This is a genomic window from Paenibacillus sp. UNC499MF (assembly GCF_900107975.1).
Lineage (GTDB): Bacteria > Bacillota > Bacilli > Paenibacillales > NBRC-103111 > Paenibacillus_F.
Map to the genome: position 1 here is coordinate 1 of NZ_FNVF01000003.1, position 57,506 is coordinate 57,506.

Annotated in this window: 57 protein-coding genes and 1 riboswitch (1 of these 58 running past the window's edge); of the genes, 10 read left to right on the forward strand and 47 right to left on the reverse strand. The window is 55.1% G+C overall.

The window, feature by feature from the left end:
- Positions 1-283: IS3 family transposase (locus C4S74_RS08040; protein WP_146065485.1), on the forward strand; the 283-nt coding region annotated here is incomplete at its 5' end.
- Between the two features lie 185 nt (positions 284-468).
- Here the strand turns inward: C4S74_RS08040 and C4S74_RS08045 are convergent.
- Together C4S74_RS08045 and C4S74_RS08050 are read right to left on the reverse strand one after the other, a co-directional pair.
- Positions 469-2,826 (reverse strand): YcdB/YcdC domain-containing protein, encoded by a 2,358-nt coding sequence (locus C4S74_RS08045; RefSeq protein WP_103994838.1) that lies wholly within the window; start codon positions 2,824-2,826, stop codon positions 469-471.
- Between the two features lie 71 nt (positions 2,827-2,897).
- The gene (locus C4S74_RS08050) at positions 2,898-3,617 is read right to left on the reverse strand and encodes a TrkA C-terminal domain-containing protein (protein ID WP_103994839.1); all 720 of its coding nucleotides are present in this window, start codon (positions 3,615-3,617) and stop codon (positions 2,898-2,900) included.
- Positions 3,618-3,828: 211 nt separating this feature from the next.
- On the opposite strand from C4S74_RS08050, the gene C4S74_RS08055 reads away from it, so the two are divergent.
- Both C4S74_RS08055 and C4S74_RS08060 read left to right on the forward strand, forming a co-directional pair.
- On the forward strand, positions 3,829-4,884 hold the full coding sequence (locus C4S74_RS08055) for an aromatic acid exporter family protein (protein ID WP_103994840.1): 1,056 nt from the start codon (positions 3,829-3,831) through the stop codon (positions 4,882-4,884).
- 183 nt (positions 4,885-5,067) lie between these two features.
- Positions 5,068-5,274 (forward strand): hypothetical protein, encoded by a 207-nt coding sequence (locus tag C4S74_RS08060; RefSeq protein WP_103994841.1) that lies wholly within the window; start codon positions 5,068-5,070, stop codon positions 5,272-5,274.
- A gap of 160 nt (positions 5,275-5,434) precedes the next feature.
- Here C4S74_RS08060 and C4S74_RS08065 read toward each other — a convergent pair whose 3' ends face one another.
- From C4S74_RS08065 to C4S74_RS08080, 4 genes are all read right to left on the reverse strand, one after another.
- Positions 5,435-5,827: a hypothetical protein gene (locus tag C4S74_RS08065; RefSeq protein WP_103994842.1), complete on the reverse strand. Its 393-nt coding sequence runs from the start codon at positions 5,825-5,827 to the stop codon at positions 5,435-5,437.
- 109 nt (positions 5,828-5,936) lie between these two features.
- A complete protein-coding gene (locus C4S74_RS08070) occupies positions 5,937-6,182 on the reverse strand; it encodes a hypothetical protein (RefSeq protein ID WP_009672463.1) in 246 nt (81 codons plus the stop codon).
- 360 nt (positions 6,183-6,542) lie between these two features.
- Positions 6,543-6,824 carry a DUF1294 domain-containing protein gene (locus C4S74_RS08075; RefSeq protein ID WP_103994843.1) on the reverse strand — a complete coding sequence of 94 codons (282 nt, stop codon included), beginning with the start codon at positions 6,822-6,824 and terminating at the stop codon, positions 6,543-6,545.
- A 90-nt stretch (positions 6,825-6,914) separates the two neighbouring features.
- A complete protein-coding gene (locus C4S74_RS08080) occupies positions 6,915-7,667 on the reverse strand; it encodes an SDR family NAD(P)-dependent oxidoreductase (protein ID WP_103994844.1) in 753 nt (250 codons plus the stop codon).
- Between the two features lie 108 nt (positions 7,668-7,775).
- On the opposite strand from C4S74_RS08080, the gene C4S74_RS08085 reads away from it, so the two are divergent.
- Positions 7,776-9,650, forward strand: a complete 1,875-nt coding sequence (locus C4S74_RS08085) for an ABC transporter substrate-binding protein (protein WP_103994845.1) — start codon at positions 7,776-7,778, stop codon at positions 9,648-9,650.
- A 61-nt stretch (positions 9,651-9,711) separates the two neighbouring features.
- Here C4S74_RS08085 and C4S74_RS08090 read toward each other — a convergent pair whose 3' ends face one another.
- Positions 9,712-10,416: a vancomycin high temperature exclusion protein gene (locus tag C4S74_RS08090; protein WP_103994846.1), complete on the reverse strand. Its 705-nt coding sequence runs from the start codon at positions 10,414-10,416 to the stop codon at positions 9,712-9,714.
- Between the two features lie 438 nt (positions 10,417-10,854).
- Positions 10,855-12,273, reverse strand: coding sequence for an aspartate ammonia-lyase (locus C4S74_RS08095; RefSeq protein WP_103994847.1), 1,419 nt, complete (start codon positions 12,271-12,273; stop codon positions 10,855-10,857).
- 474 nt (positions 12,274-12,747) lie between these two features.
- On the opposite strand from C4S74_RS08095, the gene C4S74_RS08100 reads away from it, so the two are divergent.
- Positions 12,748-14,214, forward strand: a complete 1,467-nt coding sequence (locus C4S74_RS08100; RefSeq protein WP_103994848.1) for an NAD-dependent succinate-semialdehyde dehydrogenase — start codon at positions 12,748-12,750, stop codon at positions 14,212-14,214.
- A 132-nt stretch (positions 14,215-14,346) separates the two neighbouring features.
- Here C4S74_RS08100 and C4S74_RS08105 read toward each other — a convergent pair whose 3' ends face one another.
- The 9 genes from C4S74_RS08105 to C4S74_RS08145 form a co-directional block, all read right to left on the reverse strand.
- Complete coding sequence (locus C4S74_RS08105) at positions 14,347-14,838, reverse strand: hypothetical protein (protein WP_103994849.1); 492 nt, start codon at positions 14,836-14,838, stop codon at positions 14,347-14,349.
- Between the two features lie 118 nt (positions 14,839-14,956).
- A complete protein-coding gene (locus tag C4S74_RS08110) occupies positions 14,957-15,910 on the reverse strand; it encodes an alpha/beta fold hydrolase (protein ID WP_103994850.1) in 954 nt (317 codons plus the stop codon).
- A gap of 35 nt (positions 15,911-15,945) precedes the next feature.
- A complete protein-coding gene (locus C4S74_RS08115) occupies positions 15,946-17,253 on the reverse strand; it encodes an NCS2 family permease (RefSeq protein WP_103994851.1) in 1,308 nt (435 codons plus the stop codon).
- Positions 17,254-17,476: 223 nt separating this feature from the next.
- Positions 17,477-17,698, reverse strand: coding sequence for a YezD family protein (locus C4S74_RS08120; protein ID WP_042228026.1), 222 nt, complete (start codon positions 17,696-17,698; stop codon positions 17,477-17,479).
- 25 nt (positions 17,699-17,723) lie between these two features.
- Entirely contained in the window at positions 17,724-18,557 is an 834-nt protein-coding gene (locus tag C4S74_RS08125; protein WP_009672569.1) for a S9 family peptidase, read from the reverse strand.
- A gap of 42 nt (positions 18,558-18,599) precedes the next feature.
- Positions 18,600-19,655 carry a sulfate/molybdate ABC transporter ATP-binding protein gene (locus C4S74_RS08130; protein WP_103994852.1) on the reverse strand — a complete coding sequence of 352 codons (1,056 nt, stop codon included), beginning with the start codon at positions 19,653-19,655 and terminating at the stop codon, positions 18,600-18,602.
- A gap of 3 nt (positions 19,656-19,658) precedes the next feature.
- Positions 19,659-20,570: a sulfate ABC transporter permease subunit CysW gene (cysW, locus tag C4S74_RS08135; RefSeq protein WP_103994853.1), complete on the reverse strand. Its 912-nt coding sequence runs from the start codon at positions 20,568-20,570 to the stop codon at positions 19,659-19,661.
- Positions 20,571-20,592: 22 nt separating this feature from the next.
- Positions 20,593-21,426, reverse strand: a complete 834-nt coding sequence (gene cysT / locus C4S74_RS08140; RefSeq protein WP_103994854.1) for a sulfate ABC transporter permease subunit CysT — start codon at positions 21,424-21,426, stop codon at positions 20,593-20,595.
- Positions 21,427-21,495: 69 nt separating this feature from the next.
- Entirely contained in the window at positions 21,496-22,590 is a 1,095-nt protein-coding gene (locus C4S74_RS08145) for a sulfate ABC transporter substrate-binding protein (RefSeq protein ID WP_103994855.1), read from the reverse strand.
- A gap of 330 nt (positions 22,591-22,920) precedes the next feature.
- On the opposite strand from C4S74_RS08145, the gene C4S74_RS08150 reads away from it, so the two are divergent.
- The gene (locus tag C4S74_RS08150; protein WP_103994856.1) at positions 22,921-23,118 is read left to right on the forward strand and encodes a hypothetical protein; all 198 of its coding nucleotides are present in this window, start codon (positions 22,921-22,923) and stop codon (positions 23,116-23,118) included.
- Positions 23,119-23,520: 402 nt separating this feature from the next.
- On the opposite strand, the gene C4S74_RS08155 is transcribed toward C4S74_RS08150, so the two are convergent.
- The 8 genes from C4S74_RS08155 to C4S74_RS26465 form a co-directional block, all read right to left on the reverse strand.
- A complete protein-coding gene (locus tag C4S74_RS08155; protein ID WP_103994857.1) occupies positions 23,521-24,309 on the reverse strand; it encodes a TIGR00266 family protein in 789 nt (262 codons plus the stop codon).
- A gap of 128 nt (positions 24,310-24,437) precedes the next feature.
- Positions 24,438-24,917, reverse strand: a complete 480-nt coding sequence (locus C4S74_RS08160) for an acyl-CoA thioesterase (RefSeq protein WP_103994858.1) — start codon at positions 24,915-24,917, stop codon at positions 24,438-24,440.
- Positions 24,918-25,028: 111 nt separating this feature from the next.
- Positions 25,029-26,210, reverse strand: a complete 1,182-nt coding sequence (gene purT / locus C4S74_RS08165) for a formate-dependent phosphoribosylglycinamide formyltransferase (protein WP_103994859.1) — start codon at positions 26,208-26,210, stop codon at positions 25,029-25,031.
- Between the two features lie 169 nt (positions 26,211-26,379).
- Positions 26,380-28,359: a nitric oxide reductase activation protein NorD gene (locus C4S74_RS08170; protein WP_103994860.1), complete on the reverse strand. Its 1,980-nt coding sequence runs from the start codon at positions 28,357-28,359 to the stop codon at positions 26,380-26,382.
- A 2-nt stretch (positions 28,360-28,361) separates the two neighbouring features.
- Entirely contained in the window at positions 28,362-29,273 is a 912-nt protein-coding gene (locus C4S74_RS08175; RefSeq protein ID WP_103994861.1) for a MoxR family ATPase, read from the reverse strand.
- Between the two features lie 64 nt (positions 29,274-29,337).
- Complete coding sequence (locus tag C4S74_RS08180; protein ID WP_103994862.1) at positions 29,338-29,547, reverse strand: hypothetical protein; 210 nt, start codon at positions 29,545-29,547, stop codon at positions 29,338-29,340.
- Between the two features lie 30 nt (positions 29,548-29,577).
- The gene (locus tag C4S74_RS08185; RefSeq protein ID WP_103994863.1) at positions 29,578-29,781 is read right to left on the reverse strand and encodes a hypothetical protein; all 204 of its coding nucleotides are present in this window, start codon (positions 29,779-29,781) and stop codon (positions 29,578-29,580) included.
- Positions 29,774-29,935: a hypothetical protein gene (locus C4S74_RS26465; protein ID WP_181024362.1), complete on the reverse strand. Its 162-nt coding sequence runs from the start codon at positions 29,933-29,935 to the stop codon at positions 29,774-29,776. Before C4S74_RS26465 ends, C4S74_RS08185 begins: the two co-directional genes overlap by 8 nt.
- A gap of 319 nt (positions 29,936-30,254) precedes the next feature.
- Between C4S74_RS26465 and C4S74_RS08190 the strand changes: the two genes are divergently transcribed.
- A complete protein-coding gene (locus C4S74_RS08190) occupies positions 30,255-30,932 on the forward strand; it encodes a stalk domain-containing protein (protein WP_103995313.1) in 678 nt (225 codons plus the stop codon).
- A gap of 168 nt (positions 30,933-31,100) precedes the next feature.
- Here C4S74_RS08190 and C4S74_RS08195 read toward each other — a convergent pair whose 3' ends face one another.
- The 3 genes from C4S74_RS08195 to C4S74_RS08205 are packed head-to-tail and all read right to left on the reverse strand — an operon-like array spanning position 31,101 to position 33,344.
- On the reverse strand, positions 31,101-31,571 hold the full coding sequence (locus C4S74_RS08195) for a hypothetical protein (RefSeq protein WP_103994864.1): 471 nt from the start codon (positions 31,569-31,571) through the stop codon (positions 31,101-31,103).
- Entirely contained in the window at positions 31,561-32,241 is a 681-nt protein-coding gene (locus tag C4S74_RS08200; RefSeq protein WP_016424035.1) for a trimeric intracellular cation channel family protein, read from the reverse strand. The genes C4S74_RS08195 and C4S74_RS08200 overlap by 11 nt, the downstream gene beginning before the upstream one ends.
- A gap of 20 nt (positions 32,242-32,261) precedes the next feature.
- Positions 32,262-33,344, reverse strand: a complete 1,083-nt coding sequence (locus C4S74_RS08205; RefSeq protein WP_103994865.1) for a Gfo/Idh/MocA family protein — start codon at positions 33,342-33,344, stop codon at positions 32,262-32,264.
- A 266-nt stretch (positions 33,345-33,610) separates the two neighbouring features.
- Between C4S74_RS08205 and C4S74_RS08210 the strand changes: the two genes are divergently transcribed.
- Entirely contained in the window at positions 33,611-35,125 is a 1,515-nt protein-coding gene (locus C4S74_RS08210; protein WP_103994866.1) for an N-acyl-D-glucosamine 2-epimerase, read from the forward strand.
- Between the two features lie 194 nt (positions 35,126-35,319).
- Here the strand turns inward: C4S74_RS08210 and kapB are convergent, their stop codons facing one another.
- From kapB to C4S74_RS08240, 6 genes are all read right to left on the reverse strand, one after another.
- Positions 35,320-35,718 (reverse strand): sporulation phosphorelay system protein KapB, encoded by a 399-nt coding sequence (gene kapB, locus C4S74_RS08215; RefSeq protein ID WP_103994867.1) that lies wholly within the window; start codon positions 35,716-35,718, stop codon positions 35,320-35,322.
- 19 nt (positions 35,719-35,737) lie between these two features.
- A complete protein-coding gene (locus C4S74_RS08220; protein ID WP_103995314.1) occupies positions 35,738-36,100 on the reverse strand; it encodes a thioredoxin family protein in 363 nt (120 codons plus the stop codon).
- Positions 36,101-36,268: 168 nt separating this feature from the next.
- On the reverse strand, positions 36,269-36,802 hold the full coding sequence (locus C4S74_RS08225; protein WP_103995315.1) for a hypothetical protein: 534 nt from the start codon (positions 36,800-36,802) through the stop codon (positions 36,269-36,271).
- A gap of 158 nt (positions 36,803-36,960) precedes the next feature.
- Complete coding sequence (locus C4S74_RS08230; RefSeq protein ID WP_103995316.1) at positions 36,961-38,577, reverse strand: ABC-F family ATP-binding cassette domain-containing protein; 1,617 nt, start codon at positions 38,575-38,577, stop codon at positions 36,961-36,963.
- Between the two features lie 105 nt (positions 38,578-38,682).
- Positions 38,683-40,632 carry an ABC-F family ATP-binding cassette domain-containing protein gene (locus tag C4S74_RS08235; protein WP_103994868.1) on the reverse strand — a complete coding sequence of 650 codons (1,950 nt, stop codon included), beginning with the start codon at positions 40,630-40,632 and terminating at the stop codon, positions 38,683-38,685.
- 110 nt (positions 40,633-40,742) lie between these two features.
- Positions 40,743-41,831, reverse strand: coding sequence for a M42 family metallopeptidase (locus C4S74_RS08240; protein ID WP_103994869.1), 1,089 nt, complete (start codon positions 41,829-41,831; stop codon positions 40,743-40,745).
- Between the two features lie 596 nt (positions 41,832-42,427).
- A riboswitch (cyclic di-AMP (ydaO/yuaA leader) is annotated at positions 42,428-42,563 on the forward strand.
- A 5-nt stretch (positions 42,564-42,568) separates the two neighbouring features.
- Between C4S74_RS08240 and C4S74_RS08245 the strand changes: the two genes are divergently transcribed.
- Entirely contained in the window at positions 42,569-43,384 is an 816-nt protein-coding gene (locus tag C4S74_RS08245) for a CAP domain-containing protein (protein ID WP_103994870.1), read from the forward strand.
- 445 nt (positions 43,385-43,829) lie between these two features.
- On the opposite strand, the gene C4S74_RS08255 is transcribed toward C4S74_RS08245, so the two are convergent.
- The 11 genes from C4S74_RS08255 to C4S74_RS08305 form a co-directional block, all read right to left on the reverse strand.
- Positions 43,830-44,120: a Dabb family protein gene (locus C4S74_RS08255; protein ID WP_042228061.1), complete on the reverse strand. Its 291-nt coding sequence runs from the start codon at positions 44,118-44,120 to the stop codon at positions 43,830-43,832.
- Between the two features lie 73 nt (positions 44,121-44,193).
- On the reverse strand, positions 44,194-46,134 hold the full coding sequence (locus tag C4S74_RS08260) for a DUF6382 domain-containing protein (protein ID WP_103994872.1): 1,941 nt from the start codon (positions 46,132-46,134) through the stop codon (positions 44,194-44,196).
- Between the two features lie 30 nt (positions 46,135-46,164).
- Positions 46,165-46,683: a prepilin peptidase gene (locus C4S74_RS08265; protein ID WP_103994873.1), complete on the reverse strand. Its 519-nt coding sequence runs from the start codon at positions 46,681-46,683 to the stop codon at positions 46,165-46,167.
- Between the two features lie 15 nt (positions 46,684-46,698).
- Positions 46,699-47,337 carry a hypothetical protein gene (locus tag C4S74_RS08270; protein WP_103995317.1) on the reverse strand — a complete coding sequence of 213 codons (639 nt, stop codon included), beginning with the start codon at positions 47,335-47,337 and terminating at the stop codon, positions 46,699-46,701.
- A gap of 31 nt (positions 47,338-47,368) precedes the next feature.
- Positions 47,369-49,633 (reverse strand): hypothetical protein, encoded by a 2,265-nt coding sequence (locus C4S74_RS08275; protein WP_103994874.1) that lies wholly within the window; start codon positions 49,631-49,633, stop codon positions 47,369-47,371.
- Between the two features lie 37 nt (positions 49,634-49,670).
- Positions 49,671-50,666, reverse strand: a complete 996-nt coding sequence (locus C4S74_RS08280; RefSeq protein WP_258042435.1) for a TadE/TadG family type IV pilus assembly protein — start codon at positions 50,664-50,666, stop codon at positions 49,671-49,673.
- Between the two features lie 10 nt (positions 50,667-50,676).
- Positions 50,677-50,886 (reverse strand): Flp1 family type IVb pilin, encoded by a 210-nt coding sequence (locus C4S74_RS08285; protein WP_103994876.1) that lies wholly within the window; start codon positions 50,884-50,886, stop codon positions 50,677-50,679.
- A gap of 39 nt (positions 50,887-50,925) precedes the next feature.
- Positions 50,926-51,711, reverse strand: coding sequence for a type II secretion system F family protein (locus C4S74_RS08290; protein WP_258042436.1), 786 nt, complete (start codon positions 51,709-51,711; stop codon positions 50,926-50,928).
- Positions 51,712-51,799: 88 nt separating this feature from the next.
- Positions 51,800-52,729: a type II secretion system F family protein gene (locus C4S74_RS08295; RefSeq protein ID WP_103994878.1), complete on the reverse strand. Its 930-nt coding sequence runs from the start codon at positions 52,727-52,729 to the stop codon at positions 51,800-51,802.
- Positions 52,726-53,982, reverse strand: a complete 1,257-nt coding sequence (locus C4S74_RS08300; protein WP_103994879.1) for a CpaF family protein — start codon at positions 53,980-53,982, stop codon at positions 52,726-52,728. The genes C4S74_RS08295 and C4S74_RS08300 overlap by 4 nt, the downstream gene beginning before the upstream one ends.
- Complete coding sequence (locus C4S74_RS08305) at positions 53,979-55,106, reverse strand: hypothetical protein (RefSeq protein ID WP_103994880.1); 1,128 nt, start codon at positions 55,104-55,106, stop codon at positions 53,979-53,981. Before C4S74_RS08305 ends, C4S74_RS08300 begins: the two co-directional genes overlap by 4 nt.
- Positions 55,107-55,453: 347 nt before the next feature.
- On the opposite strand from C4S74_RS08305, the gene C4S74_RS08310 reads away from it, so the two are divergent.
- Positions 55,454-55,933, forward strand: a complete 480-nt coding sequence (locus C4S74_RS08310; protein WP_258042437.1) for a tryptophan-rich sensory protein — start codon at positions 55,454-55,456, stop codon at positions 55,931-55,933.
- A gap of 11 nt (positions 55,934-55,944) precedes the next feature.
- Here C4S74_RS08310 and C4S74_RS08315 read toward each other — a convergent pair whose 3' ends face one another.
- Positions 55,945-56,991 (reverse strand): SAM-dependent methyltransferase, encoded by a 1,047-nt coding sequence (locus tag C4S74_RS08315; RefSeq protein ID WP_103994882.1) that lies wholly within the window; start codon positions 56,989-56,991, stop codon positions 55,945-55,947.
- 3 nt (positions 56,992-56,994) lie between these two features.
- A protein-coding gene (locus C4S74_RS08320; protein WP_103994883.1) for an ABC transporter ATP-binding protein crosses the window boundary here: on the reverse strand, positions 56,995-57,506 show its 3' portion. 253 nt of this gene lie beyond the right edge of the window; only the last 512 of its 765 coding nucleotides appear in the window; its start codon lies beyond the right edge, outside the window; its stop codon occupies positions 56,995-56,997.

Consider the following 57,506-nt stretch of genomic DNA (forward strand, 5'->3'; position numbering starts at 1 on the left):
CGATCAAGGATTCCAGTACACGTCTCACGCGTATCACGACATGCTGCCAAAGGTTGGCGCCCGAATCAGCATGTCTAGGCGGGGCAATTGTTTAGACAATGCCTCCATGGAGAGCTTCTTCTCGCATCTCAAAACGGAAGGGCTCTACTTGTATAATATCCGAAGTCTTGATGAAACACAAAAAAGAATTTCGGATTACATCCATTTTTACAACCATCATCGTCCACAGCGAAAGCTAAACAAGCTGACGCCGATGGAGTATCGACGCCAGCTTGCAGCCTAGGCTTTTTTCAATGTCCGTTAAATGGGGGCTTGACCATAACTCAGGCCGGGCTTTTTTTGTCGCTAGGCTGCCCCCATTTCCGGACTCCGCGTACCGGTCATCCTCGCTGCCGTATTTTTTATCCGGCGGTTTACGTCCTTGCAAAGCCGAATCCGCTTCATTGGCGTCCTCGGCTTTGATGACGCCTAATAGGCAACCGGCTGATCCGTTCTGCCTTGAAGCTCCGCCATCCGCATCAGAACGATGGCCGCCTGCGCCCGCGTTACTTTGTCATGCGGACGGAACTCGCCTCCGATATCCTGCATCAGGCCCAGCTTCATGACCAGAAAGACGTCGGCTTTGTTACCGATGCTGTCTTCGTCCGTTACCCCGATTTTGCCGATCGGTTTATTCAGCAGGGAGGAGAGCTTCTCATACCGCAGCTCGTTGACAACCGCCCAGGCAAGCTTCTCGCGCGTCAAAGGCTCATCCACACCCAGCTTTTTCTCCGGGTCTACTTTCAACCGGTTCAGATCGGTCAGCAAACTGACAGCTCCGTAGTAGGGACTCCCCGGCTGGACATCCGCATAAAGCGTTTCGGCCTTCCGGTAGCTCTCCCCGTAAAACGGCACCGGTCTGATTCCGCGTGCAAACATCGTCAGCCAATCCCCATAAGTCAGAACGGCATCGGGGTTCACATTGCCGTCCGCTTCGGGCACGAAAACTTGGAGACGGACGAGTTCGACCAGCTCTTTTTGCGCCCAGTGCCCTTGTATATCCTTAGCCTCGGGCGGCTTGGCGGCCGGCTGGCTGAACGGCCTCATATCCCGGATCTTGCCGGACGACGCATCGAGCACCTGCTGGATCGTCTCCTCGCCGGCAACCTGCCGGTAAACGAGCAGCAGTTTTTTCTCTTTCTCATCGCCTCTGTTGTAGAAGGCCCCGTTCATCGTATAGGACAAGCTTACTTGACCATCGCCCTGCAGGCGCTTCAGCGCTTCCTCTTTCGTCACGGCAGCGGGCTTAACCGCCTTTAAAGCCTCTTCGATGTCTTCCTGCTCGTATGGAAGCTGAAGGGTATAGAGACTCCCGTCTCCGCGGAGATGGAGGATAATGAGCTGATCCTGAACGGGAATTCCTTTATAAACCCGCTGAAACTGGTACGTGAACGGCTCATTTTTCTTATTCCATGCATTGTCCGCTGCCAAATTGTTCTTCACCAGCTTCCAGTTTTCAGAAGCTTGCGGAATGAGTTTGTCAATCAATTGAAGCGCTCTCGCATCCGCGGTTTCTTGTGTAATGCTGCGTGCCTTCACGTCAGGATTCCGATTCCAGGGCGGATAAACTCCGTTATCGCTTAATTCGAGGATTTGACCCGTCCGGGCATCGACAACCGCATTGTATTTGTTGCCGTTTTCGGTCTCTTCCTCCCAGTTCAGACTCCAGACAAGCTGTCCCGGCACGCGCCAGTCTTCCTGTTCGGACTTCTGGACCAGCTTGCTTCCCTCCGGAACGTAACCCGTCGCTTTTACGAGTTCTACGGCCTGCTCCGCACTTAGCGTTCCTCCCGTATGCGCTTTGAAAGAAGAGCCGGATTTCGGGATATCCACATAAGCCGAAGAGCCGTAGGCGGTATAGATTCCCGTGGATACATACTCCCCGCTCTGAGCGTCGACAGGCATGTAAAATAAAGGATTCCGCACATAGCCGAGTATCCATTCTTCAGAGCCCGAGCTGCTGTGGAGCTTCACGTATTGCAAATCGACCGTAAAGTCTTTCTTGTACTTGGCGGCGGCTTCCTCTCCGGTTAGCTTGGGAGTCACGGAAGGAAACGGGCTCCGGTGAAAATTGGCCATGAGCCCCGTAACACGGCCCTCCCCGTTTACCCGGACGTTGATGCCTTCGAAATCGACGAACAGCCCGTTCACTTTACGCCTGAATGACAAATCGTATGAGACCGGCCCGAACAGCGCGCTTTGTGAGCCGTAAGTAAAATAAGGTTCGAGGGTTTCTTTTTCCAGGGACGGCACAGCCTTTTTCACAAAGTCTAAGGCGATTTGAACGGCTTTCTCCTGATTGACCGCCGGGGGGTAAAAGCTCTCTTCTTCTTGAAGCCTGTCGGGAGGAAATGCAGTGGACAGAACATCTCCTATCTCGGCATCCACGGTACTGTGAAAGGACGAAGTGGAATTTCCCGTCGTCACGGACCATGTGATCGTCCAGAAAAGCCCCGAAGCGGGTGGATAGCTGTCCGTAGAATCGTCCAGCTTCGCCGACGACACTTCCGCTTTTTTCAGGTCGGGAAACAATTCTTTCAGCCTGGCGATCGCCTGCTCTTTTGTAATCTTGGCCTCTTTCTCCAGCTTGGCGTTGACCCGGACATCGGTTGACGGAACCGGGGTAATTCCGGTCACGACTTTTGCATCCTCCTGAAACCTGTAAGCGGGAGTCGACAACTTATTGTCGGCATATATATTTCCGGGCAGCAGAAGACCGACTCCGAGAGAGCCGGCCACCGTAAGCAGCCCCGCTTTGTGCAAGCGGACCGCACGTTTGTTATTCATCCTAATTCCCCCATCTCCACTTGTTAGAGTTTTCCATATTGTTTAAACGCATGGAAGAAGGAATAGTTTCGCTACAAGAGAGAGACGGCTTTGTTTTCGTCGATCATATTTTCGTGTCTGTATTCCAGCTCTTTGCTGAATTTTTCCGAGATCTGCTTTCTATTGCCGTATACGTACAAAACATCCCCCGCTTCTATGGTGGTATCGGAATTCTCGCTCCGTCTCCGGATTCTGAGCGATCCCCGCTGCACAAAGAGCAGGTTAATGTCTTCATCTTCCGTACAGAGCTCGTCGATATGACAATGCTCGTATTCGGAATTTTCCATGATGGGAATATCGGTGATCCAGTCTTCTTCGTCCTTGTATAAAAGCTCGCTTACCGGCAGCTCCTCCACGCCTTCGTCTTCCTCCAGAGGCGCATGAAGCTTTTCGCTCAGCCGTTTGTGCATCGGCTTCAATTTCAGAAGAACCAGCAGCAAAACCAGAATACCCGTGATGATAAGCAGTTCCGGCAGCCGGAACCTCTTTTCAAGCAGGTTGGATACCAGGGTAATGATAACGGCCAGAGAGAATACGCCGAACAAAATGAGAAAAATCCCGATTCGCCTGCGAACCGGATGCCGGATAATGAGCTCGGATTCCTGTGTGGTAAAGCCCGTGCCTGTCAGCAGGGAAGTGACCTGAAAGCGGGCGATTTCGTGATCCAGCCCGGTGAGCATCATTAGTACTGCCGAAATTTCAATAACAAGCAGTACGATCCCCAAATAGATGACGATTAATAGTAGCTCCATGATATGCCTCCCAGCCTCTACACCTTTTCAATAACCGTTCCCGCGGGTATGTGAAACTAACAGCTTTTGACTGCAACCGGGGGCCGCATGTCGTTTTCATGCCGCTTATCCGGCCCGCTCCGCCGGTAATTTTCCGGCCGATTGACTAGTTCGCTCCTGCAATGCGATAATGAGTTCGTCATCTCGAACCATCTGAAGGGAGTTACTGCATGTGACGTTCGGAGCCAGAATGTTAAAGACGGGCATGGCCGTCACTCTAGCTTTGTACTTAAGTATGCTTTTGCATACGACCGCCCCGGTTATTGCCGCGGTTGCCGCGATTTTCGCCCTGCAGCCGTCCATTTACCGTTCCTGGCGTTATTTTCTCGATCAGCTGCAAACCAACACCTTGGGAGCCGCGCTCGCGCTCGTCGCCGGTACGTTCTTTCCCAAGCACCCGATCGCCATCGGGATCGTTTGTATTCTGGCCATTATGATCTGTCTTAAAATGAAAATGGAAGCGAACATCGGCCTCACCCTCGTAACGGTTATCGCGGTCATGGATGCTTCCGGCGGCCACTGGTGGTTCGCCGTTAACCGCTTTCTGCTTACTTCGCTCGGAGTCGGGTCCGCTTTCGTCATTAACGTGCTGTTCTTCCCGCCTAACTGGCAGAAGCGGTTTATGGAAGAAGTGCACGGGGTCTTCAGTCAGATCTCGCCGCTACAGAGGACCGTCATTTCCAATGAAATGAAAGAATCCGTTTTTCAGGAGACGAAAGACGGCGTCGTGGGCGCGCTGTTCCGGCTGGAGGAGAAATACAAGCTCTTCGAAGAAGAGCAGAAGAAGCTCAAGCGGCTGAAATACAGCCAGTCCAAGCGTCTTGTCGTCTACAAGCAGATGCTTCACACCCTGCGCAAGGGCGTAGACATTTTACAGCTGGTCGAAGAGCATTATTTCCAGGCTTCCCGCACTTCAAACATGAACGCCTTCGTCGACGAGCACTTGGAAGCCCTTACCCAATATCATGAGTACGTGCTTATGAAATTCGAGAAGAAGTACAAGAACGAGTCCTACGAGAAGCTTGAAGCGATGGATCTCAAAAACGACGCTTTCCTGAGACTCATAACGGACGCTTCCAGCAGCACCGGGGACCTGCACCGGCTCGTTGTGGTTGCTTCCGGGATCTATGACTACGGTCATCAGATCGTGAGGCTGGACAAACTGGTCGAGCAATTTTTCAAAGGCGCCGAAGAAAACGAAAAACAGACGGGCATTAAGTTTTTTTAATGTCTGGTCTGTTTTTTCTATTTAAAAAGCTATGTTAAGTCTTAAGTTGTTTTTCAAGCAGTAGAATACCCGGACGGCACGCTGTTTAAAAGCGAAGCGAAAGTTATAATCCGGCGGGGTCCGGCACATACTAAATCCATCCAGGCCCTCCAAGCGGAGGTCTTTCTAAAGGAGATACAGTCTATGGCCGAAAATCACGATCCCAATTTCGTACTGGGCGCCCCCCAATCCTCCGAGGATGCAGGCGAAGCCTCTTCCTCCCAGGGAACGGAACTGACCCGGGAGCAGTTCCTCAAGTCCTACACAGCCGGCACCATCGATGATGACCACGGCTTGGGCGAGGAAGCGGAGGCCGGCTACCGGCCCGAATCCTCATCCGACAGAGCTTGACCTGACGCCGCAAAAGGCGTAAGGTCGTTACTCCGGGCGCGGCACGGAAGCCGCATTCACCGGAACCGGCTATGCAAAAACCCCCGCAGTCGTGAGGCCGTAAGGCTTTCCTGCGGGGGTTTTGTATGTGCGTCGTCCTGTGTTCAGGCTGCCTGCGGCCTTACTCCACGGCGTGAAGGCCGCTCAAACGCGAGACGGTCAGCAGCAGCTCGTCGCGCAGCGGAACGATGAATTCCACCGCGCCCATGGCGAAGATGCCGCTTCTGTTGTGAAGCTTTACTCCGCTGACGCTGAGCTTGTAATGCGGAAGACCGGCCGACATCGAAGTCAGCTCGCTCCCGCCTCCGCTTCGGGAAGACAGCGTAAGCGTGCGTCCTTTGGCCGCCTCGAAAGGCACGATGCTGAGAATCGCCTGCAAAGGGATATAGTAATTGACGTGGGGTTTCTGGACGATGAGTTCTTTCGTCGTGACCGTAAGTCCCAGACCACTTTTTTTATGGGAATATTTCAATTCGCCGTCTGTCATCTGGATGGAAATAAAATCGGGATTCATTCCGTCTGGCGCCCCCTTCAAAAAGGATGTACGTCCACCTTAGCATACCGGTTATGGACTGACAACCTTAGGGACTTTTATCCCGGAAGGGAGAAGCTTGGAAAATGCGCTACGACGCCAGCATCAGCACCTGAAAATCCATCTCGATGCTTTGGGCCGACATCAGGCCGCCCAGCAGTAATTTGGCCTCCGTCAGGCGGGCGAGATCCCCGCGCAGAATCAGGTGAGACCGGTGTCTCTTCCCGGGCGTTTTCCAGGCCAGCAGAGGAGCCAGCATATGTTGTTTCAGGGTTCGGATCACCGTATGTAATTGTTCCTGTTCCGCCACTTTGACGATCAGAAATGTATGGTCCATCACGATCTCCTCCGGTCGTTAAAAAGAATGTGCGTTTCCGGCCGAAAATATGGCGCAGCTGCGCCGGGAGCCGGGGGTTGAAGTCCACAGCATAAAGCCATCCGCGAGCAGCAGCGGACGGCAGCCTTTCCATCATAGGGTGTTTGGTTCAAGGAGTCAAGTCGGATGGCTTACTTCCCTGCTCTTCGGCCGGGCGGCCCTGGAGGCATCCCGGCTTAACGACTGTCGCCGTACCTTTGTAATCCCGATAAAAATAATTCCTATGTATTTTTTTATTCTACCACATCAATTGGAGTTTTTCTTCATTAATCTTCAAGTAGTTTCCAGTTTCGTTTACCCGGCTTTCTCCGGCATGAATCTTTACTCGGCTACAAAACGGAACAGCTTCCAGAAAACGATTACGTTGACGGCCAGCAGAAGCGGAATTCCGTATTTGAACGCGAAATGTCTGGTCTTGTGCTTATAAGCGTACATGCCTGCCCAGATACCGGGAGCCCCTCCGATAAGAGCCGTCAGGAACAGCCGCTTCTCCGGTACGCGCCACTCCCCGCTGCGCGCCCTGCGTTTGTCCGCGCCCATCCACACGTACGCGACAAGATTAACGATAAGAAGATATATAATAAGAATCCGGATGAAAAACACCTCTTTTTTTAATATAAAGTCCCTTTCCTTATCAGTTTACAATTATTCGGTTAAAAAGCGAAGACCGGAGCGCACCCCGCTCCGGTCTTTCTATTCTTCATACATCATTTTGCGGGTCATTCCCCCGTCCAGCACGAGGTTCTCTCCGGTAACGAAGCCGTTCTCGGGATCGGTCAAATAAAAGCAGGCCCTGGCGACATCGTCCGGCGTCCCGACCCGGCCTGCAGGGTGCTGCTTGTGGTCGGACGGCTTCAGCGCCCCGTAATCCCCCGTCTCGATCCAGCCGGGACTGATGCAGTTCACGCGGATGCCGTCCGGGCCCAGCGAAACCGCGAGCGCATGCGTCAGCGCCGCGATCCCTCCCTTCGAAGCGGCGTACGCTTCCGAGGACGGCTCCGACATCAGCGCCCGCGTGGACGCGATGTTGACGATGCTGCCGCCTCCGGTTTCGCGCATCCGCTTCGCCGCCTCCCGCGCGCAGAGGAACGTGCCGCGCAGATTCGTGTGGAGGACTCGGTCCCACTCCTCCACCGTCAAATCGTACGGCGACTTCCATTCGGAGACGCCGGCGTTGTTGATCAGGCAGCCGATCGCGCCGTACGCGGCGGCTGCCCGTTCGATAAGGCGGACGATATCGCCGGGCCGGCTCATATCCGCCGGAACGAACAGCGCTTCCCCGCCGTCTTCGCGGATTCTGCGCGCGTTGTCTTCTCCGGCAGCCTCGTCATGATCCGCCAGGACGACGGCCTCCCCCCGCTCGGCATAGCGGCGCGCGAGCACGCGGCCGATGCCGGAGGCCGCTCCCGTCACTATGACGGCTTTGCCGGCCGGTTCTGTTTTCACACACGGACCCTCCCTTGTATTCCTTTATTTTTTGAGCTTGTTCGCTTTCGCTCCTTACCCGCTTCTTGTATAATCAGGAGAAAATTCTCAAGGAAAGGCGGGATCGGGATGCAGGTCACCCATCATTATCTCGAATTGTGCAGAGCGTACGGCGCCGTACCCCAAGGGCTTCCCGTCTCCCTCACCCAGGAGGAACTCGCCGAACGCCTCCACTGTACCGTGCGCAACGTCAAAATCGTGATCCGCAAGATGTCCGAATCCGGCTGGATCACCTGGGTTCCCGGCCGCGGCCGCGGGAACAAATCCGAGCTCCACTTCCATTATACCCTGGAAGAAATGCTCATGAAGCAAACGGCCGAATTTGCCGAGAAGGAACAATTTCAGCAAGCTTTCGAATGGATACACCAGTATGCGGATACGCCTCTGATGAAAGAGCAACTGCTCCAGCACGTATCCCGCTATTTCGGATACAAGGCGAAGGAAACGGAACAGGACGCCGACGTGCTGCGGCTGCCCATCAACAAAACTTACCGGACGTTCGATCCGGCCGCCCTGCTCTTTGCCAATGATGTGCATTTGAGCCGCCAGTTATTCGACACTATCGTGCGGTACGACAGAGCCGCAGGCGACTTCGTCCCGAGTCTCGCCCATCACTGGGAGTCGGATGAAACCTGCACGGTCTGGACATTCTACCTGCGCAAAGGCGTGCTCTTTCACCATGGCCGCGAGCTGGAGGCGGCCGATGCCGAGTACTCCTTCCGGAGGCTGCTCGATCCCGGGGTGTACTCGCCCCAGCGCTGGATGCTGAAAGATGTCCGGCAGATTCGTGTTCCAAGCCGGATGACCATCCAATTCGTGCTGAGTAAGCCGCACGTGCTTTTCCCGCACTGTCTGACCTCTCCGTCCGCGGCGGTTCTGCCACGAGAGCTTTGCGAGTCGGATCCCGCGGCTTACTTCGCCTGTCCGGTCGGCACCGGACCTTTCCGGCTGGAGATCCGCCCCGGCTACGGGTACCTCCTGCACGCCAATGAACGCTATTACCTGGGGCGCCCTTTCCTTGATGTCGTCGAGCATATTCTGCTCCGGGATTATCCGGAACTTGTGGTGATGACGGACGCCTGCAATGTGGTTCAGCGCTCTCCTTACGCCCCGGGTTCCAAACCTCAGCAGGACTGGCAGGCGGTGGAATGCATCTCGTCGGGATGCGCGCTGCTGTCGTTTAACCGGCGCAAGGAGGGCCCCTTGCAGGACGCCGGCCTCCGCCGGTATGTGCGTTCCGTAATCCGGGCGTCCGCTATGGTCGAAGAGCTTGGCGCAAGCCGCGCTCTGGCGGCCGCCAGTTTTTTGCTCGATAAGAGTTTGAAGCTGGGCTGCGATCCTTACCAGAATACCCGGGAAGAAGACACCGCCGGTATCCCGTATTCCCCCAACTATGCCGGAACGGAGCTGACGCTCCACTGCAAGGATTCGTGCAAAACGGTTGAAGACTTCGATTGGATAGTAAAACGCTGTCTCAAAGCGGGACTTCATATCAAGGTAGTGCTTCATGATCGGAATGAGCTTCTCACACCCGATGTGATGTGTGAAGCCGATCTTGTTCTGTATGAAGTCGTTCTGGACGAAAGCGAGACGCTTTCTTTGCTGGAGTTGTTTATGCAGGAGGAAGGGTCGATCCGGCGCATGTTTGACGACCCGCTGCGCGCGGAGCTGAACCGGAGAGTGGCCGGACTGCTTGCCGAGCCCGATCCCCGCAAGCGGCTGGACCTTTTCGACAAGCTTGAATCCCTTCTTACGGAAGACGCCGCGGTCCATTTTCTTTATCACCGGAGAATGCAGACCACCTACCACAAGAGCGTAAGGGGGCTCCGGCTGAACGCCTTCGGACATATCGACTACCGCCATATCTGGTTCGAGCCGGAAGACCGGCTTAACGGCTGCGCGGCCTCGGCGGACGCGGCCTCCCCGGTCAGCGGTACTCACTGAAAAAAGCGCCCGCAAGAGGCGCTTTTCGGGTTGAGGCCTGTATGTCCGTTGCACCGTTTACTCAGGCATTGGGGCGCCACACGGTGTCCTCGGTCAGCCAAGAATCTTCAGTTGCCCGGCCATCCCCGGTAATGGGAATCACATCCCCCAGGTAGGTAGGCTGCGGTTTGAAAAACCGGATCAGAGCGAAATCTTTGCTTCTGGCAGCCATTTCCCGGGCCTTAAATTTCGTCATGCCCCGGTATTCCTGACGGTCCGCCGCTACGCCGTACGCTTCAATGCCAAGTCCCTCCGCATCATACAGCGCGCGTGCCAAGTGATAGTCCTGGCTTACGACGACGGCTTTGCGGATCTGAAAAATAGCCTTGGCCCGGTACATGGATTCATACGTGTTAAAGCCGGCATGATCCATAAAAATATGCTCTTCCGCGATCCCCCGCTCAAGAAGGAAATCTTTCATCGCTCTTACTTCGTTGTAGCCGAGTGTCCCGTGATCGCCGGATACGAGGATTTTATCCGCCTTTCCGCTCTCATACAGCTCCGCTGCCGTGATCATCCGGTCTTTTAACATCTCCGAAAGCCGTCCGTCCGGATGCACCTTGGCTCCGAGCACGATAATCGCGTCGGCACCGGGCGCATTTTCCGCACTGACTTTGCGGGCCGCCCCATCTCTTCTCACTTCGTAGTCCGAAGCGGCCAGCCAGATTCCCCCTGCGACAGCCAAGGCTCCAAAGCCCGCTGCCCACCTTTTCCAACGCAGCTTCATTCCAGCTCTCCCCCGTACCTTTAATCGTGCTTTTATTCCCGATCCGGCTCCAATAGAGTGAACAAGGAGATCGAGGATATTATACCTTAATTTTCCTTTTATTCGCTATAAAAAGGTTCCGGCCCTATTCCTCCGAGATAAAATCCGGCGCTCTTACGCAATCCCGCTTTACGCACCGTGTGAAGCTCCCGGCATGCAGTGCCCGGCGTAACATGCGGGTGGCTAACCACTCACGCCGCCGGAACTGCCGTTTCCATCGTCATCGAGATGAAGAGGGAACGCGCCGAGGCTCGGGAGATCTAAGAGTTGCCCTCCCGCTTGTTTCCAATTGTTTCCATACACGAAAAATCCCGGCCCGTGTACGCAGGATGCGCCACAAGCCGGGATTTTGCTTTAGATCTGCATTCGCCGGAATATCCGAGCGCAAGTTATGAGCATTTAGTCGGACAGACTGTCCCGCACAATCTGCTCCCACTCGTCCTCGGTTAAAATCCCCTTCTCGACGACGAGCTGACGGAGCGGCTTCTGCGTTTTGAGCGATTCCTTCGCAATGTCGGCCGCCTTGTCGTAACCGATAACCGGATTCAGCATCGTGACCAGGGACAGGCTGCGGTCCATCCAGTAGCGGCACTGCTCCTCATCGGCTTCGATCCCTTTCACGCACCGTTCGCAAAACGCGTCCGCCGCAGTGCTCAAAATATGCGCCGACTGCAACACATTGTGGGCGATGACCGGCATCATCACGTTGATTTCAAGCTGGCTGCCTATCATCGCCGTCCGAACGGCCGTATCGTTGCCGATCACCTGGCAGCAGACCATATACAGCATCTCCGGGAGCACCGGATTTACCTTGCCCGGCATGATGGAAGAGCCGGGCTGCACCGCGGGCAGCCGGATTTCGGCAAGGCCCGTCTGCGGGCCGGAATTAAGCAGCCGGATGTCGCTGGACAGCTTAATGAGATGCACGGCGGCATCCCGCAGGAGTCCGCTTACACGGAGAGCCGCCGACGGGTTTTGCATAAAGGCGAACCGGCTTGGAGCCTGCCGGTAAGGCGTGCCGGTGCGGCGCCCGATCTCGGCCACCATCCGGGCGGCATATTCGGGGTGGTTGTTCACGCCTGTGCCGACGGCGTTCCCGCCGATGCCCAGCTCCAGAAGGCCGTCCGCGGCGCCTTCAAGCTGTTTCCGCATCCCGCCGATCGTGGCCGCGTAGCCTTCGAACTCCTGCCCGAGACGAAGCGGAACCGCATCCTGAAGATGGGTGCGGCCCGATTTTACGACGGAATGGAACTCCCGGGCTTTATTCGCGAGCTCGTTCGTCAGCTTTTCCAGGGCGGGCAGGACCTTCCGCTCCAGGGATTCGTGCAGGGAAATGCAGATCGCCGTCGGAATCGTGTCGTTGGTCGACTGCCCTTTGTTCACATGATCGTTGGGATGGATCTTATCCTTGCGGTCGCGTTCCAGCCCCAGCTTCTCCAGCGCAACGTTGGCGATCACCTCGTTGGCGTTCATGTTCTGCGACGTCCCCGCCCCGGCTTGAAAAGCGTCGACGACAAACTGGCTATCCCAGCGTCCCTCGATCACCTCGTCCGCCGCAGCCAGGATCGCATCCGCGATGCCGCCGTCCAGTTCACCCAGATCTTTATGTACGGCCGCGGCCGATGCTTTAATGATGCCCTGGGCTTTGATAAACTCCCTCGGCAGCCGGTAGCCGCTGATCGGAAAATTCATCACCGCACGCTGAGTCTGGGCTCCGTAATAGGCGTCAGCCGGGAGCTGAACCTGTCCCAGGGAATCGCCGGCAGTGCGCTGCTTCGTATTTTGCCCGTATCCGTTGGATGGTTGCTGTTCTGTCATGATCTCACCCTTCCTTCCGTTCACTCTTCTTCGGCCTCCCGATAAAAGAGTGTTGACCGTTCCGGTACGGCGTACGCTTATTCTCGCCTTTGCCTACGGATGCCGCACCGGTTCCGGTAAAAGCCTCTTTTCATAGATACCCGTTTTATCTGACGGTGATACCCCATACACGAAAAGAACGAAGAGCTTTCGCTCCCCTATTTCTGCGGCCCTGATTTAAAAAGAGGCTTTTTGCGCGGGCTGTCTTCCCTTTAAACCTGCCAAAGCGCTGAGACAGGACGGAGGGAGGGCCGGTGTGCGAACGGCTTCCGGAAGGAGTATAATAAATAAGGATGCCGGTCCGTGAATAGATGAACCGGCTCGTATACGTTCATTTGCCTGGCATTTATTCCAGGCGCCGCTTTTCAGATAGGGCGTCTTGACGCCTTTTTTACTTTATAAGCTTTTTTTCGTATCAAAAGGAGGAGATTCTTCATGACTACAACGACTTCCGAAACGACTTCCAAACGCTGGCTCAATTACGTGAACGGCCGATGGATTCAAGCGGAAAGCGGCAAAACGATCCCGGTCGTTAACCCTTCCACTTTGCAGGAAATTGCGACCGTACCGGATTCGGGCGCTGCCGAAACGAAGGCCGCTATCGAGGCGGCACATAACGCTTTTCAATCGTGGAGCACCTTGTCCGCTTACGAGCGTTCGGATATCCTGATGCGCTGGTACCACCTGCTGATGAGCCATCAGGAAGGGCTGGCGAAGACGATGACGACGGAACAGGGCAAGCCACTGGCCGAAGCCAAAGGCGAGATCGCCTATGCGGCCAGCTTCATCTCCTGGTATGCCGAGGAAGCCAAGCGGCTGTACGGGGATATCATCCCCGCTACCAGTTCCGGCAAGCGGATGTTTGTCCTGCGTCAGCCCGTCGGTGTCGTGGCGGCGATCACGCCCTGGAACTTCCCCGCCGCCATGATTACGCGCAAGGTAGGACCTGCGCTCGCGGCAGGCTGCACCTGTATCGTCAAGCCGGCGGAACAGACGCCTTTGACGGCGCTGTATATGGCCAAGCTGGCCGAAGAAGCGGGCATACCCGCCGGGGTACTCAACATCGTGACCGGAGAAGCCTCCGTGATCGGCGACACGCTGTTTGCGGACTCCCGGGTAGCGAAAGTGACGTTCACCGGCTCGACGGAGGTCGGCAAGCACATCATGCGCGCTTCCGCCGATACGATGAAGAAAATATCGCTGGAGCTGGGCGGTCACGCCCCCGTTATCGTGCTGGACGATGCCGACGTAGAGCTGGCCGCCGAACAGACCTTGCTGTCGAAGTTCCGCAATGCCGGTCAAACCTGTGTCTGCGCCAACCGGATTTACGTGCAGAAGGGCATCCGTCCGGCGTTCGAGAACCTGCTGGCGGACAAAGTCCGGGCCTTAAAAGTCGGCGACGGCATGGACCCGGACTCCGCAATAGGACCGGTCATCGATGAAGACGGGCTGAACAAGATTCAAAAGCATGTGACCGACGCCGTCGAACGCGGAGCAACCGTCGTTGCGGGCGGCAGCCGGAAGGAAGTGCCCCGGCATGCCGGGTACTTTTTCGAACCGACGCTGATTACGGGCGTAGACAGCTCCATGCTGATCATGAAGGAAGAGACGTTCGGGCCCGTCGCGCCGATCGTCGAATTTACCGATCCGGACGATGCCGTCCGGCAGGCGAACGATTCTCCATACGGACTCGCGTCCTACGTGTTCACTTCGAATATCAACCACGCCATCCGCCTCGCGGAGCGTCTGCAGTACGGCATCGTCGGCGTAAACGACGGCCTGCCTTCTTCCGCCCAGGCCCCGTTCGGCGGCATGAAAGAAAGCGGCCTCGGCCGGGAAGGCGGCAAATACGGGATCGAAGAATATGTAGAGATCAAGTACATCTCGCTCGGCCTTTACTGATCATAAGGCAGCAAACAACGGCCTTCCGTAAAAAACAAACGTCCTGCAGCGACCCCGATTCACCGGTCAACTGCAGGACGTTTTTTCATAGCAGCTATATCCTTACATACTTATCCTTACATACTTCACGTCTCACACCGCGGAAATCTTCGCTTTTCCTGTGTCCGCCGTCCGTGGGCCATCCGGGTTCTCTTCGAAATACCGGACGATCTGCTCCTTCAGGCCGGCAAAATCCCGCTCCTTGCAGGACAGCCGGACAGGGTCCATCGCGCCGGCTACGATAATATCGATCACGGGGCCATTTCCTTCCGCAACTTCGTACGTGATCAGCCGGCTGCGCTCGTAAAATTTCGTCCCGGCCTTCAGCCCCTCCGTCCCCAAATAAAACCGTTTCAGCCATTCGAGATAAAACCCAAAGCCGGAAAATGCGGCAAACCACAAACTTAGCTTACCGAACATCCAAAAAAGAAGAATCATAACGGCGGCAAAAATCCAGAACTCGAGCGGATAGATCGGCCCCTTCACCACCACATCCCCTACCTTCTTAACCGCCTGCCGCGCTTGATACGCCTTCCAGGCCACGACCCCTAACAAAAGCAGACCCGCTATCGTGCTTGTAACCATTATGAAGATCACACTCCCGCTCAGATGCTTTCATAATACCTTTATTTGGCATTTTTGTTAAGCCCTAAAAACTCGGCAGCATATAAAAAAGACCGCTCTCGCGGTCCGGACCGATCTTTCAAAAGGCAGCGGGCGCTTTGCTCACGCCTCGGGAAGCTTCCAGCCAGCTTATCAAGTCTTCCATCACTTCTTCGCGGTTCACTTCATTCAAAATTTCGTGACGTTTGTTTTCGTACAGCTTGCAGTCCACCTGCTCCAGCCCCAGTTTGCGGTACAAGGCCGCAAGACGTCTTACGCCTTTGCCCTGCCCGCCGACCGGATCTTTATCACCCGCCAGAAGCAGGACAGGAAGGTCCTTCGGAATGCTCCGCATATGACGTTTCTGATGAATATCGGACAGATGGATAAAAAAATCTTTAAAAAATCCGGTTGTGCAAATGAACCCGCAAAGAGGATCTTTTACGAATTTATCGACCTCCGCCTCGTCGGTGCTCAGCCAGTCGAACTCCGTCCGGTTCGGACGGAAGGGGCGGTTGAAGCTGCCGAGCGCCGTATGGCTCAGAAAAGTGCTGCGGGCGCGGTCTCCGCTGCGGGCGACGAGTATTTTGGCCAGCAGGATGCCCGCTTTCAAAATCGCGCCTTTCGGTCCGTTCGTCCCAATCAGAGCCACACCTTCATAAAGCTGCGGAGCCCGGTACATCACTTTCTGGGAAAGAAAAGAGCCCATGCTGTGCCCGACCAGATACAGAGGCAGGCCTTCTCGCTCCTCCCGAATCCGTCTGCCGAGTTCGATCATATCGTCCGTCATGCCCGCAAACCCGTCCGGACCCGGGTATCCCAGGTCGTTCACATGGGCGGCCGTCCGTCCATGCCCCCGGTGGTCGTTGGCGTAGACGATATAACCGCGGGCCGTGAGCCTTTCCGCCAGCCGCTTGTAGCGAAACGCGTGTTCCGCCATGCCGTGCGCAATCTGCACGACGCCCCGGAGGGGAGTGTCCCGGTCCGGCTCCCAGCGGAACACAAAGACAGGCGTACCCGTCTCTTCGTTTACATAAAAATGTGTTTCTTTCATCCGATCACCCTTGCTATCCGGTTTGGGCGGTGGATTCAGCCGTGGAAAAATCCGATCTGCACGATAAACAGCGCAGCGAACACGTAAAGCACAGGATGGATTTCCTTGAACCTTCCCCGGGCCGCCTTCAGTATAATGTAAAAAATAAATCCGATTCCGATGCTCGTCGATACACTGTACGTCAGCGGCATCGTGACGAGAACGAGAAAAGCGGGGAAAGATTCCTCGAAATCTTTCCAGTCGATATGCAGCAGATCGGTGATCATATAATAACCGACCACAATCAGTGCGGGCGCCGTGACAGAAGGCAGGTTAGCCAGCGTTTCCGCTACCGGAGCCAGAAATGACGTGGCGGCCAGCAGCGCGCAGGTGACGACCGACGTCAATCCCGTCCGGCCCCCTGCGGCTATTCCCGAGCCCGACTCGATCAGTGTCGTTACCGGGCTTGTCCCCATTACGGCGCCGGCCGTAACACCGGCCGCATTCGCCATAAGCGCGCTTCTGGAACGGGGGAAAACGCCGTTCTTCATCAGTCCCGCCTGCTCGGCGAGGCTGACAAGCGTTCCGGTCGTATCAAACACCGAAATCAGCAGAAACGTAAACGTGACGGCGAACAATCCCTGTTCGAATACGCCTTTCACGTCCATCTGCATGAGTGTTCCCGTCATCGTGCCCGGCCAGGCGAACCAGTGATCCGGCAAAATCAGCAGCCCCATCAGCCAGCCGATCGCGGCCGTCAGCAGCATTCCGATAAAAAGCGCCGCACGGACGCGGTAGGACATCAGAATCAGAGTGAGCACGAGCCCGATGACGGACAGCAGAGCCGCCGGCTCGTGCAGACTTCCTATCGTGACGAGCGTATCCGGTGAAGCGACGACCAGCTTGGCGTTTTGCAGCCCTACAAAACAAATAAACAATCCGGTGCCCGCTGTAATCGCATATTTTAACGAAGCCGGAATAGATTCGATCAGCAGCCGGCCGTGCCGGCTGAGTGAAATCAGCATAAACAGAAGTCCGGCCAAAAATACGGAGCCAAGCGCTACCTGCCAGGACACCCCCGCTCCCTGGACGACGCCGAAGGCAAAAAAAGCATTGATGCCCATGCCCGGAGCTATGACGATCGGGTAGTTGCCCGCCAGTGCGATTATGAGTGTCGAAAATATAGTCGTCAGGATCGTTGCGATGAAAACGGCATGAAAATCCATGCCCGATGCGCTTAAAATGCCGGGATTCACGATCACTACGAACGCCATCGTCATAAACGTCGTACATCCCGCCAGCACTTCCGTCCCGACCGTCGTCTGGCGTTCTTTTAATTTAAACCATGTTTCTGCCTTGTCCAATCAATTCCAGTCCTTTCCTTGCCGCTAATCAAGAATTGTATCATGGATTGAGGTAGACTTCACGCTGAATTTATTTCGTGACGGTAGAACCGCACCTTTTACGGTTCTCTATATTTAACATTATTTCCCATGCGATTTAGTTTCAAGCCCTGCCGACGAAAAAGACCCGCTATCCTCATGGATAACAGGTCTTCATTAAGTACAGGGTCGCGGGAAAAGCTCGCTATCCCCGGCCGTCGCTCGCTTTACGCTCGATATGCAGCTTGGCTTCGGCGCCGGCCGCGCTGCGTTTCGTCTCATTGTCAAAACGTTTCCGTTCCGTCCGCTCGATTTGAGCGACCCGGCCGTCGTGAATAATGATTTGAACAGTTCCATACTCCAATCCGTTAATGCTTTGAATGATCCGGTCAATCCAGACTTCATTCAGTTCAACAGGTTTGGCCATAATTCTCATCCTCTCTACCCTCGATTCAAATCATCCAATCGTACCATTCTTTTTTACGCTTCTGCAGGTCTACCAGCCAAGCGGACGTTTTGCCTATTAAAGTAAAAGTGGCGTCACGGTTCGAGAACGTATGGTCGGCCTGGAAAATGAGTTCCAGATCGCAGCGTCCGTCGGCGCGGAGCCAAAACATTTTTTGATAAAGCGGGGCGTAATCTACCGGTATGTCTTCGTCCGCCGTGCCGTGTGCGATGAGAACATCTCCCCCGAATTTGCGCAGCTGCTCGAACGGTTGATGCTTGGAGAGAGAGTCGAAAAAAGCCGGGGTCAGCAGATACCCCTGATAGTCGATGCCTTTGTCCGGCTCCAGCTGGCGATAAGCTTCCTTGCCTACAATCCGTACAATGTCATTGTGCGGGTGGGCTACGGCCGACCACATCACCAGGGTCCGGACGCGATGGTCGGAAGCGGCGGTAAGCAGGGCGACCGCGCCGCCCAGGCTGTGACCCAGCAGCGTCACGCTGCCGGGGTCCACGCAGTCCAGGCTGAGCGCGTAATCCAGCACCCGGCGTGTCTGGGCGATCATCGGATCGAGTCCTCCCGCTCCGTAATCGCCGGTGCTTTCACCGCATCCGCCGTAATCGAAGCGGAGTACCATGTAGCCTTGGCTGCTCAATGCCCGCGCCGTCTTGACGAACAGCCGGTCGACGCCGATCCGGTTGCCGATAAAGCCGTGGCAGATGATGACAACCGGCCATTTGCCCGCGCCTCCTCGGCAGTCGGCCCCCTCCCCGTCAGTCGGATAGTGCAGCGTAGCCGCCAGTTCCAAATCCCCGCTCGGGATTGTGATGTGATGTTCCATAGCCCTAGTCCTTTCTGCAAGTGCGCTTCTGTGAGGTCCGGATCAGATATGAACCGGCATGGGATCGTTTTTTAAGGCATTTTCAACAGTTCTTGTCTGATTGCCGTCGAAGATATACAAGCGGTGGACCAGAACATGGACACGGTCCCCCGCTTCAAGCTGAGGCAGTTCCAGGGAACGGTAGCCCACCAGTAGGTTGGGTCCGCTCTCCACTTCGATCTGCCAGTTCGAACCGCGGAAATACGTGCTTCTGACGATCGCCTCCGCCGAAGCCGTCTGGCGGCTGATTTCGCCGGGCAGCCCGATCTCCACGAATTCCGGCCGGACGACAGCGGACGCCTCTCCCGCTTCGGCAAACCCGATCAGGGAGCCGGCTTCCTCCAGCGGCGAAGACTCGCCGATAAAAGAAGCGACGAACGGAGTCAGCGGCTCGCGGTAAATGTCGATCGGCGAGCCTTTCTGCTCGATCCGGCCTTTGTTGACGATCATGATTTCGTCGGCCACTTCGACCGCTTCTTCCTGGTCGTGAGTGACGAAGATCGTCGTGATGCCGACCCGGGAAATCATTTCCCGCAGCCAGCTGCGCAGCTCCTTGCGGACTTTCGCGTCAATCGCCGCGAACGGTTCATCCAGCAGGAGCAGCTGCGGCTCGGGTGCGAGCGCCCGGGCGAAAGCCACCCGCTGGCGCTGGCCGCCGGACAGCTGGTGCGGCAGCCGCTTCTCCAGGCCCGCCAGGCCGGTCAACTGGAGCAGCTCATGGACGCGGGTGCGGATTTCCGCCTTGCCGCGCTTCTGCACCTGGAGGCCGAAAGCGATGTTGTCGTACACGGACATATGCTTGAACAGCGCATAGTTCTGAAAAACAAACCCGATATGGCGTTCCTGCGGCATAAGGTCATTTACCTTTTCGCCGTGGAACAGAATCTCTCCCGAATCGGGCGACTCCAGTCCGGCAAGCATCCGGAGTATCGTCGTTTTGCCTCCTCCGCTCGGGCCCAGAAGGCCGATCAGCTTGCCCTGCTCAATATCGAACGAAATATTTTTGGCGGCTTCATAGGAGCCGAACGACTTGTTGATTCCTTTTACACTGATATGCATAGGTTAACTCCCCTCCGTTGCCTGGTTTAAACCGGAATCGGCATGCTGCCGGTTGGACTGGTGGAACTTCCATTCGGCCAGACTTTTCACGATCAGCGTCAGCACGGCCAGCATAACGAGCAGGGAAGCAACCGCAAATGCAGCCGAAAATTGATATTCGTTGTATAAAATCTCGATATGGAGCGGAACGGTATTCGTCTTGCCCCGGATATGACCCGAGACGACCGAGACGGCACCGAACTCCCCCATCGCTCTCGCATTGCATAAAATGATTCCGTACAGCAGTCCCCATTTGATGTTGGGGAGGGTCACTTTCCAGAAAATACGCCAGCCTTTGGCGCCGAGTGTGGCCGCCGCTTCTTCCTCCTGCGTGCCCTGAGCCTGCATAAGCGGAATCAGTTCCCTCGCAACGAACGGGAAGGTGATGAACACGGTCGCGAGCACGATGCCCGGCAGGGCAAACACGATCTTGAGATCGTGATCGGCCAGCCACGGACCGAACCAGCCTTTCGTCCCGAACAGCAGAATAAACATGAGACCCGCAATGACGGGCGAAATGGCGAACGGAAGGTCGATCAGCGTAACCAGCACGTTCTTGCCGCGGAATTTAAACTTCGTGATCGCCCAGGCTGCCGCCACGCCGAACACCACGTTCAGCGGAACGGCTATCGCCGCCGTCGTCAGCGTCAGCCGGATGGCCGCCCATGCCTCTTTCTGGGTCAGCGCCGCCAGATAAACTTCGGTGCCTTTTTTGAAGGCCTGGATAAAAACCGTCACAAGCGGCAGCACCAGAAGTAGGGTCAGAAACAGCAGGGCTCCCCCGATCAGAAGCCACTGGACGGCCTTGGGCTCGGTGATATGCTTCGCCGGTTCCGACGAAGGCCCGTTCAGGTTTGCAGCTACGTTGCCTGCCATTATGCTTCAGCTCCTTTCGCGGTCATCCGCTCACCCGCCGGTTGGATTTCATCTGCAGCGCGTTGGTGACGAGCAGCAGCACGAACGAGATGATCAGCATGACCAGAGCTATGGCTGTCGCCCCGGCATAGTCGTACTGCTCCAGCTTCGTCATGATGAGCAGCGGCGTAATCTCCGTCTTCATCGGCATGTTGCCGGAAATGAAGACGACGGAGCCGTACTCGCCGATCGCCCGGGCGAAGGCGAGGGTGAACCCCGTCAGCAGCGCGGGCACCAGCTGCGGAAAAATGACGCGGCGGAACGTACGCCAGCGTGAAGCGCCGAGGCTCACGGCCGCCTCTTCCGTTTCGTGTTCCAGCTCCTGCAGCACAGGCTGCACGGTGCGGACCACGAACGGAAGCCCGATAAACGTGAGCGCGATGATGATGCCAAGCGGCGAATACGCCGCCTTGATGCCGAGCGGAGCGAGCAGGCTGCCGATCCAGCCGTTGTCGGCATACAGGCTTGTCAGCGCGATGCCGGCCACGGCCGTCGGGAGCGCGAAGGGCATGTCGACCAGCGCGTCGACGAACCGTTTGCCCGGAAAGCGGTAGCGCACAAGCACCCAGGCCACGAGCAGGCCGAATACGGTATTGACCAGCGCGGCAGCCAAAGAAGCGCCGAAGCTGAGCTTGTAGGAGGCGACCACCCGTTCATCGGTGACTGCCTGCCAGAACTGGGCGAAGGTCAGCCCCGTCGTTTTCCACACGACCGCGGAAAGCGGGAAAAGCACGAGCAGGCTCAAGTAAAGCACCGTAAAGCCCATCGACAAGCCGAACCCGGGTAAAATACGTTTCGTTTTGTTTCGTCTTCCCATTGCGAACACGTCCCCTTGATCGCAGACCGAGTGGTGCCGGTTTGTACCGTCGCACCCGGGCACGCAGTTTTATTTCGGTTTGTAAATCTGGTCGAATACGCCGCCGTCGGCGAAGTGTGTTTTCTGGACTTTCGCCCAGCCGCCGAATTCGGGATCGTCGATTTTAAACAGGTTCACTTGCTTGAATTGATTTTCGTACTGCTTCGCAACGGATTCCAGACGCGGCCGGTAGTAATTTTTCGCGGCGATTTTCTGGCCTTCCTCCGTGTACAGGTAGTCCAGATAAGCCTGGGCCACTTCTTTCGTGCCTTTCTTGTCGGCATTCTTGTCAACTACCGCAACAGGAGGCTCCGCCAGCACGCTGATCGAAGGCGTCACGATCTCGAACTTATCCTTGCCCAGCTCGTTGAGCGACAGGTAGGCTTCGTTCTCCCATGCGATCAGGACGTCGCCGAGTCCTCTTTCCACGAAGGTCGTCGTTGAATCGCGCGCTCCCGTTCCGAGCACCGGCGCGTTTTTGAACAATTGGGTTACGAATTCCTTCGCTTTGGCTTCGTCGTTGTTGTTCTTCTTGAGCGCGTAGCCCCAGGCCGCTACATAGTTCCAGCGCGCTCCGCCGGAAGTTTTCGGATTGGGGGTGATGACGGACACGCCAGGCTTGATGAGATCGTCCCAGTCCTTGATTCCTTTCGGATTGCCTTTGCGTACGAGAAATACGATCGTCGATGTGTATGGAGTGCTGTTGTCTTTCAGTTCCGTTTCCCAGCCTTTATCAATAAGACCCGCCGCTTGAACCTGATCGATATCGTAAGCCAGCGCTAGCGTAACCACGTCCGCTTCCAGTCCGTCGATGACCGAGCGGGCCTGTTTGCCCGAACCGCCGTGAGACTGGCTGACCGTTACGGTCTGGCCTTTCTTTTCTTTCCAGTACTTAATGAAGGCTTCGTTGTATTCCTGGTACAGTTCTCTCGTCGGGTCATAAGATACATTAAGCAGTTCGACCGATTTTGGTGCGGAGCCGCCGTTATCCGTTCCCGTTTTCGTAGATGCCGTTTCGTTTCCTCCGCCGCAAGCGGTCAAACCGGTGAGCAGCGAAGTCAGGGCAAGGACGGAAACCGTGCGTCCGAGAACCCTTTTGAAAGAATGCGATTGTAAAGCAGCCATGTACATATACCCCTTTCGAATTTGGCACCTCGTTGTCTAGCTTTTCACATTCCCTACTGAACTTTTTCTTCGCGTCTCCGGTGATCCGGTGGACAAAATAAACAAATCCTATAAGTTTAGTAAGAATTATTTATACATCAATATAGCATCGCCTATAAATCGTGTCAATACGTTTTTTTGCAAAAAATGTAAGTGCCCGTCCACCGGTCTCCGAGGAAAAAAATCCCCCGTTTCAAACCTACCTGCAGCGTGTAAGAAAGGCGTGGGAGTTATCTTGGAAACAAGCCGGCAAGCCCAGAAATCACTTGCTTCAATGGAGGTCAAAGAAAGATGAACAACAATTTAACCGCAGACGCCGAACGCGTTTTAATCGTTTATTTGAATAATGACATCGTGGTGGAAAATGTACCGGGAGAAGTCGATGTAGACTCTTATCTCGACGAACAGGATTACGACGCGCGTCAAGTCGAGCTGATTTCAATGGGCGAGTTTAACGATCGCCTGGATCAGATGCTGCTTCAATACTAGTCGCTCGTTCCATCAACTTGCATGATAGTGAAAAAAACAGAAGCCTCCGGGCTTTTCACATAAAAAGGCAGTTCCTTTCGTTAGAAAGGAACTGCCTTTTTCAACGTGGGTATGCTCCGGTCCGCCTTAATGGATGCGAACATGGAGCCGGGAATCTCCGGACGGCTTCGCCGCTCCCTGACGCAGAGCGCATTGCAGAAGCCGGGTGATTCTCCGTCCAAACCGCCCGCTAACGGCTTCGCCGGCATCCGTTCCTGCTTATGTATACCCATACGCAGCAACGGATGCCGGCGAAGTCCTAAAAGCCCGCCGGCGTCAGAAACTTATCCCCTGCCGGACAGCTCGCCCGAATGACGGCGACCCCAGTCCGCATTATCCGAGGCTTTCCATGAGACGAACCCTCTAGCGGCCTTCGAACAGATTGCCGAGTCCTCCGAGTACGCTGCCTTCTTCCTTGCCGCGAACAGAACCGCTCAACACTCTTTCGGCCAGGCGGCTGAACGGCAGCGACTGCAGCCATACTTTGCCCGGTCCTCTCAGCGTGACGAAGAACAGCCCTTCGCCTCCGAAGACGGCGGTTTTGATGCCCTTTACGAACTCGATGTCATACTGGACGTCCGGCGTCATCGCGACGAAGCAGCCCGTATCGACGCGCAGCACCTCGCCCGGCTGAAGCTCGCGCTCCAGAATGGAACCGCAGGCATGCACGAAGCCAAGTCCGTCGCCTTCCAGCTTCTGCATGATGAAGCCTTCGCCTCCGAAGAAGCCCGCGCCCAGCTTGCGCTGCAGCTCGATACCGATGGATACGCCTTTGGCCGCGCACAGGAACGAGTCCTTCTGGCAGATGAGCTTGCCGCCCAGCGCCTGCAGATCCATCGGAATGATTTTACCCGGATACGGAGCGGCGAACGTGACATGCTCTTTGCCCCGCCCGTTGTTGGTGTAGACGGTCATAAACAAGCTCTCGCCGGTAAGCAGCCGTTTGCCCGCTCCCATCAGCTTGCCCATCAGACCGCGGCCGCCGCCACCGCTGCCCGATCCGTCGCCGAAGATCGTTTCCATACCGATGCTGCCTTCCATCATCATCATGCTGCCCGCTTCGGCGACGACGCTTTCCTGCGGGTCCAGCTCAATTTCTACGTATTGCATTTCATTTCCATGAATTTTGTAGTCAATTTCATGAGCGTTCAATCACAAGCACTCCTCTGTTTAGTGGGATAAGAACCGGTTTTATTGACGCGTAACTTTACCTATTGGTACGGTTCGGAAAGCCGCCGGTTCCGCTTCCAGTCAAAAAACTTACGCGCGCTTGACGCTCGTCAATCGGCTTCCCGTTCCGCTTTGCGTTTCCTTCGCGCCTCATAGCGTGACGGAGCGGATTCGTACAAGCGCATTTCCCGCTCCGTCTCCGGTATAACCGCAGGAACGGGAGTCGGCCGGCCTTCGTCGTCCAAGGCTACGAACGTGATAAACGAGGTGGCGGTAGTCCGTCTTTCGCCGGTAAACATGTTTTCGGCCACCACCCGCACGTAGACCTCCATGGAGCTGCGGTGCGTCCAGGAGACGAAGGCTTCCAGCTCGATGGCTTCCCCCAAATGCACGGGTGACAGGAAGTCAAGGCTGTCGCTTGAAGCCGTCACGACTCCGCGCCGGCAGTGGCGCATGCTTGCGATTGTCGCGATCTTGTCGATATATTCCATGATTTTGCCGCCGAAAACCGTCCCGTGATAGTTCGTATCCAGCGGAAAAATAACCTCGGTCATGATAGAGCGGGAGGTGCTCGTCGGTTTCGCTTCCATAGGGGTTCATGCCTCCTTCTCATCGGCGGTACGAAAGCCGGTAAAATCCGGCCCCCGCTCCGTTCTTTTTCGTAACGCTAATCCGGCTCGCCTCCACTTGCGCGTATGGCTTTATTCCCCGTAACGGATAAAAAGCTTGCCCGCCGCTTCGGCAGCCATCGCTCTGGCCGTTTCCGTGTCCGGCGCGGCGGCAAGGGCAACCGCCATCCGGCGGCCCGGCTTCGTTTCCGGCTTGCCGAAAATCCGCACCTGGACATCCGGTACGGCGAGCGCCTCTTCCAGCCCCCCGATTTGGAAATCGGTGCTGCCCCGGTCCGCCTTCAGCGTATGGGAAGCGCCCGGCGTAAGCAGGCGGATTTGCGGAATCGGCAGCCCGAGAATGGCTCTGGCGTGGAGCGCGAACTCGGACAGGTCCTGTGTCGCCATCGTGACCATGCCCGTATCGTGCGGACGCGGCGAAACCTCGCTGAAATACACGCCTTCGCGTGTGAGGAACAGCTCGACGCCGAAGATTCCATAGCCGCCGAGGGCATCGGTGATCGTCCGCGCCATCTGCTCGGCTTCGGCGATTTGAGCTTCGCTCATCGCATGCGGCTGCCACGATTCGATATAGTCCCCTTCCTTCTGCACATGACCGATGGGAGCGCAGAAGGAGGTGCCGCTTACCGAACGGACGGTGAGCAGCGTAATCTCGGATTCGAACGTCACGAACGCTTCCACGATGACGCGGGCTTTTTTCGCCCGTCCGCCTTCGAGAGCCGTATTCCAGCAGGCTTCGATATCCGCTTCGGACCGGCACACGCTCTGGCCCTTGCCCGACGAGCTCATGATGGGCTTGATTACGCAGGGCGTCCCGATTTCCGCAACCGCGGCATGAAGCTCGTCCAGCGTATCCGCGAAAGCGTATTTCGCCGTGCGCAGACCGAGCTCCTCGGCAGCCAGCCTGCGGATGCCTTCCCGGTCCATCGTCAGGCGCGAGGCGTTGGCGGTCGGAATGACGCGGTAGCCTTCCTTCTCCAGCTCGACAAGCTCCTGAGTGGCGATCGCTTCAATTTCGGGCACAATCAGATGGGGCCGCTCCCGTTCGATAAGCTCACGAAGCGCCTGTCTGTCCAGCATGTCGATCACATAGCTGCGGTGCGCCGCCTGCATGGCAGGCGCGTGTTCGTAGCGGTCGACCGCGATCGTTTCGATCCCGAGCCGCTGCGCCTCCAGAATGACTTCCTTGCCCAGTTCCCCCGAACCGAGCAGCATGATTTTCTTCGATTTCCCTGATAGCGGTGCTCCAAACATACGGTGTCCTCTCCCCTGAGTGCAGCAGTGTGCCTCTATATTTATTAAGCTTGCGGTTAGGCAAGTATTCCTATGGGTGATAACGTTCATAGCGGCAAGAACCTCTAACGCTTGAGCGGCTGCGCGCCTGCGCGCCTGAGCGTCTGAGCGGCTATCCGGCTTGCCTCCCTTATCCGCCGCTGCGCAGAAGCAGCCTGCGCAGCAGCGGAGCGAGATGCTCCGGCAGCTCGGCGGCGTGCGGAACCACGATCCCGTGCCGGCCGTAGATGTTGCGCATCGTGGTCCGCTGCGTTTCGTGCACTTCGCCGCTGGCGAGGAAGACGCTGATCACGTCGATCCCGAGCCTGCGGCATTCCAGGACGGCCTCGTACGTGTCGAGGATGCCGTCCTCCTGGTATTCGGCGGCGGAAGGCTCGCCGTCGGAGAAGACAAGCAGCACGCGCTGCTTCTCCGGCCGCCGCAGCAGCCGCCGGGCGGCGTGACGGATCGCGAACCCGTCACGGTTGTCCTGCTGCGGCTCCAGCTGCAGCAGAGCGGCGCCGCTCCGCGGAGACGAGGACGAGCCGAAGTCGATGACCGTGTGGAACACGTTCGGCGCTTCTTCGGCCGTGACCCGCTCCGCGTCTTCCCAGAAGCCCGTCACCTCGTGCGGGATGCGCAGAGTCCGGAGCGTCTCGTGAACGAGCGAGATGCCCAGCTTCGTCTCTTCCATCTTATCGTACATGGAAGCGGAGCAATCGACAAGAAGCGAGAAAGCCGCATCCAGCTCCGGCGCGGGGTTCTGCTTCTTGGTGAAGAGGCGCGGCGCTTCTTCCGTCACGCAGCGCAGCAGCTGCCTGCGGCCGAGCCGCCCGTAGAGCAGGTCGCTCCGCGGAGCGATCCGCTTGCGCTCCAGCGTCAGCCTCACCGTGCGGGTAAGCTGCCTTATCAGCGGCTCCACGGCACGCACCGCTTCGCGGTAAGCGTCTTCTTCGGCGGGAGCGGGCCTGCGCGGGGCTTGCAGCTCGGCGACAGCGCGCAAGCCGGAAGGCCCGTCCCCGCTTCCCGCGGAGGCCGCGGAAGGCAGGAACGGCGCGCCGCTGTCCGGCGGCGGCTCCGACGACTTCCTCTCGGAAGCGGCGGAACGCCCGCGCGCTGCGGCCATCGCCTCGTCCTCCGAGCCGTCCCCGGGCCTTGCCGCGGCGCCGCTGAATCGCGCGGTCCGCGTGCCGCGTTCGAGCGACTGCCTCAGCGCTTCCCCGGCGGTGCTCCGCGTCTCCCGGTGCCACATGGACTGGCGCTCGCTTCTGCGGTCCTCGTCCCGCCGGGGATTCAGGCGTTCCGCGTCGTCATTCGCGAGCCGCTTCGCCTTCTTGCCGGAGGGATGCTCGCCTCGCTTCAAGGGCGCGTCCGTACCGCTTCCGGGCCGGACCGAGAAATAGGCTTCCGCCGCATCCCGCTCCAGCCGGTATTCCAGCAGCTCCAGCATGTGAAGGCACAGCCGGGCGTTTTGCTCCGTCGTCTCCGCCGTTTCAGCCTCTTCCAGCAGCGGCTGTATAAGCCTTAGCAGCTCTTCCGTACGCTTCGCCGGCGCGGAAGCTGCCCTGAAGGGGCTTCCCGCCCGATCCCCCGTTTCCGAGTACAGCGTCTGCACATCCGCCCCTTTAAACCAGAGATAGACCGATACGAACAGCGTGTCCGCAAGCTCGCCGCGGGTGAGGTGCGATTGGAATTTATGCGTAAAATAACCTTTGTATACGTCCGAACGTTGTTCGAACACGGCTGAAGTACCCGGACGGATGCGCCGGCATATCTGTTCCAGCCGAAGGTCTTCGCAGAGGGCGAACAGCTCCACACCTAGCCTGGAAAGCCGTGATTCCGAAACGGATTCCAGAAACGCGTCGGTTTCACGTTTACCTGTATACCACGCGCTGCCGAGTGCGCGGAGGTAGACGTCGCTTTTCATCCCCGCTTCCCGCTGGTCCGGCTTCCAGTCCCGCCAGAACTGGCTGACCGTCAGCAGCCCTTTGCTTTCCTCATAATGGGAATGAAAGGCCAGCTGAAGCTCCAGATTGCCGTTCCGGGTAAAGGTCCGGGCCAAATCCACGAGCTGCATAAGCGCAAAGGCTTCCAGCCGGTTATCGAGCAGGTGCAGTTTTCCGACGAACATCGTTAAAAGAGCGTCTCCGCCACATTGCGCACGGCGGCCCTTTCGCGGTCGTCTTCCAGCTTGGCGGCGATAGCCCGTTCAACGGCCCTCCGCGGTGGCATGAACGCGGCGAGATCACATGCGTCCAGCAGGGCGCGGATAGAAGCGGCTTCATCGGACAGCTGGCCCATCTGCACGAGCGCGAGCAAATCGGCGGATAATGCCGCGAACGCTTCGAGAAGCCGGCTGTCCCGCAGAATCGTACGCTCTCTCAGCAGACTGAGGAGAGCCTCGCCCTGCAGATAGGGGACGTCGATGGCCACGAAACGGTTTTTCAGCGCTTCGTTAAGCGGCACGGTTCCGATATATCCTTCGTTGATCGCCGCGATGACGCGGAAATCTTCATGAGCCGTAACCGTCTCGCCGGTGAACGGATTCGTCAATGTTCTCCGGTGATCGAGAACGCCGTTAATAAGGGGCAGCGTCTCGGGTTTGGCCATATTCACTTCATCTATGTAGAGGATATGCCCGGCTTTCATGGCGGTAATGACCGGTCCCGGCACGAATTCGATTATCGTGCTTTCCCCGGACCGGCTCAAGGTTTTGAATCCGAGCAGAGCTTCCGCGTCAAGATCCGTGGAGCAATTGACACTGTGCATCGGCTGGCCCGTCAGAAAAGACAAGTGCTCGGCCAGCTTCGTTTTGCCGGAACCCGTCGGTCCTTTCAGCAAAAGAGGCTTGCCGAGCGCCAAGGCGATAATCGCATCCGTGAGCACTTCGGGCTGTGCGGGAACGAATCCCGGTTGTCTGACCAAATGTAACTGTTCCTCCGGCAGCGTGCCGGATTCGATCCGGTTTCGCAGCGCCAAGAGTCGGTTTGTAATACTTTCTGGGAGTTCCCATTGCTGCAGTATAGCGGCTGGTGTCCTGTTCATCCGGCGTTCTTCCTTCCCGTGTTGCGTTCTCTCTTTTAACTATCTGCCAAAAGAACAACCGGTGTCAAGTTCCCCACTCCTCAACAAGCGCGTACGGATAAAAATGCATATCATTTCCGCAGGAAGGACAACTCATATAAGACGGGATGTCGTTGAGCATCAGCGCCATGGCATAGGAAGATTCGTAGTTGACCGCCCGGATAATATCCTGGGGATGCACATAGGTGCAAGAAGATGATCCGCACGTCGCGCGGACTTTGTATGCGTTTGCCACTGGTTTCCTCATTTCCGGAGGACGCAGGCGTTAAGCCTTGTCCTCCCCTTGTTTGCGGTTGAAATCCAGATTCAAAATAACTGTAAACCGGTCCGGTTTCGTCGGTACGATCGAAGCGATCTCGATATATGAAGTGCCGAACTCATTTTCCGCCCGGTCCACGAGGCTGTTCAGACTATCGCTCAGCGTCGCGCTTTCATCCAAAACGACTTCGGCGAAGTACTGTTTAATCATGTCTATTCTCCGTTCCCGGCTGTTCTTTTTCATAAGCGATCAAGGTGATTGCTTCCCCTGTCTGTTCCTGCAATTTGCTCTCCAGGGTGCGGATTTCTTCGATCAGATCTTCTTTACCGTTCAATTCAGCAAACGTATACCCGCTTGTTTTCATGTGTTTAGCCTCCTGTCGGATGTCTTGCCGCAGATGATTAGTGGGGCTTGTGCCTTACCGCTTCTTATTCTTTCCACGCCTGTTCTTTTTTAAAAGCAACCCGTTCCGATTGCCGGAAGCGCATAGAAATATTGTTAAATCACGTATTTTTCAACTAGTATAGGTATTGCGCCTCTTATTAAGTAAATATTTACCTCTTATAATGTTAATTACATGCAACTTTTATAATTTGATCACGTAAGTAAAAAATGTTCGGCCTGGAAGGATATTTTACTTCACGATTTTCAGGCACCCTAAACCGAAGAGGAGTGAGATGAATTTGAAGAAGAAATTAGCCGTTACCGCAATCGGAGCCGCCATGGTACTCAGTATGGGTACAGGCGTACTCGCCGGAGCCAATCTCCAGGAGATCAAAGCTTACTTGAACGGTTCCATTACGGTGAAATACAACGGTTCCCCGGTCCAGCTTCAGGATGAGCAGGGAGCTGTCGTGCTTCCGATCACATATGACGGCAACACCTATCTTCCGGTCCGCAGTATTGCCAAGACCTTGAACGTGGCCGTTAATTACGACGGAGCGACCAATACGGTCCTGTTAGGCGAGCAAAATGAAGGCGTCGCGCTGGCCAAGAACTTCAGCAATTCTTCGTCGTATCATACGAAAGATCCCGATCTGACTACCTACAAGGGAAAAGACTACAAAGACGTTTATTTCGATAACGCAAAATCGAGCCGGGGCAGCAGCTTCATGCTGTATCCGAAAGGCAAATACCAGAAGCTCGTGCTACAGGTAGCGGCGACCGGTAATGATATCGAAAGATTTTTCGTTCAGGACAGCAAAACGGACACGAAGCTCAAAACAACGACGATCGCCGTTGATGAAGGCTTGAAAACGATTGAAGTGGATATTGCGGGAGTAGAGGAAATTTTCGTCCATGCGGATATCGAGGGAGACGGCGGCATGTTCGTCCCGCTTACGACCTCGTATTTCAAATAATCCGACCTTATCCCGTGAAGATCTCCTTACGATACAGTAAGGGGATCTTTTGGTTTCTGTCGTGTGGTGCCCTCCGATGTCATCCGGCTTCTGCCTTACGCGCCGTGCCTGCCACAGACTTTGCGCCCGACAAAAAAAGCGTCCCTCCCGGGACGCTTTCCGTAACGCTTATTTCAATTCATCGAGCTCGCGAAAAAGCTGCTTGACCGCTTCTTCGTCCACTTTGCCTCCCTGCTTCATCCGGAGAAGCCGTTCCCGGACTTCCCGGGCAAAACGTTCATCCCCATCGGTATCTTCAGCGTAACCCGGATCAAACCAGATGTAGAACCCTTCGGGACCGTTTCGCAGAAAAGGTCTGTTCCAGGCCGCCGGATATTCGTAGGGCTGATCCGAGAAAAGAATTCCGAGCACATCGTCGCTTTCTACGGGGAGGAGCTGATGAAACTGCTCTTCCTCGCCCGTCCCCGAAATTTGGCGGTGTCTGTACGCATAATGCACGTAATGCTCGCCTGTTTCCTTGTCTTTGGACAAAGCGTACATGTCCAGTTCGCCCTGCTTCAGATCTTTGACCGTTTGGAGTCTTTCCTGAAGGAGGTCCCCGGAAATTTTGCCGAGGGCCGAGAAAGATTCAGCTGACATCGAACTCTCTCCTTTCTTCCTGCAGAGCGGGCGGCCGCTGTTTGTTCGGCACGTCGTTCTGCTGGAGCAGCGTCCGCAGGGAACGGCGCGGAAGCTTCCACTTGAAGATGACCGAGAACATCCGGGATACGACGACAATCATGAACAAAATGATTAGACCGAGCGGATTCTGGGGCCAGCCGATACCGATAAGAAAGCCGGCCAGCATGGCCCAGACCGCGTAAATTTCGTCTCTTAAAACGAGAGGCTTACGCCCGGCGAGGAGATCGCGGATAACCCCTCCCCCGATTCCCGTAAGTACGGCCGCTACGATCGAGGCGCTTACGGGAAGCCCCTGATTGGACGCATAGAGCGCCCCCTGTATGGAGAAGGCCGCCAGACCGATGGCGTCGAAGAACGATTCCCAGGATTTCCACCGCTTGATCCAGGCCAGCGGGAATATAAAGACCAGCGTCATTGCGGCCAGCGCAATCGTAAACTGGAACCCCTGCTGCCAGAGCATCGTCACTTTCTCTCCGATGAGCAGATTGCGGACAACCCCTCCGCCAAATGCCGTTACAAAACCCAGCACATAAACGCCCAGAATATCATAGTCCTCTTCCATTGCGACAATCGCGCCGCTGACGGCAAACGCGATCGTTCCGATTAAGCTTAACGCCATCCAATCCACTTTTCTGCAGCTCCCCCGGGTTAGTTAGATAAATCCCAGTCCAGTTCAACCTCTTTGCCGGTACGGGACGATTCGTAGATTGCATTGAGAATCAGGTTGTTCGTATAGCCCGACATGACGGAGGTCATCGGTTCGCTTCCCGTCCGGATGCATTCCAGAAAATGCATGTTCATGAGGAGGCGGGGATCGGTCTGCTGCTCGGGCAGCTGAAGCTCCACGTCGATTTCCTTATCGAACATTTCCGCAAAAAGCTTGCCGTAGGAGCTTCCTCGCAGCGTCGCTCCGCCTTCCGTGCCGAGAAGATGAATATACGGCTGATTGTCCGTTTCGGTGAGCGCCGCCCAGCTCACATCGAGCGTCAGCGTGCTGCCGTTATCCATCTTGATCAGCGCCGTCGCCAAGTCTTCCACGTCATAGCTGCCGCTCCAGTTCGGTTTGCCCCAGCTGCCGATTCCGCGGCGTTTGGGCCCAAATTCCGAATAGGTGGCGCCGAAGACGGAAACCGGACGCGGATTGCCCATCAGCGACAGGGACAAATCCAGCATATGCACGCCGATATCGATCAGCGGTCCGCCGCCCGATTTGGACATCTGAGTAAACCAGGTGCCCCAGCCCGGAATTCCTTTGCGGCGCAGCCAGCCGGTTTTCGCATGATAAATGCTGCCGAGCTTGCCGCGCTGAACAAGCTCCTTCACCTGCATATTGAGCGGTTCCCACCGGCGCTGATGCGAAATCATCAGAACCTTCCCGCTTTCGCGTTCGGCCAGAACGATTTCCTTGGCGGCCTTCACGTCGATGGCCATCGGCTTCTCCAGCAGGACGTGCTTGCCGGCCTGAAGCGCTTTTACCGCGAGGGGGGCGTGCCATTCGTTCGATACGGCGATAACCACTGCATCTATGTCGGGATCATGGATCAAATCTTCACCATTTCCGTAAACTTTAGAGATCTGATGTTCTTTGGCCCGCGCTTCGGCAAGCGGAAGAAACACGTCAGCAACCGCGGCTACCGTAACGCCCGGGGTTTCTAGCAGCCCTAGTATGTGCACGTTACCGATATTGCCCGCGCCGATGACGCCTATTCTGATCTCATCATTGAGTGCCATTGTGCAAAACCCTCCGATATCACGTTAAAGTAAGTTCGGCTTTATTTTAACACAAATGAAGGACAGCATCAGCCTTCCCGCCATATTTTCAAAAAGGTTTTCGCCAAGTGAATTTGGAAAGGAATAAAACGCTTTATTTTTTTATATAAAGTGTTATGAAGAAAATATATTTCTTTTTACTTTAAAAAGCGAAACATTTCATGGACCACGGCTTATTAGACAGTCCCTGAAATCCCTATCCTAATGAAAGCAAGGAGGAATGACACATGACCGGCCGGAAAAAGCACGGCCCCCGGCGAACCGGTGCCAGGTTATTCAAACCGCTTGCGCTGCTGATTCTGGTGACGCTCTTCGCCCAGCTCTTGTATGCCATGCCCGCTTTCGCGCAGGAAGACCGCCAGGCTCCTCAATCCAAAGCCGCCGAGAAGAAACGGAGAGAAGCCGCGCTCCACGGCCCTTCCATCCAGGTTGATCCCTCTTTCGCCTATTACCAAAACCGGACGCCCGAAAGCATAGCCGATGAACTGCTTCAGCGCGGATACAAAACGGTTCATTATTTTGTCGTCAACGAAAACGATGTGAACCGCGCCTTTATCAATGCCCTCCAGGCAAAAGGCATCGGCGTATGGGCGCTCGTTCTCGGCAACGGAAGCTACTCTACGGCGCGTTTTCCGGCGGACTGGCCTTCGTGGCAGATGGAGCTGCTTAAGCCTCTGAACGACGGGTATTACCGGTTCTCTCCCCACAGCCCGGCCTATGTCCAGTGGAAAAAGCAGGCGCTCGCCAGGCTCGTGCGCGATTATCCTTTTGACGGGATCGAGGTCGCGGAGCCATACTTTCCCGAATGGGACGGAATTAACCGCGGCGTGTACGGGGACGTAGGGCCGCTCGCACGGAAAGCGTTCCGCGACAAAACGGGGCTGGAGATGCCCGATTTTACCGACGCGTCTTCGCCACGCTATTATTTGACCGATACGGTGACTTACCGGAAATGGGTAGACTTCCGCGTTGAAGCGGTGAACGATTTCCTGAACGAGCTGATCAACGGAAAAGGCGGCGTCCGGGAAGCCCGGAAAGATATCCTCGTGGCCACCTGGTCGCTGGCCGTAGATGCGGGACCCGGGTCCTTTGACAAACTGAGGGAACTGCAGGGCCTCGATGCCGCAGCCATGGCCGGCCGGGTTAAGCCGGACATCCATTTTCTGCAAACCCACTGGCCCGACTGGCTTAAACCGCAGGAAAGCCTCCCTCCGGATTATGTGAAGCAGTATGAGGTTTTTGCGGATAAAATCAAAAGGGAGCATCCGGGGCTTCCGCTGGGCGTTCAGGCGGACATCGGCTCAGCCCTTCTTATGGTTAAGGACGGCGGCTGGTTGAGCGCTTTTTCAGATTCAGTCCGTGAACTCGGCTATTCCACCTGGACCGCGTACGAATATCACCTGGGCGGTTATATGTACAAGGAGGCTCCCGCTCCCGGCAAAGCGCAGCGGCTATCACGCACGGAAGTAAAGATTCCTTTTCAGAAAAGAATCGACGAAGGCTCCGCTAAAGCCGAAGGCAGCGTGATGGTATCGGCAGATGCGGAAAGCTTTATTCTGAGCCCCGGTGAAATTACGGTTGACGGCAGCAATCTGCTTATCCGGTCCGACCGTTTGCCCAAAAAAGCATTCCGGCTGACCCTGAACGGGATTAAAGACACGCCGGGCTTCTGGTTTCACAACAAAACGCAAACGCCCAACAGCATCGCAGGGAACGTGATTGTAGACGTACCGAAGCATTAGCCCGCTTGTGAACAACGACGGCAGTAGCTGCCCGCTGGCGGCTTCATTCCTGCCTGGGTACGACGGCATCCGGAAGGCGAAAAACAAAAAATCCTGTTCACGACTCGTGAATACAGGATTTTTTTGCTTTTTAATGGACGATTTGTGCGTGCTGTATGTTTATCATGGTTCAAAAACCTGCTTGTCCAGCCGACTTATTGCGGGAAATATTCGCGGTGAAGCTCTTCGAGCTCCGCGATGGAGCGTCTCGCCCACTCTTCCGTCTGATGCAGCATATTCAGCTCGCGTTCGAGTGCCTGCTGGAGCGAAAGGGTGTAATCCGGCACATTCCCGTGATAGGCATGGATGCTCGACAACGGCATCAACGCGATTTCCTGGAAAGCGAGCGCCCGGCGCTGATGAAAGAACGGGACATCTCCCTGCTGGGGGTTATGAAGATCGCCTTGCGAAGGATGCTTAACTACCGCGAGAACCTGAACGGCCGCTTTGATATTGGAAGGCGGTTCCACGATGCGGCCGATATACTCTCCCGTTTTGTACGTTGCTATGACCAGGTCACCGACAGAAGCAGTGCTTTCGTTTCTATAGTTCATAAGTGGATGCTCCTCTCTGTTACGGAGTGTTTTCCGGATAATCCGACGACGCGACGATCCTCAAATGCTGCATACCCGTCAAATAACGAAGTTCGGACAGCAAATAATCCACCGATTTTACGGCGTAAATAAATCGTACGGCATTTCCCTTCTCTACCACCACTATACAGGGGATGGACGAGATTTTCCACTTTTGCACGGAGGCCCCCGCGTAATTCGCATTGCAGGCTTTAAGGGGCAGTTCAGGCTCGATCGTCATAGCCACGTCAAGCATCCGTCTGGCGACTTTGCAAGTTCCGCAAAAAGGGGTATGAAAAAATACGGCGAACGACTGTTTTTCTTTAATGGCCTGCCCGATTTGCTCATCGTTCCAATCCTGCATACCAATCTCCTTTCCGTAAAAAACGTAGTCCGGCTGCAAGGCTCCGGATCGGTTGACCACCGTCATGTGACGCTGAGCACCGTGCTCCGGGAGCTTCGCTGTGCGAAAAAAATCAGGGCAGTTCCCTAGCGGGCATGAGCCCGGCAAAGCTGAATGACCCGTGCCGCTTCAGGAAGCGAAGTTATCTCTGAGCACGGACAACGACAACAGCGTATGTTCCAGCAAACCTTCAAAGTCGTCGAGATGGCTTTCGTTGACTTTGCGGCCGAATTCGAGCAGCACCTCGTTGTGCCAGCCTTCGTTTTCGGAGCCGAACACGTAAGAAAGCGTCTGAGTGATGAGCGGCCTTCCGCTCCAGATGGATTCCAGCGAGGACCCGGCGGCGGGGCAGTCCCGCGAAGGGTCGTGGGTAAGGAACCCGAATTTTACCGTCAGCGTACAGCCCGGTTCGGCGCCTTTGCGGCTCAGCAGCTCAGCGGCCAAATCTTCCAGCTTTGCCTCCAGGTGAAGTTCCGCCCAAGGAGAAGCCGTATTCTCCCCGCCTCCCCGGAGGACAAACCGAATCCGGTAATGGCGGCCCAGGCTGGACAGATCCATCACGTCCGACCGGTTCGTCACCAGAATCTCGCCGGACAGATCCAAATCGTAAACCGTCCCTTCCAGGACGACTTTCAAATTCTCGTAAACCGTCGGATCAAACATACGCGGCAGCCCTCTTTTCCATTTAATTGGCGTGCTGGCAGCACGGCCGCGGCAATCGGATTTCCCGTCCGTCCCCGCGTCCCGGAGCGCAGCAAAGGCGCCCGGATGACAAGCATCCAAGCGCCTCTTCTGTGTATCCCATTGCAAGCCTCTACTGTTTAAGCGTAGTATTCTTCACGCAGACGGCGCACATCTTCATTTTCCAGATATTCGTCATAAGGCATCATCCGGTCAATTACACCTTTTGGCGTAATTTCGATAATGCGGTTGGCAATCGTCTGAATGAACTGATGGTCATGCGATACGAACAGCATCGTGCCGTCAAAGTCGATCAGCCCGTTATTGAGAGCCGTGATGGATTCGAGATCCAAGTGGTTCGTCGGCTCGTCAAGAATAAGAACGTTCGCGCTTGCGAGCATCATCTTGGAGAGCATGCAGCGCACTTTCTCGCCCCCGGACAGAACGCTCGCTTTCTTAAGCGCCTCTTCACCGGAGAAAAGCATCCGGCCCAGGAAGCCGCGGATAAACGATTCGTCCTGATCTTTGGAATATTGACGCAGCCAGTCGACGAGGTTCATATCGACACCATCGAAGTACTGCGAGTTGTCTTTAGGGAAATAAGCCTGGGTTGTGGTGACGCCCCATGTGTAGGTGCCTTCATCCGCTTCCGTTTCACCCATCAAAATCTGGAACAAGGTCGTTTTCGCGTGACCGTCCGGACCTACGAAAGCGATTTTATCGCCTTTGTTTACGGTGATGGAAATATTGTCGAGAATTTTCTGGCCTTCAACGGACTTGCTTACACCGTCGATCGCCAAAAGCTGCTTGCCCGCCTCCCGCTCCGGTTTGAAGTTGATGAACGGGTATTTACGGTTGGAAGGCTTGATGTCGTCCAACGTAAGCTTCTCGAGCTGTTTCTTACGGGATGTCGCCTGCTTCGATTTGGAAGCGTTGGCGCTGAATCTCGCGATAAACGTTTCGAGTTCCTTGCGCTTCTCTTCGGTTTTCTTGTTCTGCTCTCTGGCAAGCTTCAAAGCCAGCTGGCTGGATTCGTACCAGAAGTCGTAGTTGCCGACGTACATCTGAATTTTGCTGAAGTCGATGTCGGCGATATGCGTACAAACCTGGTTCAGGAAGTGACGGTCATGGGATACCACGATGACGGTGCCTTCAAATCTGGACAGGAAGTTCTCCAGCCATTGGATCGATTCGAGATTCAAATGGTTGGTAGGCTCATCGAGCAGCAGAATATTCGGGCTGCCGAACAACGCCTGCGCAAGCAGGACGCGGACTTTCTCGTTGCCGTCCAGATCTTTCATCTTCTGGTCGTGAAGCTCTTTCGGAATGCCGAGACCGATCAGAAGCTCGGCCGCATCGGACTCCGCCTGCCAGCCGTCAAGCTCGGCGAATTCGCCTTCAAGCTCGCCCGCACGGATTCCGTCTTCCTCGGAGAAATCCGATTTCGCGTAGAGAGCGTCTTTCTCTTCCATAATTTGAAAGAGGCGCGCATGGCCCATCATAACCGTTTTCAGAACATCGGTTTCATCGAATTCGTAATGGTTCTGCTTCAGAACCGCCATACGCTCGCCCGGAGCGATATGAACGTCGCCTTTGTTGGGCTCGATTTCGCCGGACAAAATTTTCAGAAACGTGGATTTTCCCGCCCCGTTAGCGCCAATCAGGCCGTAGCAGTTGCCGGGAGTAAATTTAATATTAACGTCTTCGAAAAGAGCGCGTTTGCCGTATCGAAGCGTTACATCCGTTACAGTGATCATAAGTGCGGTTAACCTGCCTTTTTGTAGAATCACGGCTTCTTCCAAGCCAATTCCTTTTAGTATACCATAAAAAAGGGCTCCCCGCTTGAAATTACGGGAATGAGCCTACTTGCCGCGCTCGATTTCCTCCACGAGCTCCGAGAGAACGGTCCAGCGTTGCATGGCCTGCTCCAGCTCTTCACCCGCGGCAATCTCTTCGGCGTACAGCTCCTGTACCCGGCCGTAATCGCTTCCGGCCTTCGCGATATCGCTCTTGATCCGCTCCAGCTTCTCTTCGAGCGCGGCGATGCGGTCTTCGATCGTATCCCATTCCTTCTGCTCGTTGAAGGAAAGTTTTTTCTTCCTGGCGCGCTCTCCGCCGGAGCCCGCTTCGGCACCGCCGACGGATGGAGCGGACGATGCGGCGGCCTGAGTCCGGGCTTTATCTTTGGGCTCGGACTTAGGCTCGGTGGCTTCGCGCTGCTCTTTGAGCTCCAGGTATTCGGAATACGTTCCGATATACTGTTCGATTTCGCCCCCGCCCGTAAACGAAAACAAATGCTCGGCCGTCCGGTCCAGGAAATAACGGTCATGGGATACCGTAATGACGGCGCCCGGGAACTGCTCCAGATAATCTTCCAGAATGGAAAGCGTCTGAATATCCAGATCGTTCGTCGGCTCGTCAAGAAGGAGAACATTCGGCTCTCCCATCAGTGTACGCAGCAGATAGAGCCGGCGCTTCTCGCCTCCGGAAAGTTTCCCGATCGGCGTCCACTGGAGATTCGGCGGAAACAGGAATCGTTCCAGCATCTGTGCCGCCGTAATGCTTTCTCCGTCTTTGGTGCGGATGACTTCTGCCGCCTCGCGGACATACTCGATGACACGTTGCTTCTCATCCATTTCGACGCTTTCCTGTGTGTAGTAGGCCAGCTTGACGGTGCTTCCCCGCTCGATTTCCCCGCTGTCGGGGTCGAGGCGTCCGGCCAGCATGTTCAGCAGCGTCGATTTGCCGCTTCCGTTGCGGCCGATAATGCCGATCCGGTCATCCGGCAGCACGATGTAGCTGAAATCATGGATGAGCTCGCGCCCTTCGTAGCCTTTGCTCACCTGCTTCAGCTCGATGACTTTGCGTCCGAGGCGGCTGCCCGCAAGAGCCATATCGAGCTTAGCCGCAGGCCCGTCGACTTTGCGGTCGCGCAGCTCCTCCGCCCGTTCGACGCGTGCTTTCTGCTTCGTCGTGCGGGCTTTCGCGCCGCGGTGCAGCCAGGCAAGCTCTCTGCGGAGCAGATTGCGGCGCTTGTCTTCGCTGGAGGCTTCCCGCTCCATGCGCTCGGCTTTTTTTTCCAGAAACGTCGTGTAGTTGCCTTCATAGCTGTAAATGCTGCCGCGGTCGAGCTCCAGAATCCGGCTGGTTACGCGCTCCAGGAAATAACGGTCGTGCGTGACGAGCAGCAAAGCGCCTTTCCATTTGCTTAAAAACTGCTCCAGCCAGTCCACCGTCTCGTTGTCGATGTGGTTGGTAGGCTCGTCGAGGATAAGCAGGTCGGCGGGCTGAATCAGTACGCGGGCCATCGCGACACGCTTCCGCTGGCCGCCGGACAGTTCGCCGACAGGCTTGCCGAATTCCGTAATGCCCAGCTTCGTCAGAACGGTCTTGGCCGTTGTGCCGGCTTCCCATGCGTCTAGCTCGTCCATTCTCGCCTGCACCCGCATCAGCTTCTGCTGGGCAGCCTCGTCTTCGGGGCTGTTTTCGAGGGCGGTAAGCGCCTGCTCGTAATCGCGGAGCACCTTCATAAGCGGCGTCTCCCCGTAAAAAACCTGCTCCAGAACCGTTGAACGTTCGTCGAACTCCGGCTGCTGGGGCAAGTATTCCACCCGGAAATGATTGGAATGAACGATCGATCCTGAGTCGGGCGTTTCCAACCCGGCCAAAATTCTCAGCAGCGAGGACTTGCCGGTGCCGTTGACACCGATCAGGCCGATCCGCTGTTTTTCCGAGATCGTAAAGGAAATATCGTCGAAGAGAACTTTCTCTCCGTAAGTTTTTACAAGATGTTCGGCATGAATAATACTCATGAGTTCCTCCGTCCTTAAGCGGTCGCGCGAAATGAATTCCGGCTGCCCTCATATCCGCCGTTCGGCGTCGGATGAGACCAACCGGAAGTAGAGTCCGGTTCCCGGGATGATTAGACCGGGCTTACGGGATTTTCGGGCTGCCCCGGTTCGCTCGCCGCCGCGGCCGGATGCAAAATATATTGCAGCAGCAAAGAAGCGGTTCCCGCAATGGCGTCCACATGCGTGCGTTCCATACCGTGCGAGGCATGAACACCGGGGCCGATCAGCGCGGCACGGATGTTGCTGCCTCCGCGGAGCGCCGCCGAAGCGTCCGAACCGTATTGCGGGTATACATCCACCGCGTGGCGGATACCGGAATGCTCCGCGAGACGGATCAGTTGGGAAGTCATCGCGTAATCGTAAGGACCGCTGGAATCTTTGGCGCAGATCGAAACGTCCTGCTCGGTGCAGGTCAGATCGTCCCCCATGGCCCCCATGTCGACTGCGACCAGCTCGTCAATGTCTGCCGGGATGTAGGAAGCTCCATGGCCGACTTCCTCGTAAGTGGTCAAAATGATTTTAACGGTGCAGGCCGGTTCGATCAGCTCGTTCTTAAGAAGATCCATAAGAGCCAAAAGGGCGGCCACGCTCGCTTTATCGTCCAGATGGCGTGATTTCACGTACCCGTTCTCCAGCATTCGGACCCGCGGCTCGAAAGACACGAAATCCCCGACACGAATTCCCAGCTTCTGCACCTCATCCTTGTTAAAAGCCAGTTCGTCCAGGCGGACCTCCATGTTCTCCTCGACGCGTTTGTGGTCTCTCGCATCCGGAAATACGTGAACCGAAGGTTTGGTGGTCAGAATAGTGCCTTCATAACTAAGCCCCTGACGCGTATGAACGCGGCAGTACTCGTTTTCGATGGCCGCCATCATAAAGCCGCCTACCGATGTGAGGCGCAGACGCCCGTTGTCCTTGATGGAGCGAACCATCGCCCCAAGCGTATCCACGTGAGCCGAGAGACCGATCGTGTAATCGCTCCTTTTGCCAGGAATCGTAATGATGCCGCAGCCTTTATTCGTCAGTTCCAGCTTGTAGCCCAGCTTCTCGGCCTCTGCCTTCACTTTGTCCATAATGTGGTGGGTGTACCCGCTCGGACTCGGTGTATTTAAAAGCATGTCCAGCACTTCGAGCAGATACGTTCTGTTTACTTGCTCCATAAACTCAACCTCTCCTTTTCTGTCCCCGTACGAGTAGTGTCGCCCCCGCAAACGAAACCGTACAGCGTAAAAATTTATGCCTGAGGCTTCCGCTTGCCGTTTCCGGACGCTATGTAAAGTCTTGCTTCTACTTAATACCCCGAAATTCCCTTTATCCACCAGTCTTGAAACAGTCGTCGGTTTTGATTTACGGGCATCCGCGCTTACTCGCAGAAAAGGCGTCGGTTTCGGCTTGCGGGCAACAGCTTTTTATTTCGAAATAGGCGCGATTGATTTGAAAGAATTTTTCGCTATCTAACTTAATTTCGGAAATATTTTTTTCTATTGCGGTTCTTTCAATAGATGTAAATACGGGTGCGGATCCCGAAAATTTTGGTAAATCCGGCTTCCGTTCAAATGTGCTCTCATACAGGTGATACTACACTGTTTCCCCGCTGTTTTCAAACGATAAACCCGTTTTGAGGAAAACAATCCGGACGCCGCTGGAAAACTTTGACCCGTGAAATCTAGCAAATCGCATGCTAGGATTAAATGGCTTCTTCCGGGACAGAGCGCGGCACAGAACGGGATGCCTGCCGCTCATCTCAGGCGGAAAGCAAAAATCAAGGCCGAAGCTTCTACGGAAGCACGGGGGAACCCATTTTTGGGGTGAAGCCATGATGTTCATGGCCGGGTGATTGCTCTTTGACCCGAATCCGTCAGCTAACCTCGCAGGCCGAAAAAGGAGAGATTCCAACTTGAAATCTATTAAAAAAGCAACGCTAGTCGGTGTTTTCGCCCTCACGTCCGTTTTCGGAGCAGGTGCCGCATCCGTATCCGCCGCGCCATGCAACGTTTCCGGTGGGGAAACACTTTCGACCCTATCGAACAAATACGGCATTGATCTCGCTTCTCTTCTTACATCCAATCCGCAATTGAAAAACGCGAACTTCATCTGGAAAGGCGTGCAGATCGTCGTACCGACAGCGCCACCCGCTCTGGAAAAACCGTCTGTACAGACGCCGTCCGCACCTGCACCTGAAAAGAAACCGGAAGCCCAGAAGCCTTCCGTACCTGCGGCAAAACCGAGCACTCCCGCTCCGGAAACCGAGGCACCCGTAAGCACGCCGAAACCGACAGCCAAGCCTTCCGCACCTGCTGCGACCCCAGCTCCGAAACCGGTTGAAAAACCGGCCGCATCCCAATCGGAATACGCGGACCAGGTTGTAACGCTTGTAAACCAGGAACGCGCCAAAGCAGGCTTAAAGCCGCTCGCTTCCGACAGCGCGCTGGCCGCGATGGCACTGGATAAGGCGAAGGATATGTATACTAACAACTATTTCGACCACAACTCTCCAACGTACGGGTCTCCATTTGATATGATGAAATCTTATGGCATCTCCTATACGTATGCAGGTGAAAATATCGCCCAAGGACAGCGCACCCCGCAGGATGTGATGAACTCCTGGATGAACAGCCCGGGTCACCGTCAAAACATTTTGAGCCCGAACTTTACAAAAATCGGAGTCGCTTACTATAACGGCGAATGGGTCCAAGAGTTTATCGCGAACTAATCGGTTTTCGTAAATACGCGAGTATGATTATTGATCTCATGCTATAGTCTCATCTTAAATTTTCTATCTTAAGCTTTATAAAATTCAGCTTTGAAAAGCGGTCTGCTCCGAACAGGAGCCGGCCGTTTTTTTGTTCGTAAAGACAGGCGATAAGGAGCAAGATGATTGAGGAAGGAGAGGAGCCGTAAGGCAGCGGGTGTTGGGGGAAACTGGGGTGGATGAAGTTTTTAGGGTGGGTAACGTTAATGAAGAAAGGCGAATATAAACTCAGCTTATTCATGGTTAGGGAAACTTCCGGTGATCAATGACATCGGGACCAACGAATTCGTTCACCTTGAGATGATGGCCATGACGTTCCGCGCATGTTTTGACGGCGGCTAAAACGATAAAAAAACCTGCCGCGCTAAACGGCAAGTTCTTAAGTGAGCAGCTAATTGACTGAAAATTAGCTTTCAAAGTCTACGCAAGGAGCAACGCCGTCTTTGGCTTCCCCCATATAAGCGAGCACATCCTGATGGACCGGGTGCACATTGTAAGCTTTGAGGTCTTCCAGGGAGTTGAATTTGGTGATCAAAACCAGATCATAAGAACGCTCGGAATGGATCACATCCGCGCCTACTTCGATATGCAGCAGTTCGGAAATTTTGCCTTCCATGTTCTGCAGTTTGGCTCTTGCTTGCTCGACGGACTCCGGGCTGCGATCCTTAAGCTTGAAAAACACGACATGTGTAATCATTGGGCATTCTCCTCTTTCCCGATTCTTCAACAACTTGTCCATTATATCATTAACGTAACGGGACCGGAACTGATCAGCACGATCGGAAGCTAAATTCGGTATAAATCATGCGCACCACGTCTCCGTCTTTTAAAGCGACCATCTGATAAGGTACCAGCATCCCGTCGTTTAGAAACGTACCGTTTCGCGAACCGAGGTCCTTAACCGCATAACCTTCCGGCGTCCGCAAAAACTGCGCATGAATTCTGGAAATTCCCAGCACATCTTCGATATAGTCGGCATCCCCCTCCGCGCGCCCGATTATAAAAGAATCCGTATCCAGGAGAATCGTTTCTTTCCGCCCTTCCCGCATAACCTCGAGTACGGGATGACGGAATTTCGGGGAGGGCGGTGCCGACTCGACCCCGAGGAAAACCGTTTCATCTGCGGACGTTACCGCAGATAGAGGGGGAGCCAAAAGCGTCGTACGTTCGCCCAAGCGGGCGTAGTACTGCTCTAGCGATACCGGCTCCTGTTCCGCCGCTGGCGGATATAGGCTGCTGCCGGAGGGTGCCGCTTCTTTCGTATGGCTGATACGGCGGCCGGGAAGGCCGACAGCCAAGAGTATGTAAGCGGCATCCAGCGCCAGCAGCGTCGCTCCGCTGCTGATATAGAGCAGCGGGGTTCCGGGAGCGCTGAAATAAGCGTTCCAGATCATCCCGATGATCAGGAATGCGCCTCCCAGCGCGAGGATTTTGCCGCGGGACCCGCGAAGGGGTCCCGCGGGGGCCGCCGCACCGGCGGGCGGCGGCACGTTTGGTGCAGCCGCGGTTGTGGCAGCTGCAGTTGGCGGCGGAGCGGTTCGCGTAACTGCCCTATGTGAAGCAACGGTATGCGATGGAATCGCTTCGCTTCCGGAGGGAGCTACTGCGGCTCCGCTTGCGGAAAAACAGGTTAGAGCAGCCCCGGCCGCTGCGGTTGAACCTTTTGCAAAGGAAGCCGAAACCGCACCACCGGAACCCCCAGCGGAAACAACATTTTCCGGTGAGACCGGCTGCGTTAAGCCCGCACAACCCGACGCAGTCATCACACGATGATCTTCGCCGCCCGCAGTGAGTTGTTGACGACTTTGGATAAACTTCTTTGCAGCACCGCGCGGCGGCTTACGTTCAATACGACTCTCATGCGCAATCCTATGAGCCGATCCGGACCGGTCATGCGGCATGTGCTCGCTGTCTCGTGGCAAATGACCACCGCCGGCCTTGTTATTTTGACGGTGAAACTGCAGCGGTTCCGTCTCAGGAATATTCCTTTCTGCGTTTGTAGAAACAGAAAGCTTCCTATCCTCCCGTTCATCGAAATCCGCCGGGTTCTGTATACCTGATTCAGGGAATGCCGAACTTCGAATTAGCCGTTCCAACTGCTCTCCTCCCTTCCAGCCGTCCGTTCTAAAACTTTCCTTATTCTCGCTTATTTCCAGGTATACTCTCCTCTTAAAGTCTCGAACAGAGAAATCTTCACGCTCGCAGAACTCCGCAAGTCTCGCAAGGCGTCCTCGTTCTTTCCCCATGAGTCGGCTGCTTAAGTCACGCACAAGGGCTCCCCAACTCCCGGAAGTGAACGCGGCCGGAATTTCCTTTAATGGAAAGCACAGCAGCGAGACGTCTGCCCAGCTCCTATCCATATAAATATAATTCTTATCCACCAAAAATTGAGCTTCGTTCAACATGAAATTGCCGCTATCGCTCACACAAGCCGCCGCTTCGTGCAGCAGTTGAAGACATCCGGCGAGATCGGGACTATGCTCCTTAAGAATAGATGCCAGTGAACGCCGGGAACCCAGTTCATAGAGCAGCTTGAGCTGTCCGCCGATCTCTTCTGTTTTTAGAGGCAGCACTCCGGGAATCGGATATTCTTGAATCATCTTCAACTGCAAAGGCGTCAGAAGCTCAAATGTCAGCCCTTCTTCCAAGCCCACTTCCAACCATCTGCCTTGTGATAAACGCATGCTTGCCTGCAACCCGAACCGTTCCATAGCTCCATCCTTTCACTTTCCTGAAGGGAATCAGTTAAAAGCAAGGCTTCCGTACCAATAAGCAGCCAGAACCCCCGGCAGTACCGCATACATAAACGGAAACCGCAGCTGATCCTTTTGTTTCAGACTTTTCCAGAATGAAAAATCTTTAAGACATACAAACATGGCTACTCTGCCCAACAAGCGGCCTAATCGTTTGACTCCTTCTTTTCTGACAAGAAGCAAAACGAATCCGATTGCTCCCGCAAACAATAAAGAATAAACCGCGCACGTAAAAACGGATATCCCGCCCGTTAAAGCTCCAATGGCCCCGAACAGCTTCACGTCTCCCGCTCCGAGAGCTCCCGCCGCATACAAAATAAAGAGCACGATAAAACCAGTCATGCAGCCCGCCAGAGAGAAAAAGAGTCCGCTCCAGCCACTCGCAAGAAAATGATACACAATTCCGCCGAAGGCACCTGCGGCAGTCAAGACGTTCGGAATGACCGCTTTTCGTACATCGGTTACAAATGCGGTCAGAATAAGAAGAGAAAGCAGCAGCTCTTCCATAATGGTGTGTCTCCTTTATGCGCCCAGCCAGACCCGCTCGAGCGCTTTCTTTTTCAAAACAAGCGTACGACTGAAAAAAGGAACGGCAAGAGGATAATCATAGGTGACTTCGAACCCGAGATAAGCCCTCTCCCGGTTGGTTAAGCTGGGCAGTGTTACCCCGCTGACGCGGAATCGTTCCTTCTTCAAAATCCGTTTGTCCGCAAAACTGTATACGATCGGTTTCATGGCATCTCGCAGAGCCGCGCTTGCCGCATCCTTAGCCTCATCCACACCGTATTCGCCCGTTTGGCGGACCCATGCCAGAAGTCCGACTACCGGATCTGGAATATAAGCTTCAACCGAATCGATAAATTCTCCCGCTTGTGCGGCTTTTTCCCTTAAGTTTTGAAGAGCATCCATTACCTGCTGCCCTCCTGACGCCAGTGCTGTCTGATCGAAAGCTTCTTTTCCCTGTTGATACAGCACCTCTGCCGGATAAAGTCCTGCGGCCAGAACCTTCGTAGATTCACTTACCGCAGACCGTAGTGCCATATCCGCTACCGCTATTTGGATGCATACGATAAGAGCTACGATAAATCCGACGAACATCGGCAAAATGAGTGCCGCTTCCAGCACCATTCCCCCTTGCTCACTTTTTCTAAAAATGTGCATAAAACCGCCCCATCCCATTGGTTCGCGTTTCCTAGTAAGCCAATTCCGCACGGCTGACAAACCGGCACCGGTTTTCTCTAACTTCGCAGGAAGAAATGCCCGTCCCGTTCATCAGCTTCATGAATCCCGGTAAAAACCATAAAGATACGGAAGATTCGGCGTACCCTTGTATGTAAGTTACTGCTTTGTCCAGCGTACGTTCCGTATTCAGTTCGATCAAGGATTGAAATCGTGCCAGAAGGTTCGTGTCTCCGCCGTGCAGGAGAAGAAAAATCCGCAAATAGTCTTTATAAGTGAAAGTAAACAAAGGATTCGTCAGTTTGCTGGATACCGGAACTGCTTTTCCTTCGGTTAAGCTCTCCATATCCGCCAACGCCTCGACGGCAGCCTCGGCTGCACTGACCAGCAGTACCAGCAGCGGGGATCCCGCCTGGAGCAATTCATTTTTAGGGTCCATCAATTCTTCGACCATATGGACCGCAAAACGAAACGCAAACATTTCACCGTAAGCCGAGGACATGTTCTTGGCACAGGAATTGAACCCGTACAGCAAATACTCGACTTCTTGACCGGGAAGCTTATGGCCGGACGGCTCGGACAGCGCGTGAAGCGGCTTTATCTGTCCTGCCCCGTCCATTTCCCGCCCATACGTTCTGTAGTTAAACTGAGATAAGGCGTACTCATTTACGAACAGCTCATTGCGGATAGCTTCACCCGTTTGGCCAAGCCGCTCCAGCAAACTCATGGCATGCTGAATTTCCGTATCGGGCTTACCTTCCAGATCGTACACCGGTCTGCCGCCGGCATTTGAAACGCTCTCGTTTAACGTCATGTATTTGCGGTATAATCCCTCTTTCCCACTCCCCTCCAAAATCTCGTAAAATGACGTAACCGATCCTCCCCCCTGATCCGTGCCGCATTCTCCCATGGCCTGTCTGGCCCGATCTAAAACCGCTTGTATTTTCGAACGCTGCTTTTCTTTTTCTTTGCGGATATTCTCGTTCCGCTTGTTTCGCTCCGTTTCAATGTCAAGCTGTTTGCGGTAGGTTTCGTCCATTTGGGCCTGGTAAGCGTCGTTTGCGGCTTGGAGCTTTTGAGCGTTGGCATTCGTGAACAAATTGATGCTTCCGATACCGCTGCGAAAACCGCTGAATAGAGCGGCGCTTGACGCAACTCCCGTCATATAGAGACGTAAATCTTCCTCGCTAACAACTTTCAAACTTTTGAATGCTTCGAATGCTTTAAGTTCATTTCCCTCAGCCGAGGATAGGCGTTTCAGCTCTGTATTCAGTTCGTCGTTTGCTTTCTTCGCTTCGCCGAGCAGCTCCTGAACGGATCTTTGCAGACTCTGCACTTTCTCGTCGTCACGGACGATTTCAAGCTTGGTTGCGCCCAGAAGTGCGGTGTATGTCAAAATATTTTCAAGCAAGGTCTTCAGATCCGAAAGCTTGTTTTGCAGGATAGACATCTGATCTTGAAGCGAACGAATGCTGTCCATCAAGCCTTGAATGGCGGCGGCCGCTCCCGGTCCTGAAGCTGCTGCGGCTGCAATAGAGCCGTTCATACTGGAAATAGAGTCCGAGAGTGAGCCGATTTGCTCTTCCAATGTTTTGATCTGCGACCTTACCTCGTCCGCGGTATTTAAACCGATCAGCTCCGAGAGTCGGTTCAGTTCGGTTATTCTTGCCCGGTAGGTAAGGTGCCGGCCGCCCAGCTCTTCCTTCATTTTGACCGTTTCCGCCCAAGCCTTATCGAGCAATTCTTCCCGCTTTGCAAGCAGTTTTTCGATTTTTTCGGCTTCTTTGGCGTACGCCGCACCGTTTGCCATCGTTTTGACGGCACCGGGCTTTTGAAGCTTATCCGTTATTTCCAGGGTGAATTCAATCGGCGCCGCGTATTTCATATGTTCAAGAATTTGTTCTTTAAATACACTGTGATTGGCAAGCGTGTATAGAGAGGCCAGTGATCTTGCCCCCTCCTCCGGTTTTGTATCCAGCATTTTATAGAAAACACCGTTCGAACTGCCCGAAAGATTTTCTTTGTAGATCGAACCGAACAAGGATGCCGAGCTTTCCGGCTCCTCGGTGAGTCCGAAAAGTCCGTATTTTTGAAGCTCGGTATCGAAGGCGGACAAAACAGATCGTACCGCAGCCCGTGCCGCCGTGTCCGCTTCTCTCTCTGCAGCCTTAACCCGCGCGAAATCGATCAAGACCGCTTGCAGAAAAAAGATAGGAACAAGGATAATAATCAAATAAATGGAAACGGCACCCGTTTCCGAGTTATAGAAACTTCTCAAAACACACTCCTTTCCGGGCAGCCGAAGCTGCCCTCATTTATTCGTGCAAAATGACAGAGATGCCGTTTTGAGCCAGTTCCCGCTGAATGGCTTGTGAGGGTGCTTTTCCCGATTTGGTTTTGAAAAAGTGCCACACGATGCCTTTAACCTGTGTTCCTTCCTTTTTCAGAAGAACGTCTTTGCGCATTTGTTCCCTCAGATTCTTTTCATTGAACGTGTAGAAAGCGAGATGCGCCGTTCCGCCGGCATCCAAAGCATCTATCGTTCTTTTATCGCCCTCCGGGGTAATCACTTCCGTTTTCCGCCCGCTGACCAGCTTCCGGATATAAGCGCTTGCCTGCGCTTCGCTTGTAATCCCGCTTGTGGAAGGAATGGCATCGGCTTCGGGCTCGGTCAGCACTTCCCTGGCCTTCGAAGCGGTAATTCGGTTCTTTACCGCCGGTATGTAGCTGCGTGTCAGATCCACGTTCCTGATCAGTTCAACGGGGTCGATTACGTGCGAAATGCCCTGCCCGCTAACGTGATCGCGTATGACATTCCCCGGCAAAAAGGAACGCGTGCGAAAAGGCTCCTCCAACTCGGCCGAAACTTTACGTTCCCATAGATGATTCACGTACGACATCGAGCCGTGAGCTCCGGCGGGAAGGAGGGCGGCCGCTCGCGACAGTTTCCCCGCAGGACCGCTGCCTCCCGCTGAGCCTGGAACTTGGACAGTCGACGATTTTCCGCTATAGCCGAAAATACCGAGAATGCCGTCCTGCGTTAAACGCCAGTAAAGTCCGTCACCGGCTCCCGGTGTGTAAGCTCCCGTTACGGGATCTTTACGGCTGTTATTCCACGAAAACGCAGCTCGTTCGGAAGCGATACCGGCTTGCTGCTGAAGGGCGACGCGATTGTACACAAACATGCCGAATAGGATAAGAGTTAATGTAATGAAGATCATCACCGGAAACAGCAGGGTCCCTTCCAGGGTGAAATTGCCCGCTTGGGAACGGAACAGACGTACCAGTCCATTATCTGTCTTCAATTTCACAAGCATCTCCCTACGGCGTTTTAATGGCATCATCGCTTTTGGAATTGTTAAATTCCGTGTCCGCTTTACCAATCAGTTCGTTGAACCATTTAATAATCCACTTTCTGAAAATAACGGCTACCGCTATAAGCACGGCTACGATAAGTAAAATTTCAAGCGTGCCCAGCCCTTCTTCATCGTTCCAGAAACGGACCGCGGCTGTTTGTAATCGGTTCTTCATTGTAGATAACCTCCCTAAAATGTGGATCGTTTTTGTCCGTCAGCCATTTATGGACAGGACGGCGGGCGAAGCAACGATAATCATGACAACGAGAAAAATCGCCACCATCGGAAACACCAGCTTCGAGGAAGCCTCCTCGCCAAGCTTCCGGGACTCGGCCTTACGGCGGTCCCATAATTCCTTCGCGAGCGAGCGCAGGGCGACCAGAAAATCTTCTCCACCTCTCCGGTAGTTCAGCAGAATTGTCGTTGTGAACAGTGCCGTTTCCTGCATGGCGCACCGCTTGCTCAAATCCTCAAGCACTTTAGGGAGCGACACGTTCATCTCCAGTTCCCGTACTGCCTGCCCGAACTCGGCGTGAAGCGGAGACGCCGCCGCACGTGATGAATCCACACTCCGGATAAGCGCCCTCTGGAGAGTTTCTCCCGCATTGATAAGCAGGATCATCTTGCTCAAGACTTCCGGAAGCTCCAGAACTATCCGGCGTTTTCGCAGCATGATTTTCTGATCCAGCTGTCTGAGCACCAGTAAAGGAGTCAAGCCGGCAGCCAGCAAACCCAGAAGCAAAACAGCCGGATCCCCGCCTCCCGCAATACCCAGCAGGGCGCTGAACAGGAGAACGAGCAGTGCCGTAACAATCATGTCTCCCATCACAAGCTTCGCCATAAACAGCGTGTCCTTATGACCGTAAAGCGAACGGATTCGCTGCATAATCCGGACACCGGCATCCGGGAAACGCTCCATGGTTTTGAACCGTTCGACCGCATAAAGACCCGCGGGAGCCAGTTTTCTCATATGCAGCGCACACGGATAGTCCGTCCTCATACCTTTAAAGCGCCTCGAACCTAGGACGTATAACAGCAGCAGCGCCGAAAAAGAACTCACACTTAAACCCAGCAGTACAAACATGTTGTCACACCTTTATATCCATAATCTTGCCCGTCAGCCACATGCAGCCTCCCAGAGCAAGCAGCCCTCCCGTCATGATGAGGGGGCCCGCGCCGCTGTACAGGGGCGCCATATAATCGGGGGAGCTGAATCCGAGCACCGCGACCATACAAACGGGGGCGGCAAGAAGTACGCGTGACTCCAGCTTTTTCTGGGCCACCATAACCGAAATATCCTGTTCAATGTCCAGCTTATCTCCGATAATGCCGGCAGTTCGGCGAATGACCTCAACCAGGTTGCCCCCCGTCCGTTTGCAGGTCGTGAACACGTCGGAAAAATTCGTAACATCCTCGCACTGTGCCCGCACCGCAAAATCCGCCACGGCATGTTCAATCGGCTCCCCGTTATCTAAACGCCTTACGATGACTTCGAATTCCCGGACAATAAGGCAGTTCGGATCAGGATAAAGCATATGAAGATCTTTCCACGCTTCACGGAACGAATTTTCTACGGACCTTCCCGCTGTGAGCGACGTAGACAGGCAATAGAGAGCCTGCTTGAACTGAAGAATCAATTTTGCCTTCCTTACCGTTATCAGCCGTATTTTGCGGAAACGGGGAACCAGTAAACCAAGCGGCGTGCAGAGCATGGCAAGCAGAAGCTCCTTGTAAAAAATGAATGCGACACCTGCAAAGACGAGCCCGGATAAACCTGAAGTCAGCACCGTTTCACGAAGTGTCATCCGGTAGCTGCCGTAGTCCATAAGCCCAGCAGAAACGCGCAGCGTCTTGTTCCTTGCAGAATGGGAATCTTCTTGCCGCAACTGCTGTGCATTCCGCTCCTTCTCTCCGTTATCGCCTGATTCCGGCAGTTTCCGCCGCTTCCTCTTGTCCTGCACCATTAAAACAAGCCAAAGAACCAACCCGGCCAAACAAGCCGTAACCGGAAGCATCATGAGGCCGCCTCCTTCTCACGTGCCGTCCAGTCCGGTAATCTAACCCCTGCAACGCCGCATTTCCACCCGGAGACGAGAGGATTTCCCGTGTAAACCAGGTTGCCTTTCACTCTTCCGTTTTCGTCCTCACCCTGATCTTCAAACCGGAACAGCGGATTCAAGCCGATTTCGCCATCCTCAATACCGGCAAGCTCGCTGATCTCAACGACCTTCCGGGAACCGTCCCTCATCCGGGTCAGATGCACCATAAGATCTATGGCCGAGGCGATTTGTTTGCGGATTACCGGCACCGGAAGGTCCGCCGCGCTCAGCACCATCATTTCCAGACGGCTCAGCATATCAACGGTTGAGTTGCTATGACCGCTACTAAAACTTCCCTCATGGCCGGTATTCATAGCCGCCAGCATATCAAGCGCCTCCGCTCCGCGGACTTCCCCGACGATAATCCGGTTCGGCCTCATCCTCAGCGACGAACGGATAAGGTCCCGGATTCCGATCCCTCCTTTCCCCTCGGTGTTCGCGTTGCGTGTTTCCAGGCTCACGAGATTGGGAACCGTACGGATTTGCAGCTCGGCCGAATCCTCAATCGTAATAATGCGTTCGTCCGCCGGGATACCTTGGGACAGGGCGTTTAAAAAGGTCGTCTTGCCGGAACCGGTGCCGCCTCCGATAAAAATGTTGTATTTAGCCTTCACAAACACGGCGAGCAGCTCCGCCGCCTGCTCCGTCAACGCTCCTCTGGCAATCAGGTCGCTCATGGTCAGTGGCTGTGCCGGAAACTTACGGATCGTCATCGTCGGACCTTGAAGCGCCACCGGCGGGAGCACCACGTTGACACGGGAACCGTCCTGCAGTCTGGCGTCTACGATCGGCGACATTTCATTCACGGTCCGGTTCACTCTGGCAACGATGGCCTGAATAATGTCCTCCAGCTTCTCCCGGCTTTCGAAGCGGGCTTCGTTCCGGATGACACGCCCGTCACGCTCGATAAAAATATCCCGGTGGCTGTTGATCATAATTTCCGTAACGGACGCATCGTCGATTAAGGGCTGCAAAACATCAAGCCCGCGGTAGGAATGGAAAATACGCTGCACCATCTCCCACTTTTGTCCGGCCGTCAGCCGGCCGTCTCCCGTTTCACGGAGCACCACCTCCTCGATCAATTCCATCAATTCTTCGTCCGAGGTGGACTGTGTCGGGTCCAGACGGGCGTTAACGGCCTCTTTACAAGTACGGACCCATTCTTCTCTCACAGCGCCTCAGCTCCCTCGTATAACCTTCGTAAAATACGGCCGACCTGTGCGGCAAAAACAGGCTCGTTTAACCAGACAGCGGGGTCCGGCACGCTTTTCCAAGAGGGGATATAAGGAAGCGTGTCAAATAGGGTGACGTCAGCGTCTATCGCCATGCCTGCTTCACCTCCCGTATATTTGTTCAAAACAAACAAGCTCTTGCCCGCGCAGCTCTCCATGGACTCTGTGGAATTCAGGGCTTCCCGGACTTTCCGAGTTTTGTACAAAGCGTGCGAATCTTCCGTAACCAGCCACACGACATAGTCGCTGGCTTTCAAAGCCCCCAAGGTCCTTGGCTGAACGGCACTGTCCAAATCGAGCAGCAGAACGTCCCAAATTCCGCTGTCCGCTACACGCCGGGCTAGGCTCCTTACGTCTTCCGCATTCAGCTCGTCCGCTTCCCGGATATTCGGAAAAGGAGCCAAATAATCGAAACCGTACCCGGGATGACGACACTGCAGCAGTTCCGCATATTCCGCAGCCCGCTCCTGGGACTTCCTCCACGCATAGAGAAGCCGCGAAAACGAATCCGGCGGGCCGTCCGGCATAAGCAGAGCGGAAGAGCTTACCGCTTCCAGGGACACATACAGCGCCTTCCTCCCCTGTACGGCGAGCTGCGCCGCCATATTCAGGGCGAGAACGCTTTTGCCACTCCCGCCGGAAGCCGAGTACACGGCGATTACGCTCGTTCGGCCTTCTCGGAGTGCGGTCTTCACGTGCCCGGACTCGCCGGTGTACTCCGCTGCGCGCAGCAGCAGATCTCTCAGCATTGTACGAAACGGCTGATACCGGTAAATCATATTCTCTGCCGGCAAATCCCCGCATCCCGGTGTCTCCGACAACCGGTAAACAAGGCTGTCCTGCGGCTGGCCGAGCCAGCGGCTCACTTCTTCTTCCGCAATCGTTTCCGCATGGAGAACCAGCGGGAATGCCTCCTTGTTCTCCATCATGACCGCTTCGAGCTGCTCGCACCGGGTAAACCGCCGGATATCCAGCCGGTCACGAAACTCTCCCTCCCGGACAAAGCGTTCCAATACGGACGCATATTCCATGTCGGGCTCGATCAAAATCAGCAGCCTTTTCATTTCTCCGCCTCCTTACCGCTTCTGTATCATCCGCTCCACTGTAAGATCCCGCCAAGTATGAGCACTATGCCGGACACGCCGGCGGCTAGCGCTATGCGCCATTTCGTTTGCCTTGTCATCCTTCACCTCACTTGTTTACCGGAAATCAACGCAAAAAAGCACCACTGACAGGGAAGAAACGAGTTCTTCCACATCAGCGGTGCTTCCGCTTTTGTGCATCCGGTTGTTTAATTACCGCTAATTATACCATAATTACCCAATCGGTCAACGATTATTTTTATTTTTACAGGCATACCTGTCCCGCATTTCCATATACCTATATTAATGGACAAACAATCCGGGAGGGGGTGCCTTTTTTGTTCTACCCGTTTATGCTGGCCGCCGCAATAACGTATACACTCTTGCTCTTATCCGCCGCTCTCTTCCCCGCCGATATACGGTGGTATTCTTCCGTCAAAAAGCCGGCATGGGCTCCTTCCGGACAGCTGATCGTCAGCGCAAGAGGATTTATGCACGCGTGTATGGCAGCTTCCGTCGCACTCGTCTACGTAAAAACGGGCGGATTTCAAAATGTGGGGATCGCCTGGATTTTTGTTATGATCCTCCATTATTTATGGAGCCAAGCCTACGGCTTTTTTCTGTTTACGGCGAAAAGCTTCGGACTCGCTTTGGCAGGCAGCATGTTCGCCTCCCTTACTTGCTGGTGGCTGCTTGTCCTGACCGCGCCGCTGGCGAAAGAAGCCGCCTGGCTGCTCCTGCCCTGTCTCGTCTGGAGCTGCCTGACGACTTTTTACATGTGGATCATCCGAATGATGAACGCCCAATGACTCCCGCAGGTTTATTTTTTGATAAAATAAAGCGTAAGCTCTTCGCGGTTATGAAACAGTTGTTTCGCCTGCCGCAGGTCCAGATGCCCTTCAAAATCCTGTTTCAGCTCTTTCACCGTCTGAAAGGGTTTTTTGTGCATCAGTTTCGCCGTAATGATCGCCGTCCCCCCGCTTCGCAGCGCAGGCAGGAGATCGAGGATAAGCCGGCTCATCTGCCGCGGACTCCAGCTCATATCGCAGACAAGAAGATCGAACTCGTCCTCGCGCAGCTTCACGTCCGCAGCATTCTTGCCGTGATACGTAAGCCGCGGGTGCTTGATAAGGCTCGGGTGCATTTTGGCCGGGTCAATCGCGGTCACGTAAAGGCCCCGCTCCAGCAGCAGCGAAGTCCAGCCGCCCGGAGCCGCGCCTACATCGACCGCTTTGCGAAAATCCGCAAAATGCAGATGAAACTTGCGCTCCGCCTCAAGCAGCTTGAATTTTGCGCGGGAAACCTGGTTCTCTTCGCGCTGAAAGCGGATGGCGCCGCCGCTCCAGTCGGACAAATTCTCTTCCGGCGCGGAGACTCCGGCATAAATCGCCTGATGCCCGACATAGACCGAAAGGATGTTGTCCGCGTGACGCACGAGCGTCTCGGCCCCCGTCGCCTCGCCCATGGCGACTTCGCAAGCCGCGCGGACATCGGATGAGCCGTAAGGCACTTCCGTGCCGTCGGCGATTCTCACCTGGACGGCTGAGCTGCTGCCGGCATGCAGACGGCCGAGTCCGGACGCCAGCTCAGCGGCGGCCAAGATGTCCTCGTCCGTTCCGGACAAAGCGCGCTCCTCCTGGACAGGCTGCATATGACGCAGAAAAATCGGCTCCTGCGCCCGGATGGCCGCCGATACTTCTTCCCAGCTTCCTGGCGCTTCCGCCAGAAACGTCTCCGTCGGAACAAGCGTCCGGAATTTCACTCCGGGTATGAGCCGCCGGATTTCTTCCTGGGCCTGCTGGGCGTACCCGCGGTTGGCCGTGCCGATCAGGCGGGCCGTGTTTGTAGTCGAATCATGTTCTGTCATTCCTTACAGCACCTTTATCCATGGTCTATTGCGGAACCACTCCACTTCGAGCGGAACCTGAAAAGCTTGGTAGAGATGTTCAGGCGTCAGCACTTCTTCCTTGGGACCGGCCGCAATGATCCGTCCCTGCTCGATAAGCGCGACGTGCGTAAACATCGGGATGATTTCTTCGATATGATGCGTGACGTAAAGTACGGTCATCTCCTGATCGCTGAATTCGCGGATCGCCGCCAGCAGCTTTTCGCGTTCGTAAAGATCCAGCCCCGAGCAGGGCTCGTCCATAATCAGAAGCTCCGGCTTCTGCATCATGGAACGGGCCAGCATCACTTTCTTGCGCTCGCCCTGCGAAAGCGTCCCGATCGACTGCATGGCGACATGCGGCAGTCCGATTCTTTCCAGCATGCCGATCGCTTTCTTTTTCACATCTTCCGGAATTTCCTGGTAAAAGCGCAAATAGGCGTATTCGCCGGTCGCCACCGCTTCCCATACGGTATCCGCAAGGTTCATTTTCTCAA

Bases quoted from the DNA above. Each gene is read 5' to 3' on its own strand.
- C4S74_RS08170 (WP_103994860.1), bottom strand. From the start codon at position 28,359: ATGTTCGTCGGAAAACTGCACCTGCTCGATAACCGGCTGGAAGCCTTT.
- C4S74_RS08220 (WP_103995314.1), bottom strand. From the start codon at position 36,100: ATGCAGGATTGGAACGATGAGCAAATCGGGCAGGCCATTAAAGAAAAA.
- C4S74_RS08175 (WP_103994861.1), bottom strand. From the start codon at position 29,273: ATGAACAGGACACCAGCCGCTATACTGCAGCAATGGGAACTCCCAGAA.
- cysT (WP_103994854.1), bottom strand. From the start codon at position 21,426: ATGGGAAGACGAAACAAAACGAAACGTATTTTACCCGGGTTCGGCTTG.
- C4S74_RS08285 (WP_103994876.1), bottom strand. From the start codon at position 50,886: ATGAAGAACCGATTACAAACAGCCGCGGTCCGTTTCTGGAACGATGAA.
- C4S74_RS08185 (WP_103994863.1), bottom strand. From the start codon at position 29,781: ATGATTAAACAGTACTTCGCCGAAGTCGTTTTGGATGAAAGCGCGACG.
- cysW (WP_103994853.1), bottom strand. From the start codon at position 20,570: ATGGCAGGCAACGTAGCTGCAAACCTGAACGGGCCTTCGTCGGAACCG.
- C4S74_RS08120 (WP_042228026.1), bottom strand. From the start codon at position 17,698: ATGGCCAAACCTGTTGAACTGAATGAAGTCTGGATTGACCGGATCATT.
- C4S74_RS08205 (WP_103994865.1), bottom strand. From the start codon at position 33,344: ATGGCACTCAATGATGAGATCAGAATAGGCGTCATCGGCGCGGGCAAT.
- C4S74_RS08065 (WP_103994842.1), bottom strand. From the start codon at position 5,827: ATGAATCCCGATTTTATTTCCATCCAGATGACAGACGGCGAATTGAAA.
- C4S74_RS08225 (WP_103995315.1), bottom strand. From the start codon at position 36,802: ATGTTTGATCCGACGGTTTACGAGAATTTGAAAGTCGTCCTGGAAGGG.
- C4S74_RS08105 (WP_103994849.1), bottom strand. From the start codon at position 14,838: ATGGTTACAAGCACGATAGCGGGTCTGCTTTTGTTAGGGGTCGTGGCC.
- C4S74_RS08195 (WP_103994864.1), bottom strand. From the start codon at position 31,571: ATGTCAGCTGAATCTTTCTCGGCCCTCGGCAAAATTTCCGGGGACCTC.
- C4S74_RS08295 (WP_103994878.1), bottom strand. From the start codon at position 52,729: ATGATGCTTCCGGTTACGGCTTGTTTGGCCGGGTTGGTTCTTTGGCTT.
- C4S74_RS08230 (WP_103995316.1), bottom strand. From the start codon at position 38,577: ATGATCACTGTAACGGATGTAACGCTTCGATACGGCAAACGCGCTCTT.
- C4S74_RS08260 (WP_103994872.1), bottom strand. From the start codon at position 46,134: ATGGAACGGTTCGGGTTGCAGGCAAGCATGCGTTTATCACAAGGCAGA.
- C4S74_RS08100 (WP_103994848.1), top strand. From the start codon at position 12,748: ATGACTACAACGACTTCCGAAACGACTTCCAAACGCTGGCTCAATTAC.
- C4S74_RS08210 (WP_103994866.1), top strand. From the start codon at position 33,611: ATGACCGGCCGGAAAAAGCACGGCCCCCGGCGAACCGGTGCCAGGTTA.
- C4S74_RS08150 (WP_103994856.1), top strand. From the start codon at position 22,921: ATGAACAACAATTTAACCGCAGACGCCGAACGCGTTTTAATCGTTTAT.
- C4S74_RS08095 (WP_103994847.1), bottom strand. From the start codon at position 12,273: ATGACAGAACAGCAACCATCCAACGGATACGGGCAAAATACGAAGCAG.
- C4S74_RS08085 (WP_103994845.1), top strand. From the start codon at position 7,776: ATGCAGGTCACCCATCATTATCTCGAATTGTGCAGAGCGTACGGCGCC.
- C4S74_RS08130 (WP_103994852.1), bottom strand. From the start codon at position 19,655: ATGCATATCAGTGTAAAAGGAATCAACAAGTCGTTCGGCTCCTATGAA.
- C4S74_RS08090 (WP_103994846.1), bottom strand. From the start codon at position 10,416: ATGAAGCTGCGTTGGAAAAGGTGGGCAGCGGGCTTTGGAGCCTTGGCT.
- kapB (WP_103994867.1), bottom strand. From the start codon at position 35,718: ATGAACTATAGAAACGAAAGCACTGCTTCTGTCGGTGACCTGGTCATA.
- C4S74_RS08145 (WP_103994855.1), bottom strand. From the start codon at position 22,590: ATGGCTGCTTTACAATCGCATTCTTTCAAAAGGGTTCTCGGACGCACG.
- C4S74_RS08050 (WP_103994839.1), bottom strand. From the start codon at position 3,617: ATGGAGCTACTATTAATCGTCATCTATTTGGGGATCGTACTGCTTGTT.
- C4S74_RS08290 (WP_258042436.1), bottom strand. From the start codon at position 51,711: ATGAGGACGGACTATCCGTGTGCGCTGCATATGAGAAAACTGGCTCCC.
- C4S74_RS08315 (WP_103994882.1), bottom strand. From the start codon at position 56,991: ATGACAGAACATGATTCGACTACAAACACGGCCCGCCTGATCGGCACG.
- C4S74_RS08240 (WP_103994869.1), bottom strand. From the start codon at position 41,831: ATGGAGCAAGTAAACAGAACGTATCTGCTCGAAGTGCTGGACATGCTT.
- C4S74_RS08265 (WP_103994873.1), bottom strand. From the start codon at position 46,683: ATGGAAGAGCTGCTGCTTTCTCTTCTTATTCTGACCGCATTTGTAACC.
- C4S74_RS08060 (WP_103994841.1), top strand. From the start codon at position 5,068: ATGGCCGAAAATCACGATCCCAATTTCGTACTGGGCGCCCCCCAATCC.
- C4S74_RS08110 (WP_103994850.1), bottom strand. From the start codon at position 15,910: ATGAAAGAAACACATTTTTATGTAAACGAAGAGACGGGTACGCCTGTC.
- C4S74_RS08235 (WP_103994868.1), bottom strand. From the start codon at position 40,632: ATGAGTATTATTCATGCCGAACATCTTGTAAAAACTTACGGAGAGAAA.
- C4S74_RS08305 (WP_103994880.1), bottom strand. From the start codon at position 55,106: ATGAAAAGGCTGCTGATTTTGATCGAGCCCGACATGGAATATGCGTCC.
- C4S74_RS08125 (WP_009672569.1), bottom strand. From the start codon at position 18,557: ATGGAACATCACATCACAATCCCGAGCGGGGATTTGGAACTGGCGGCT.
- C4S74_RS08160 (WP_103994858.1), bottom strand. From the start codon at position 24,917: ATGGAAGCGAAACCGACGAGCACCTCCCGCTCTATCATGACCGAGGTT.
- purT (WP_103994859.1), bottom strand. From the start codon at position 26,210: ATGTTTGGAGCACCGCTATCAGGGAAATCGAAGAAAATCATGCTGCTC.
- C4S74_RS08255 (WP_042228061.1), bottom strand. From the start codon at position 44,120: ATGATTACACATGTCGTGTTTTTCAAGCTTAAGGATCGCAGCCCGGAG.
- C4S74_RS26465 (WP_181024362.1), bottom strand. From the start codon at position 29,935: ATGAAAACAAGCGGGTATACGTTTGCTGAATTGAACGGTAAAGAAGAT.
- C4S74_RS08070 (WP_009672463.1), bottom strand. From the start codon at position 6,182: ATGGACCATACATTTCTGATCGTCAAAGTGGCGGAACAGGAACAATTA.
- C4S74_RS08270 (WP_103995317.1), bottom strand. From the start codon at position 47,337: ATGCACATTTTTAGAAAAAGTGAGCAAGGGGGAATGGTGCTGGAAGCG.
- C4S74_RS08045 (WP_103994838.1), bottom strand. From the start codon at position 2,826: ATGAATAACAAACGTGCGGTCCGCTTGCACAAAGCGGGGCTGCTTACG.